Consider the following 56,636-nt stretch of genomic DNA (forward strand, 5'->3'; position numbering starts at 1 on the left):
GCGGAGCGGGGTCTCTTCTCCCTTCCCCCCGCGGACGGGTTTCGCTTCGCTGCTGCCTGCAGCGATCAAGGGTAGTCTTCATTGCGTCTAAATCACTGCACCAGGCGTGCAGGAGAGGATAGCTATGGCCATGGCTGTTGCGCTCGTCTTGATGGTTGTCGCCTCGCTGCTGTTTCATTTTCTCAGCCCGTGGTGGGCAACGCCGCTGGCGTCTAACTGGCGCCAGATGGACGATACGCTCACCATCACGCTGGTCGTCACTGCCGTTTTCTTCGTTGCCATCAATCTGTTCATCGTCTACACGCTGCTGCGCTTTCGCCATCGCGAGGGACGGCGCGCTGCCTATCAGCCCGACAACAAGAAACTCGAACACTGGCTGATCGTCGCCACCAGCATCGCCATCATGGGCTTGCTGGCGCCTGGCTTGTTTGTCTACGCCGCCTATGTCACGGTGCCCGCGAATGCGGTGGATGTGGAAGTGGTCGGCCAGCAGTGGCAATGGCGCTTTCGTTATCCGGGAGCCGGCGGCAAGCTGGGGCGTTCCAGCGTCGACCTGATCAGCGCCGCCAATCCGTTCGGCATCGATCCGCGCGATCCTGCCGGCCAGGACAACATCCTGGTCAACAACAACGAGCTCCACCTGCAGATCAACCAGCCGGTCAGGATGCTGCTGCGTTCGCAGGATGTGCTGCACGATTTTTACGTGCCGCCGTTCCGCGCTCGCATGAACATGGTGCCAGGCATGGTGACCTCGTTCTGGTTCACGCCGAACAAGCTCGGCCGCTATGAGGTCTTGTGCGCGCAGCTGTGCGGCGTCGGCCATTCGGGCATGCGCGGTTATGTGGTGGTGGAGGACGCTGCCGGTTTTCAAAAATGGCTGAAGGCGCAGCCGACGTTTGCCCAGACCATGGCGCCGCCGGCGCCGGTGGCAGCCGCGGCTGCTGCGCCGGCAGCCGGAGCCGCAACTGGCGAAGCCCTGGTGGCGCAGGGCAAGGCGCTGGCGGAATCCAAGGCTTGCATCGCCTGCCATACGGTGGACGGCAGTCCGCGCGTCGGCCCGACCTGGAAAGGATTGTTCGGCAAGACCGAAACCATGGAAAACGGCTCCACCGCAACAGTGGATGAAACCTACCTCAAGGATTTCATCCGCAATCCGCAGGCGCGCGTGGTCAAGGGCTTTGCGCCGATGATGCCGAAGATAGAGATGAGCGACGCCGAACTGGCGGCGCTGGTGGCTTACATCAAGTCCTACGGCACGCCGGCGGCGACCCAGCAGGCGCAGCAGCAATCCGCACCATCCCGCTAACCGAGGAACGCCATGGCATACACCGAGCACAACGCAGAGCATGCACAGCATGATCATGGGCCCCAAGGCTTCTTCCGGAAATACGTCTGGAGCCAGGACCACAAGGTGATTGCGGTCCAGTACGCCAGCGTCGCCATCCTGGCCGGCCTGGTGGGGGTCGGGCTGTCCAACCTGATGCGCCTGCAGCTGGGTTTCCCCGGCAAGTTTGCTTTCATCGATGCGCCGCACTATTACCAGTTCATGACCATGCACGGCATGATCATGGTGATCTACCTGCTCACCGCGCTGTTCCTCGGCGGTTTCGGCAACTACCTGATTCCATTGATGGTGGGTGCGCGCGACATGGTTTTTCCTTACCTGAACATGCTCAGTTTCTGGGTTTACCTGCTCTCCGTGATCGTGCTGATGGCGAGTTTCTTCGTGCCGGGCGGGCCGACCGGCGCCGGCTGGACCCTGTACCCGCCGCAGGCGATCCTGCCGGGCACGCCGGGTTACGAGTGGGGCATCATCCTGATGCTGGTGTCGCTGCTGATTTTCATCGTCGCCGCCACCATGGGCGGCCTGAACTACGTCACTACCGTGCTGCAGGCGCGTACCCGCGGCATGACGCTGTTGCGCATGCCGCTCACGGTGTGGGGGATTTTTGTCGCCACCATCCTGGCGCTGCTGGCTTTCCCTGCGCTGTTCGTGAGCGGCATCATGATGCTGCTGGACCGCACGCTGGGCACCAGCTTCTTCATGCCGGCGCTGGTGTCGATGGGGCAGGTCAGCGGCTACAAGGGCGGCAGCCCTTTGCTGTTCCAGCACCTGTTCTGGTTTTTCGGCCATCCCGAGGTATATATCGTTGCCTTGCCGGCGTTCGGCATCGTGTCGGACCTGATCAGCGTACACGCGCGCAAAAGCATCTTCGGCTACCGCACCATGGTGTGGGCGATCCTGGCGATCGGGGTGCTGAGCGTGGTGGTGTGGGCGCACCATATGTTCGTCAGCGGCATGAATCCGTATTTCGGATTCTTCTTCGCCACCACCACGCTGATCATTGCGGTGCCTACCGCCATCAAGGTCTATAACTGGGTGCTGACCTTGTGGAACGGCGATATCCACCTGTCGGTGCCGATGCTGTTTGCGCTGGCTTTCATCAGCACTTTCCTGATCGGCGGCCTGACCGGACTGTTCCTGGGCAACGTCAGCGTCGATATTCCTTTGTCCAATACCTATTTCGTGGTGGCGCATTTCCATATGGTGATGGGCGTGGCGCCCTTGCTGGTGGTGTTTGGCGGGATATATCACTGGTACCCGAAGGTAAGCGGCCGCATGCTTAACGAAGCGCTTGGGAAAATCCATTTCTGGGCCACGTTTCTCGGCACTTACGCCATCTTTTTCCCCATGCATTACCTGGGCATCCTCGGCATGCCGCGTCGCTATTACGCCTTCGACGGCTATAAATTCATCCCCGATTCGGCCCATGCGCTCAACGCCTTCATCAGCGTGGTGGCGCTGACCGTGGCGACGGCGCAACTGGTTTTCATCTTCAACCTGGTCTGGAGCGTGTTCCGCGGCAAGCCGGCCGCCGCGAATCCGTGGCGGGCTGCATCGCTGGAGTGGCAGACGCCGGAGACGCCGCCCGCCCACGGCAACTGGGGCGAGCAGCTGCCGGTGGTGTATCGCGGCGCCTATACCTATAGCGTGCCCGGCGCCAAGGAAGATTTCATCGCGCAAAACGTGCCGCCGGTAGCCGGCGACGCCGAGTCGCTGGTGGCCAAGGAGACATACGCATGAGGACGCTCGATTCAAATTCGGCCGCCATCCTGAAACCGCCGGCTGCCGGCTACGTGCGTTATGGCTTTGGCGGCGAGGGCATGCCGCCCGACTTGCACGATGCGGCTGTCAGCGCAGCCTTGTGGGTATTCATCGGGGTCGCCACATCGCTGTTCCTGCTTTTCCTGGCGGCCTATGGCATGCGGATGGAGGCCGGCGACTGGTCGCCGCTGGCGATGCCTTGGCAGCTCTGGCTGAGCAGCGGGTTGCTGCTGCTTGCCAGCGTGCTGTTGCAGCTGGCGGCAACGGCGGCCGGCACGCTTCATCTGCGACGCGCCCGCTCCTTGCTGGCGGCTGCCGGCGTGTGCGGTTTCGCTTTCCTCGGCGTGCAGCTATGGGGATGGCAAGCGCTGCTGGCCATCCATGTGACGGCCAGCGGCAACCCGGCCGCCAGTTTCTTTTATTTGCTGACAGCCATGCATGGCTTGCACGTGGCGGGCGGGCTGGTCGGCTGGGGCATGGCCGCGCATGGCGCCTGGCGCCAGGACGCCAGCCGCCTGGCTCGGCGCATCCGCTTGTGCGCGCGTTACTGGCATTTCTTGCTGGCGCTGTGGGTGTTGCTGTTTGCTGCATTGGGCTGGCTGACGCCGGAGCTGGTGCGGATGGTCTGCGGTACGCGCTAAGGAGGATATATGAACACGACAACTGCACCATCGCCTGCAGCAGCGCCGGCCGCCGGACGCTGGCGGCAGCTGGTGGCGGACTGGTCGTCGGACCAGCAGGCGTTCCAGGTGTCGTGGGGCAAGGCCATGATGTGGATTTTCCTGCTGTCGGATACCTTCATCTTCAGCTGTTTCCTGACCGGCTACATGACGGTGCGCATGGCCAACACCGTTCCGTGGCCGAATCCGAGCCTGGTGTTCAGTCTTAATATCGGCGGCGTCGAAGTGCCTTTGCTGCTGATCGCGATCATGACTTTCGTTTTGATCAGCAGCAGCGGCACCATGGCGATGGCGGTTAACTTCGCCTACCGCCGCGAGCGTGTGCGCGCCGCCATCCTGATGTTTGTCACGGCGGGTTTCGGCGTGTGTTTCGTCAGCATGCAGGTGTTCGAATGGAGCAAGCTGATTTTGCAGGAAGGCGTGCGGCCCTGGGGCAATCCGATGGGGGCGGCGCAATTCGGTTCGACTTTTTTCATGATCACCGGTTTCCACGGCTTGCACGTTACCGCCGGCGTGATCTACCTGGTTACGGTGGCGGTGCGCCTGCTGCGCGGCCGTTATGACGCAGTTGGCAAGACCGGTGGTAATTACCAGATCGTCGAAATCGCCGGCCTCTACTGGCACTTCGTCGACCTGGTCTGGGTTTTCATTTTTGCCTTGTTCTATCTTTGGTAGGTGCGCTCATGACTTCCGCCACAGGACAACAACATCCGATCAGCCTGTACCTGAAGATATGGGGCCTGCTGTTCGTGCTCAGCACGCTTTCCTATCTGGTCGACTACTTCAATTTCCACAGCTACCTGCGCTGGACCCTGATCCTGGCCCTGATGCTGATGAAGGCGGGACTGATCGTCGCCTTCTTCATGCACATGGCCTGGGAGCGCCTGGCGCTGGTGTTCGCCATCCTGATACCGCCGCTGTGCCTGCTGGTGCTGGTCGGGCTGATGGCGACCGAAGCCGACTACACTTTCCTGACCAGGCTTTCGTTCTTTCGCTGAAGTCTGAGTCAAAGCTTGAGTCAAAGCTTGGGTCAAAGCTTTATATACCAGCGCTGCCTGTCCATCGCATGCACGGTCAGCCACCAGGCAGCGACAAACGCCGCCGCGAACGCCAGCGAGGCAACGTAAGGACCGGCCAGGGGCGTGATCCAGCCGGCGAACAAACGTTGATACAGTGCTTCCTGGCCGAGGCCGGGCAGCACGATCTGCATCAGCTCCGAACCGGCATACGCGGCCACGGCATTGAGGCCGAAACGCCGCCCCAGCGCCGGCCAGCTGCGCTGGTCCACCAGCCAGTGGAACAGCAGCAGCGCCAAGGTGGCCCAGCCGGCGCACCACAGCACAAACGATGAAGTCCACAGGTTCTTGTTGAGCGGCAGCGCCAGCGACCACAGCGCACCCAGCGCCAGCGCGGTGACGGCGCCGACCAGCAGCCGCTGCAGCCGGCCCTCGCGCAGCCAGCGGCCGGCGCACAAGCCGAGCAGGCTGGTCGCCAGCGACGGCAATGTGCCGAGCAAGCCTTCGGGATCGTGGCCGCGGCCGCTGGCGGCGTCGACCTGGTAGACGAATTGGCCGAACAGGGCGCTGTCGCTGCGGCTGGCCAGGTTGGTCCACGGCTCCAGCGAACCTCCCAGCGCCAGCAAGCCCCAGTAGCCGAGCAAGATCGCGGCGACCAGGCCCCATTGCGTGCGCGGCCTGGCGTAGATCGCGCACAGGGCGGTAGCGGCGAAGCACAGCCCGATGCGCTGCAGCACGCCCGGCAAGCGCAGGTGGGCGTCGGGCATGATGAGCCAGGCCAGCACATTGATCAGCAAGCCTAGCGCCACGATGCGCAGCGCCCGCAGCAAGGCGGCGCGCGCCAGCGCCGATGGCGCAGCGCCTTGCGCCAGGCGCGGTTCGATGCCCAGTGCGATCGATACGCCGACCACGAACAGGAAAAACGGAAACACCAGGTCGGTCGGGGTGCAGCCGTGCCAGGCCGAATGTTCCAGCGGGGCGTAGACATGGTCCCAGTCGCCGGGGTCGTTAACCAGCAGCATCGCGGCCACGGTGCAGCCGCGCAATGCGTCAACCGACGCCAGGCGGCGCGTCATGGAGCGGCAAACCGCTGTGTTGGACAAGGCATGGTGTCTCCGAGTGTTTTTGTCCGGCAAAGATAGCAGAATTCAAAGCAGCAGCCAGGCAATCAAGGCCGATATGGCAAGGAAGGGAAAGGAATACAGGTGGAAGCGCAGCCAGAGGTGGCGTTCGGGCGCCATGCGCAGCGCGATGATGTTGGCCAGCGAGCCTGTCGCCAGGCCGAAGCCGCCGGCGTTGACGCCGTATGCGATCAGCTTGTAGGCATCGGAATAATTGACCAGCAGGATAGTCGCCGGCACGTTGCTGATGGCCTGGGAGCCGAGCAGGGCTGTCATGAACAGTTCAAGCCGGGAAAACTGCGGGATTGCCGCCACCCAGTCCTGGATGAAATGCCATTGCGTCAGCAGGCGGATATCGATGAACATCAGGATGAAGACCAGGATCAGGCTCCAGTCGACTTTGGCGATGATCTCGCGGCAAAACAGCAGCGCCGCGGCCGCCACGCCAAGCAGGCCCCAGCCCGGGTGTCCCAGTTCCACCGAGGCCACGAAGGCCAGGTAGAGCAGTCCGCAAGTGCGCAGCAGCCCGACCCGGTAGGAAGCCGGATTGTCTTCCAGCTCGACATGTATGGTTTGTTTGGGAAAGCAGAACCAGGCCGCCAGCAGCAACAGCAGGACAACCGCCAGCGCCAGCGGCGCCATCTGCCAGGTGAAGCTGGCAAAGGGCAGGTGCGAACGCTGCCAGAGCAGGATGTTTTGCGGATTGCCGATCGGCGTCAGCATGGAGCCGGCGTTGACCGCCAGCGCCTCGAAGATCACCAGGCGGCCGATCGGCAAGCCGCTGATGCTGCCCAGGCCGACGGTCAGCGGGACCATGATGAACAGCGCGATATCGTTGGTCAGCACGGTGGAAAGCAGCGCGGATGCCGACACCAGGAAGATCGCCAGCACGCGTTCCTGCTGCAGCCGGTTGATGACGGTCCGTCCCAGGTGTTCCAGGTAGCCGCTGACTTCGATGCCCTTGGTCAGCAGCAGCATGCCGGCCAGCGTGGCGATGGTGTTCCAGTCGACCCAGTGGCGGTATTCCGCCGGCGGCTGCGGCGACAGGATGGAGAGGATGATCGCGATGGCCAGCAGCAGATGCATCAATCGATCGCGCAGGAACGGCAGGCAGATTTGCTGGATAAAAGTTGGCGCCGCGGTCGGCTCGGTGATTGCAAGCATGGATGTTTTCTGAAGTAGGGGCAGACCGGCTGTTTTTGTTGTGAAAATATTATGCGGGCGTGGTGTTTTACGAGGCCGGCACTCTGGCATAATTGCTTCCCGCGCCCTTGAAATTTGCAGCGGCGGCCTTATTTTAAATGCACTTCCTTCCCATTCCGGAGTTTTCTACATGAAACGTATTTTCTTGTTCCTTGCTACCAATATTGCGGTGATGGTTGTGATGAGCATCGTGCTGTCGCTGCTGGGTGTAGACCGTTTCCTCACGCGCAGCGGCTTGAACCTGCCGATGCTGATGGTGTTTTCGCTGGTGGTCGGCTTCACCGGTTCGATTTTCTCGCTGCTGATCAGCAAGCAGATGGCGAAATGGTCGACCGGCGCGCGTGTCATCGCGTCGCCTTCCAATTCGACCGAGCTGTGGCTGGTGGACACGGTCGCCAAGCTGGCGCAGCGCGCCGGCATCGGCATGCCTGAGGTGGCAGTCTACCAGGGCGATCCGAATGCGTTCGCCACTGGTGCTTTCAAGAATTCGGCGCTGGTCGCGGTGTCCACCGGCCTGCTGGAGAGCATGACCAAGGAAGAAGTGGAAGCGGTGCTGGGCCATGAAATCGCCCATATCGCCAACGGCGACATGGTGACCATGACCCTGATCCAGGGCGTGGTCAACACCTTTGTGGTGTTCCTGTCGCGCGTCATCGGTTATGCTGTCGATCGCGCTTTGTCGCGCGGCAATAACGACGGCCCTGGCATCGGCTATATGGCCACGGTGCTGGTGTCGCAGATCGTGCTGGGGATAGGCGCATCGCTGATCGTCGCCTGGTTCTCGCGCCATCGCGAATTCCGCGCCGACGCCGGCTCCGCCAAACTGCTGGGCAGCGCCTTGCCGATGCAAAGGGCGCTGGCGCGGCTGGGCGGGGTTGAACCGGCGACATTGCCGGAATCGATGGCGGCATTGGGCATCAACGACAAGCCGGGTTTCATGGCGCTGTTTTCCAGCCATCCGCCGATCGAACAACGGATAGCTGCGCTGCGCGATCCGCAAGCAACAGCCTTGTAATTTAATTTGCATGCAAGGCGGCGCTGGCCTCTGGCCAGCGCCGTTTTTCATTTTCCAGAATAGCGAGCCATGAGCCAGTTTTTCCAGATTCATCCGGATAATCCGCAGCTGCGCCTGATCAAGCAGGCGGTGCAGATCATCCAGTCCGGCGGCATCGTCGCCTTGCCGACCGACTGCTGTTATGCGCTGGTCTGCCAGCTGGACAACAAGGACGCGGTAGACCGGGTCCGGCGCATCCGCGGCGTCGACGACAAGCATCACTTGACCATGCTGTGCCGCGACCTGAGCGAAATCTCGCTGTACGCCAAGGTCGACAACCGCCAGTTCCGCCTGTTGAAAAACGCGACGCCGGGGGCCTATACCTTCATTCTCGAAGCGACCAAGGAAGTGCCGCGCAGGCTCAGCCATCCTGCGCGCAAGACCATCGGCCTGCGCGTGCCGGAGCACAGCATCGTCAACGCCGTGCTGGAAGAACTCGGGCAGCCGCTGATCGGCACCACCCTGATCCTGCCGGGCGCGGAACAGGCGCTGACCGATCCGGAGGAGGTACGCGACCAGCTGGAAAAGCAGATCGAACTGGTGATCGACGGCGGCGCCTGCAGCCTGGAGCCAACCACGGTCATCGACCTTACCGGCGATGAACCCGAGCTGATACGCCAAGGGCGCGGAGACGCCGGCCTGTTTGGTTTGTAATGCGCATGCGTGGGATGGCAGCCCCATGCATGCGCATTGCTTGTCTTTTTGTAATTTTCCGCCAGCGGTACAGTCCGATACAGTTCTTTTGTCAGATGCTGCATCGAGCTTTAACGCCCCTCTGATAGAATCCCGCCCATGAATGATCTTATCCAAACCGTCGCGGTGTATGCCTTGCCCGTGCTGTTCGCCATTACGCTGCATGAAGCCGCGCATGCCTATGCCGCCAAGTATTTCGGCGATTCGACCGCAGCCATGCTGGGCCGCATGAGCCTTAACCCGGTCAAGCACATCGATCCTTTCGGCACCATCCTGATTCCGATACTGCTGTATTTTTCCACCGGCGGCGCCTTCCTGTTCGGTTACGCCAAGCCGGTGCCGATCAATTTCGGCCAGCTGCGCAAGCCGAAGCGCGACATGGCCTGGGTGGCGCTGGCGGGGCCGGCGGCGAATTTTGTGATGGCGCTGATCTGGCTGCTGGTGCTGATCGCGCTGGCGGCGTTCCAGGTGCAGGAAGACTTCTTCGCCTTGATGGCGCGCGCCGGTATCCTGACCAATCTGGTGATGTTTGCCTTCAACCTGTTTCCGATCCCGCCGCTGGATGGCGGCCGCATCCTGACCAGTTTGCTGCCTGACAAGTACGCTTACAAATTCGCCCAGATCGAACCCTACGGTTTCTTCATCGTGATGGCCCTGGTGCTGCTGAAAGTATTATATTTCTGGATGACGCCGGTCATGGCGATTGCCCGCACCGCCTTGCAGTGGATCGTATCGCCGCTGCTATTATTGTTAAACTGACCCGTTCCCATTTTTCCTGACCGCTCACACTGACTATGTACCCTGACCGTGTTGTCTCTGGCATGCGCCCCACAGGCGCCTTGCATCTTGGCCACTACCACGGCGCCCTGAAGAACTGGGTAAGGCTGCAATCCGAACTGCCTTGCCTGTTCTTCGTCGCCGACTGGCATGCGCTGACCACGCACTACGACGATCCGAGCATGATCGAAACCAGTACCTGGGACATGCTGATCGACTGGCTGGCGGCAGGCGTCGATCCTTCGCAGGCGACCTTGTTCATCCAGTCCAAGGTGCCGGAGCATGCTGAATTGCACCTGTTGCTGTCGATGGCGACGCCGCTCGGCTGGCTGGAGCGGGTGCCGACCTACAAGGACCAGCAGGAAAAACTGACCGACCGCGACCTGGCGACCTACGGTTTCCTCGGCTACCCGCTGCTGCAGGCGGCCGATGTCCTGATTTACCGCGCCAGCCAGGTGCCGGTGGGCGACGACCAGGTGCCGCATATCGAAATGATGCGCGAAATCGCGCGCCGTTTTAACCACCTGTACGGCAAGGAAAAGGGCTTTGAAGAGAAAGCCCAGGAAGCCGTCAAGAAGCTGGGCAGCAAACGCGCCAAGCTCTACAACGAGCTGCGCACCGAATTCCAGCAGCAAGGCAGCGAAGACGCGCTGGGGCAGGCCAAGGCCATGCTGGACGACGCCCAGAACCTGTCGATGATCGACCGTGAGCGCCTGTTCGGTTTCCTGGAAGGCAGCCGCAAGCTGATCCTGTCGGAGCCGCAGGCGCTGCTGACCGAAGCGTCGCGTTTGCCGGGGCTGGATGGGCAGAAGATGTCCAAGAGTTATGGCAATGCCATCGCCCTGCGCGAAGACAAGGATGTCGTCAGCAAGAAGGTGCGCACCATGCCGACCGATCCGGCGCGCGTGCGCCGCACCGATCCCGGCGATCCCGACAAATGTCCGGTATGGCAGTTCCACCTGGTGTATTCCGACGATGCAACCCGCCAGTGGGTGGGCAAAGGCTGCCGCAGCGCGGGCATCGGCTGCCTCGAATGCAAGCAGCCGGTGATCGACGCCATCATCCGGGAGCAGGAACCGATGCACGAGCGCGCCCAGCAATACCTGGACGATCCGTCGCTGGTGCGGGCGATTGTGGCGGACGGCTGCGATCATGCGCGCAAGCTGGCGCAGGACACGATGCGCGACGTGCGCGAGGCGATGGGCCTGAGCTATAGCTGAGCTCGGATCCCTTCAGATTGAATCAATGCAACCGATAAGCGGGCAAGCGTGTCGATAAGTCCGGTATCTCCCTGGGTCAGCCGCTTCGGCGGCCTGCTGCCGGCCGGCCTGGTGCTGGACCTGGCTTGCGGCAACGGCCGCCATGCCGCGTGGCTGGCGCAGCGCGGGCTGGAGGTGCTGGCGGTCGACCGCAATCCCGAGCTGCTGGCGGAGATAACGGCACCGGGCGTACAAACCCAGCAGATCGAGCTGGAAACCGGTCCTTCGGAGCCGCTGTCGTCGCTGTTCCTGCCGCAGCGCTTCAGCGCCGTGGTGGTGACCAACTACCTGCACCGGCCCTTGTTTCCCCTGATACTGGCTAGCGTGGCACCGCAGGGCGTCTTGCTGTATGAAACGTTTGCCGCCGGCAATGAGCAATTCGGCAAGCCGTCCAACCCCGATTTCCTGCTGCAGCCCGGTGAATTGCTGGCGCTGCTGGCAGCCGATGCCGCAAGCAGCTGGCGCGTGCTGGCTTTCGAAGACGGTTACCTGGCAGGGCCGAAACCGGCCATGGTGCAGCGCATTTGCGCCGTCAAGCAAGCCGGCGCCAGCGTTTCAGCTTTGCGCATCGCATGAGGAATCCGGCGCAGCTTATGGATAAATTGCTAAATGGCAATTGTATTTGTAACCTGTTTTACAAGCGGAAATACCCACAGCCACTGTGATCCGCTACAATCAGTCTTTTATTTTTTCGCATTTACGATCATGATCAAGGGCAGCATTGTTGCAATCGTTACTCCCATGCATACCGACGGCAGCCTCGACTTGCCAGGTTTGCGCAAGCTGATCGACTGGCACATCGCGGAAGGGACCGACGCTATCGTTATCGTCGGCACTTCCGGAGAATCGCCGACAGTCACCGTTGAAGAGCACTGTGCCTTGATCAAGCTGGCGGTCGACCATGCGGCCAAACGGATTCCCATCATCGCCGGCAGCGGCGGCAATTCCACCGCGGAAGCGATCCAGCTGACCCGCTTCGCCAAGGAAGCCGGCGCCGACGCATCGCTGCAAGTGGTGCCTTACTACAACCGGCCGACGCAAGAAGGCATGTACCAGCATTTCAAGAAGATCGCCGAATCGGTCGATTTGCCGGTCATCCTGTACAACGTGCCCGGCCGCACCGTGGCCGACATGAGCAACGAGACCATCCTGCGCCTGGCGCAGGTGCCGGGAATCATCGGCGTCAAGGATGCGACCGGCAATATCGGCCGCGGTTCCGACCTGATCCGCCTGGCGCCGCCTGAATTCGCCGTCTATTCCGGCGACGATGCGACCGCCATGGCGCTGATGTTCTGCGGCGGCAAGGGCAATATTTCGGTGACGGCCAACGTCGCTCCGCGCGACATGCACCTGTTGTGCGTGGCCGCAATGGACGGCAATGTCGCCGCAGCAGTCAAACTGAACAACAAGCTTTTACCGCTGCATAATAAATTATTTGTTGAGCCGAATCCTTTGCCTGTGAAATGGGCTCTCACGGAGATGGGCATGATGTCTGACGGGATCCGTCTGCCGTTGGTGCCGCTGGCTGCCGAGTACCACGCAACGGTACGGGCCGCGCTGCGTGAATCGGGTGTATTACAATAAACTGCGCTGACAGGCGTTTCCATTTCTCTCGTTTTTTTGATCCTGTATCCACATGACTATTCGCAAGAACATTTCATCGACTCAAATCAGTCTCACACAACGTGGCGTTGTCGTCGCTTTGGCGCTCGCCGGTCTGGCAGGATGTTCGTCGATCAGTTCGGTGCTTGAGCCGGATCGCATCGATTACAAGAGCGCAGGCAAGGTAACGGCGCCGAAACTGGATATCCCGCCTGACCTGACCCAGCTGCAGCGCGAGAATCGTTATGCGATTCCTGAATCCAACGCAGGCACGGCCACCGCTTCCGGCTACAACCTGGAGCAGGGCGTGACACGCCCGGCCGAAGCCGCCGCGGCAGTCGCGCCGAATGCCGCGCCCGACATGCACATCGAACGCGACGGTTCGCAGCGCTGGCTGGTGGTCAACGCCACTCCTGACAGCCTGTGGCCTAAGGTCAAGGATTTCTGGCAGGATTCGGGTTTCCTGATCAATGTCGAAAATCCGGCGACCGGCGTGATGGAAACCGACTGGGCCGAAAACCGCGCCAAGATCCCGCAGGATTTCGTGCGCAACACGCTGGGCAAGGTATTCGATTCGCTGTATTCAACCGGCGAACGCGACAAGTTCCGCACCCGCCTGGAACGCGGGCCTAACGGCACCACCGAAATCTACATCAGCCACCGCGGCGCGGAAGAAGTGCTGTCCGGCGCGCAAAAGGAATCGAGCATCTGGACCGCGCGCGCTCCCGATCCGCAGCTGGAAGCAGAATTCCTGTCGCGCCTGATGGGCCGCCTGGGCAATGACGAAGTGAAAGCCAAGGCGGCAGTCGCCAATGCGCCGTCGCTGCAGGCACGTTCCAAGCTGGTGAAGAATGCCGCCGGCGACTACGTGCAGGTTGACGAAGGTTTCGACCGCGCATGGCGCCGTGTCGGCCTGGCGCTGGACCGCGTCGGCTTCACCGTGGAAGACCGCGACCGCACGCAAGGCTTGTACTTTGTGCGTTACGTCGATCAAGATGCGGACGCCAAGGACAAGAAATCGGACAAGGGTTTCTTCGCCAAGCTGTTCAGCAGCTCGGATAGCGACAAGGCAAAGAATGCCGCCAGCTACCGCATCCTGGTCAAAGGCTCTGACGCCGGCAGCCAGGTCGCCGTGCTGGACAAGGATGGCAAGCCTGAACTGTCGAAGACTTCCGGCAAGATCCTGGCTTTGCTCAACGAACAGCTGAAGTAAGCTGACTCGCAGTCGTAGCGCGCAATGCGGCTGTCTTCCTGTCACCAGAGCTACCCTTGAAATTCGCAAGCCTGGGTAGCGGCAGCGAAGGCAACGCATTGCTGATTTCAGCGGCGTCAGGCAGCACCGCCACCAACGTGATGCTTGACTGCGGCTTCGGCATTCGCGAAACCGAACGCCGCCTGGCCCGCCTGGGCCTGGATGGCGCCGCACTCTCCGCAATTATCGTCACCCACGAACACCAGGACCATATCGGCGGCGTTTTCAAATTCGCCCGCCGCCACCGCTTGCCTGTGTGGCTCACCTACGGCACTTACCAAGCCTTGCGCCAGGACAGCACGGACGGCGTCGCGGTCTGTTTCTGCCGTGACGGCAATCCCTTTGCCATCGGTGATCTGCAGTTGATCCCCTATACGGTTCCGCACGATGCGCGCGAGCCGGTCCAGTATGTCGCCACCGACGGCGATCGACGGCTGGGCGTGCTGACCGACGCCGGCAAGCTGACCGAGCATCTGGTGCAAGCCCTGGGCGGCAGCGATGCGCTGGTGCTGGAATGTAATCATGACAGGAAGATGCTGAGCGATTCCGCCTATCCGCCATCGCTCAAGCGCCGCATCGGCGGCGAATACGGCCATTTGTCGAACGATGCGGCGCGCGAAATCCTGGCGGCGCTGGATCAGTCGCGCTTGCGCAAGGTGGTTGGCGCGCATTTGAGTGCGCGTAACAATTTGCCTGAGCTGGCGCATGCGGCGCTGTGCGGCGCCCGCTGCAGCGAATCGGTGGAAGTGACGATAGCGTGCCAGGAAGAAGGCTTCGGCTGGATAGAGATGTAGTGCGCGGCATGGCGCGCGGGCGATGCGCCGGTTTGATATTTACCCGGGATTTTCAGCAATAAAAAAGCCGACCCATGGGTCGGCTTTTTTTAAGCAACCAATGATTACTTGGAAGCAGCAGGTGCGGCAGCAGCTTTAGCAGCGTCAGCAGCAGCGTCAACAGCTGTGTGAGCAGCATCAGCAGCAGCGGAACCGGCGGCAGCAGCAGCGGAACCAGCAGCAGTTGCAGCGTCAGCAGCAGCCGAACCAGCGGCAGTTGCAGCAGCAGCAGCGTCGGATGCAGCGGATGCAGCAGCGTCAGCAGCAGCAGGAGCAGCGACGGATGCAGCAGGAGCAGCGTCAGCAGCAGGAGCTTCGTCTTTTTTGCCGCAAGCAGCCAGAGTCAGAGCCAACAGGGATGCGATCAACAGTGTTTTTTTCATGAATGTTCCTTCAGTAGTAATCAAAAATTTTGCGATGAATAATTACCGGTAATTATCGCTCTACAGGATGTTTTCGCAGTGCTTTGCCGGGACTGCGCATCGCGATGCAACAAAAACTTTCCAGCTCAGAATTATAGCTGGAATTTGTTAAATATGACATTAACGGTTTGCTATTTGGTAAGAATTTGTATCAATGCAACAGCGCTCTCGCGTGTCCGGGTAAACGCCGTCGGCTTATCGATGACGAGTGTCTGCCGTACTTATTCAGTTTGTCGCTGAATGCACGTTTGCCGTCGCCGCATGACTAGCCGCGGCAAATGTGAATGGATATCCGCTTTTGACAGTTTATTTGTTAAATAGTGTGAATTGCAGATAATGTTTGTGGCGGCCGGATTAAATATTAACTCCGGTATTTGTTTTATTATTAATGGCATTAAAACAAAGTTATATTTATTCTATAACTAAGTTTCAGATGTGGTTTCTCGCAGTTTCTTATTCGCGGCTGCTTATTTAAAGCAGCCGCGATAACATTCCGCTGCATCGCCATGGCAGGGAAGGCATCCTGCGCGGCCGGCCTGAAGCGCGCCCCCGCAATCAGCCGAGGGTAATCCAGCCGTCTTCGTACCAGGTGTAGAGCGCCTCCAGCACATCGGTGGAAACCTTGGCGGCAGCTTCGCTGTCGAGCCGGCGCTGGTCTGCCAACAGCGTCAGCGATGCTTTGTCGGCACGGCCCGCGGCGAACGATTCGCCGTTGATGAATACGTGCTTGCCGCGATACAGCATCTGGGTCTTGCGCGACAGCGCAACGCCACGCTTGTTCAACGCAGCGGTAAAGCGCGCCAGGGTCAGCGGCCGCGCCGGCGATTCGAAAAACACATTGGCCTTGGGTTCGGACAAATATTCGCCGACGAAAATCGCAATGTCATCCTCGGTGAAGCGCACCTTGTTGAGTTCGTCCGAGATTTGCGTCAGCATGGCGGCGCCGATTTCCGCCGGATGCTTGCTAGCCTGCAGGTCCGGGTCGGCATAGCGTCCCGGCAGGTCGATCGAGTCCGCCATGAACTGCAGGAAGGCTTCGCCCAGTTCCTGGAACGGCGGGGCGCGGAAGCCGATCGAATACGTCATGCACTCGCCGATCGCGGTGCCGTCGTGGGCGTATTGCGGCGGCAGGTACAGCATGTCGCCCGGTTCCAGGATGAATTCCTGCTCGGGCGTGAAGTTCTTCAGTATCTTCAGCGCGCTGCCTTCCACCAGGGTCAGGTCCTGGGTAGCGCCGATTTTCCAGCGCCGCTGGCCATGGGCCTGCAGCAAAAACACATCGTAGGAGTCAAAGTGCGGACCGACGCCGCCATTGTCGGTCGCATAGCTGATCATCAGGTCGTCCAGCCGTGCGTCGGGGATGAAGCGGAACTGGCGCAGCAGGGCGTCGGCGCCGTCGTCGTGCAGGTTGACGCCTTGCACCAGCAGGGTCCAGTCCTTCTGCGCCGTGTCCGGCAGCTCCAGGGCCGGGCCGTTGCTGACTTGCCATTGCTGCTTGAAATGGGTCACCAGGCGCGATTCGACGTCGTCCCGCTGCGCCAGTTCAAACAAGGCGTCGGGCGTCAGCAAGGGGATGAAGCCAGGCAGGGCCTGGCGGATCAGCAGGGGTTTCTTGTGCCAGTAATCGCGTAAAAATTGCGCGGGCGACAGGCCGCCCAGGAGTGTTGAATTTTTCATGCCGTCATTATATCGGGTTGGATGCCGTAAAATCGGGCCAGGGATGTGGATTCAAGCCGTTTGGGCGGGCGCATGGTGTAATTTTTTGCTATCCCGGCGAGGCAGGGCCGTTCCGGCGGGTATAATCCGAACGCATGTTAAATGAAAGGAATGATCATGAAGATTGCCAAAAATACGGTAGTGACTGTACGCTACAAATTGTCAGATGCCCAAGGCAATCTGATCGAAGAAAGCAGCGAACCGATGGTGTATCTGCACGGCGGTTACGAAAACACGCTGCCGAAAATCGAAGAAGCACTGGATGGCAAGGAAGTCGGCTATCAAACCGAGCTGCAGGTTGAGCCGGACGACGCGTTCGGCGAATACGATTCGAACCTGGTCAAGATAGAGCCGCGCAACCGCCTGCCGACGCCGCTGGAAGTCGGGATGCAGTTCGAGGGCACGCCGGACAACGAGGATGAAGAAGAACAGGCATTGATTTTCACGGTGACCGACATTGCCGACGACAAGGTGGTGCTCGACGGTAATCATCCGCTGGCCGGGATTGCCCTGCGTTTCGACCTGAGCGTGACCGAAGTCCGCGCCGCCTCGGAAGAAGAAATCGCCCATCAGCATGTGCACGGCGCTCACGGCCATGACCATGACGATCATGACGACGATGGCGCTGACGATCATTTCCGCAGCCATCCTATCCACTAAAGCATCGGTGATTTGTGTCGTCGCAGCCGCGACGGCGCATCAGGAAAAAAGCCGCAGACATGTTCTGCGGCTTTTTTTGTTTCCAGGCGCTTGCCTGCGCTACGGTTAACGGCGCGACAGCACAGGCTGGTCTGCCGGCTTGCCGAGTTCGAACAGTTTCGGGCTGGCCGGGTCGACCATCACTTTCAGCCAGCCGGCGGGAATTTCGAGGTCGCCCAGGTTGCGTTGCCAGACGATGTTCGGCGGATTGGATAAGCTGGCCCCGTGCGGCCCGTGGATCACCAGCACCTTGCCCTCGAAATGCGCGGCGTGCGAGCTGATGCGCTGGCGGATTTCGGCAAAGCCGTCGCGCTTGACGTTGAAGTCGAACACGCGATGGCGCTGGGTGGCCAGCGGATCGCCGTCGCAAAACAGGACCACCGCATCCGATTTCTTTTGCGAGGCATTCAGGAAAATGCGCTGCAGCCACTCCCGGTTGGCGATCTGCCTGTCCTCGAATTCGCTGTTGCGGCCGCCTTCCGCCAGGTAGTGGTTGTTGGCGGCGGGCAGGTTGATGGTGGCGAACACCACGTTGCCGATTTCCCAGCGCGCGTTCTCCACATAGCTGCGAAATTTCGGCGAAGTCGATTGCCGGATCAGCGGGATCTTGCTGTCGCCAAAAGAAAATTCGTCGGAAAAGAACAGGTCGCGGATCCGGCCCAGGCGCTCTATCGCAGCCGAGCGGTCGGCCGCGGTCCTGCATGTCACCCAGTCGCTGGCGGACAGCGACACGATCAAGCCGTTTTTTGCGCTGTTCAGCAAAACCTTGCGCTGGCCGTACAGCTTGTCGGTGCACGGTTCGCTGCTGGCCTTGATGCCGTTGGCCACCACAAACGCCAGGTTGTCGGCGTCGGTTTCGCTGATGGCGCTGCGCAGCGCCGTTTCATCCGCACTGCTGCGAAACACATGCGCGATCACGCCAAAACTGAAGCTGGTGGTTTCCGCCAGCACAGCGCTGCAGCTTGCCGTCAGCGCCAGCAACAGCGCCAGCCGAAGCGGCAACCTGCGGGGGCGGCCGACGGCGCTCATCAGTTTTTCTGCCCGGCGACGAGATGTTTCAGCCGGTACAGCTGTTCCAGCGCTTCGCGCGGGGTCAGGGCATCGGGGTCGATGCTGTCCAGGGCGATCATCAGTTCGCTGTCCAGCGCTGTGTCGCCGCCGGCTTCGTCGGCGTCCATGCTGGCGGCTTGCGCAAACAGGTCGAACTGCGGCGTCGGCTGCACCGACTGCGATTCCAGCAAAGCCAGGTGCTTGCGGGCGGCGCGGATCACCGGCGCCGGCACGCCAGCCAGCTGCGCCACCTGCAGGCCGTAGCTCTGGGATGCCGGCCCGGCCTGTACCGCATGCAGGAACACGATGCTGTCCTTGTGCTCCACCGCCGACAAATGCACATTGGCCGCCGACGGATGCAGGTCCGGCAGCTGGGTCAGTTCGAAATAGTGGGTGGCGAACAACGTGAAGCTGCGGGTGGCTTCGATCAGGTGGCGCGCGATCGCCCATGCCAGCGCCAGGCCGTCGAAGGTCGAGGTGCCGCGGCCCACTTCATCCATCAGCACCAGCGAATTTTCGCTGGCGCCGTTGAGGATGGCTGCCGATTCGGTCATTTCCACCATGAAGGTGGAGCGGCCGCCGGCCAGGTCGTCGGCGGCGCCGATGCGGGTGAAGATGCGGTCGATCGGGCCCAGCACGGCGCTGTCGGCCGGCACGTAGCTGCCGACGTAAGCGAGCAGGGTGATCAGCGCCACCTGGCGCATGAAGGTCGATTTACCGCCCATGTTGGGGCCGGTGATCAGCAGCAGCTTGCGTTCGGTCGACAGCTGGCAGTCGTTGGCGATGAAGCGTTCAATCTGCTTTTCGACCACCGGATGGCGTCCTTGCACGATCTGGATCGCCGGTTCGGCCACCAGCCGCGGCACGCACCAGCCGTTGCGCGCGGCGTGGTCGGCCAGGGCCACCAGGGTATCGAGCTGGGCCAGGGCATGGGCGATGCTTTGCAAGGTGCCGATATGCGGCGCCAGGTCTTGCAGGATCTGTTCGTACAGCGCCTTCTCGCGGATCAGCGCGCGTTCCTGTGCCGACAGGGCCTTGTCTTCAAAGGCTTTCAGTTCCGGCGTGATGTAGCGCTCGGCATTCTTCAGGGTCTGGCGCCGGCGGTAATCGTCCGGCACCTTGGTGGTCTGGCCGTGGGTGACCTCGATGTAAAACCCGTGCACCTTGTTGTATTCGACGCGCAGGTTAGCGATGCCGGTGCGCGCCCGTTCGCGCGTTTCCAGGTCGACCAGGTACTGGCCAGCGTTTTCCGACAGTCCGCGCAGCTCGTCCAGTTCGGCGTCGAAGCCGGCGGCGATGACGCCGCCGTCGCGCACCATGGTCGACGGTTCGGCAGCGATCGCGGTCTGCAGCAGCTGCAGGCAGTCGACCGGGGTTTCCAGCGCGATCTGCAGCTCCTGCAGCAGCGGCACCTGATTTTCAGCCTGATTTTCGCCGCCGCACATGGCGATGTCGGCACGCAGTGAGTCGAGTTGCAGCAAGCCGTCGCGCAAGCCGGCCAGGTCGCGCGGCCGCGCCGACAGCAGGGCAATGCGGGCGGTGATGCGTTCGATGTCCGGCACCGCGCTCAGCGTGCCGGAAATGGCGCTGCCGGTATCGGCGGCGATCAGCGCGCCGATCGCCGCGTGGCGGCCGCGCGCCACGGCCTGGTCGCGCTTGGCATGGTGCAGCCAGTGGCGCAGCAGGCGCGAACCCATCGCCGTGCGGCAGTGGTCCAGCAGCGAAAACAGGGTGGGCGCGCCGGACGAGGCATCCTGGCCGCGTATGGTTTCTGTCAGTTCCAGGTTGCGCCGGGTGGCGGCGTCGAGGCCGATGAATTCGTTTTCGGTTTCAACCGTGAGCGTGCGCACATGCTGCAAGCCCTTGCCCTGGGTCGACTGTGCATAACGCAGCAGGGCGCCGGCGGCGCCGATAGCGGCGCTCAAGCCTTCGGCGCCGAAGCCGCCCAGGCTGCTGACGGCGAGCTGGTCGAGCAGGGATTTCTGGCCGTTGGCGATATCGAAATGCCATTCCGGCACGGTGGTGGCTTTGTCGACCACTGCGCTGCCCAACATGGTTTCCACCATGTCGGCGGCCAGGATCTCGGCCGGCGCGATGCGCTCCAGTTCCTGCTTCAGCAGGGTATCCAGCGTCGCCGGTTCGCACGCGAATTCCATCATCTTCAGCGCGCCGCTGGCCATCGACAGCCAGGCCAGGCCGACCTTGACCGCCTTGCGCTGCTGGGTGACATACAGCGCCAGCAAAGGCTGGTCCGATTTTTCCGGCAGCAGGTTGGAGTCGGTCAGGGTGCCGGGGGTGATCACGCGCAGCACTTTGCGGTCGACCGGGCCCTTGCTGGTGGCGGGGTCGCCGATCTGCTCGCACAGCGCCACCGATTCGCCCAGCTTGATCAGCTTGGCCAGGTACTGGTCGGCGGAATGGAACGGTACGCCGCACATCTTGATCGGCGCGTTATTGTAGGTGCCGCGGGCGGTCAGCGTGATGCCGAGCAGGCGCGCCGCTTTTTCGGCGTCGTCGAAAAACAGTTCGTAAAAATCCCCCATCCGGTAAAACACGAGCGTGTCCGGATAGTCGGCCTTGATGCCGAGGTACTGCTGCATGCCGGGTGAAACTTTTTGTGCCGCTGCCGTCATCGGGCGGCCCGTTGCTGGAAATTTGATTGCATTAAATGGGTTCTTTCTCAGGCGCTGGACCACGCCTGATTGCTAATATTCGGGAATAGGCGATATTGTAAGCCGAACAAGGCTCAGCCGCCATTTCTTTGCAGCCGGCGATGCCTGTTGCACAAGCATTGCCGGGCTTTTTTATCGCGGCGGCGCGCTGTCCTGGTAAAACATTTCGCGCATCAGGAACTGCTGCAGTTCGGCGGTATCTTTCAGCCTGGCGCTGAGCGTGATGACGCGCCCCAGCCGTTGCGAACGCCACGGAATATCGGTGCTGGTCTTCTTGCGGATCATCTCGATCATTTTATTGACGATCGCCATTTCGATGCTCTCGTCGCTGCCGCGCTCAACCGCGATATTCTGCTGCGCGCTCCGGCTGACATTCGCGTTCCAGCCGCGGAAAATCAGGCTGGCCCGGAACGGGGTCTTGTCGCGCACTTCGAAAATGCCGCCGGACTTGTCCTTGTCCATGCCCATCCAGCCGCGTTGCGCCTGGATGTTGGCGCGCGCGATATCGTTCGGCGATTGCGGCGCATCTTCCGCGGTCTCGCCGGCCTCGGCGCGTTCCTGGGCCAGGGCCGCTTCGCGCCGCTGGCGCGCGGCCTGGATGTGCGTAGAAAAATCTTCCTCCACCGATTGCTGGTACTTGGGCGCATCGGGCGGCGGCGGTATAGCCGGTTCCGGCGCTGTTGCGACAACCGGCTTGCGCACCTGTTCCTGTTTGGGCGCGCTCTTGCGCGGCTTGGGTGCGGATTTCGGCTTGGCCGGGGTGGCCTGCGTTTTCGGCGGCGGCACGCTGCTGGGCGCCGCCGCCTCGCTGATCAGCAGCAATCCCATGTTGCCGGGCGACGGCGACGCCACCGGCATCTCGACCGCCAGCTTGGTCAGCAAAAACCAGATGCCGAAAACGTGGACCAGGACCGAAACCAGCACGCCGACGATCTTGGAAATGCGCCATTGGCCGGCTCGCTGCTGGTCAGCCTGCGACAGTTCGCCTGGATTCACACTCCCTTCCTTCATCGGTTCAGCCTTGTGTCGTCAACGTGATTGCAAATTGAATGGCGGCTCCTCGGGAAGCTGCGCCATCCGCCGGCAGGAGCCAGGAGCCAAAGGTCGTCATGTTACCGCAACCAGCTTAAAACGCCATTGCCGGCAGCCCGTCCGGACGCCAGGCAGGCGCTTAGCAGGTAGCCGCCGGTGGGGGCTTCCCAGTCGAGCATTTCGCCGGCGCAGAATACGCCGGGCAGGGTCTTCAGCATGAGCTGCGGATCCATGCCTTCGAAGCTCACGCCGCCGGCGCTGCTGATGGCTTCGTCGATAGGGCGGGCGGCCAGCAAGGTCAGCGGCAACGCCTTGATCGCTTGCGCCAGCAGCAAGGGCTGGCCGAAATCGGCGGCCGGCACCAGTTCCCGCAGCAGGCTGGTCTTGACGCCTTTCAAGCCCAGGCGGCTTTGCAGGTGGCTCGACCAGGAACGCGCGCCGCGCGGCCGCGCCACTTCATCGGTCACGCGCTGCAAGGACCAGTCCGGCAACAGGTCGAGGTAGACCAGGGCGCTGCCGCTGGCGGCGATGCGGTCGCGCAGGCCGGCTGACAGCGCATAGATCAGGCTGCCTTCGACGCCGTCGGCGGTGATCACGAATTCACCTTGCTTGCGCTGCGCCGGCTGATCGCCATCGTCCACAGCGATGGCGACCGATTTCAGGTGATGGCCGGCAAAGTGGTCGCGGAAATATTCGCTCCAGCTGGCCTCGAAACCACAGTTGGCCGGCAGCAGCGGAGCCAGCGGAACGTCGCGCTGCGCCAGCAGCGGCACCCATTTGGCGTCGGAACCCAGGCGGGCCCAGCTGCCGCCGCCCAAGGCCAGCACCACGGCGTCGGCATGCGCCGCGAGCGGACCTTGCGGGGTTTCGAAAGACAGCGCGCCGGCTTCGTCCCAGCCCAGCCAGCGATGGCGCATGTGAAAGCCGACGCCGGCCTGGCGCAAGCGGTGCAGCCAGGCGCGCAGCAGCGGCGCGGCCTTCATGTCGGTCGGGAACACGCGGCCGGAGGAACCGATGAAGGTGTCTATGCCAAGCGCGTGCACCCATGCGCGCAGCGCGTCCGGGCTGAACTGCTCCAGCAGCGGTGCGATTTGCGGGCGGCGGGCGCCGTAGCGAGACAGGAAATCGTCGTAGGGCTCGGAATGGGTCAGGTTCATGCCGCCTTTGCCGGCCAGCAGGAATTTGCGGCCTACCGACGGCATGGCGTCGTACACATGGACTTGCAAGCCGCCGGCCGCCAGCACTTCGGCCGCCATCAGGCCGGCGGGGCCGCCGCCGATAACGGCGACTGTTTTTTGCAATCCGGAATTATTCAACGATGTCATCAGTCGGGAGAAGCCAATCCTGCAGTGTGATCCAAGCGAGGTTTAACAGGAAGAGTTGCAGGAACTGCCATAAAAATCTGCCAGAGGAAGCGGTCTGCAACTTTACCATATTGCAGCAACGGCCACGGGCCGCATGCGGGCTCTGCGGTACTGGTGACATGGAAACAAAAGAGGCTGGTTTGCACCAGCCTCTTTTACAGAGAGTTACATTTTTCTTGCTAGATAAACGCTAGGACACAAATGCGTATACCGCTTAACGCTTGAGCTGGCTGATGTCGCGCACCGCGCCGCGGTCGGCCGAAGTCGCCATGGCGGCGTAGGCCTGCAAGGCCTGCGATACGTAACGCTGGCGGTTGACCGGTTTCCAGGCGTCCTTGCCCTTGGCTTCCATCGCGGCGCGCCGCTGAGCCAGTTCGCTGTCGCTGATTTTCAAGTGCATGCGGCGTTCCGGGATGTCGATTTCAATGATGTCGCCTTCCTCCACCAGGCCGATGGCGCCGCCTTCCGCCGCTTCCGGCGAGGCATGGCCGATCACCAGGCCGGACGAACCGCCGGAGAAGCGGCCGTCGGTGAACAGCGCGCAGGATTTGCCCAGGCCCTTGGACTTGATATACGACGTCGGATACAGCATTTCCTGCATGCCGGGGCCGCCTTTCGGTCCTTCGTAGCGGATGATGACGACGTCGCCGGCATGCACGGTGTCGCCCAGGATCGCTTCCACGGCGTCGTCCTGGCTTTCGAAGACGCGCGCCCGGCCGCTGAACTTGAGGATGCTTTCATCGACGCCCGCGGTTTTCACGATGCAGCCGTTTTCCGCCAGGTTGCCGTACAGGACCGCCAGGCCGCCGTCCTGCGAATAGGCATGGGCCTTGTCGCGGATGCAGCCGTTGCTGCGGTCGGTGTCGAGGCTGGCGAACCGTTTTTCCTGGGAGAACGCGACCTGGGTCGGCACGCCGCCGGGAGCCGCGCTGAACAGCTTATGCACCGCGGCGTCCTGGGTCTGGGTGATGTCGTTGTTGGCGATGGCCTCGGCCAGCGTCTTGGCGTGGATGGTCGGACGGCTGGTGTCGAGCAGGCCGGCGCGCGCCAGTTCGCCCAGGATGCTGACGATGCCGCCGGCGCGGTGGACGTCTTCGATATGGTATTTGTCGGTCATCGGGGCCACCTTGCACAGGCAAGGAACGTGGCGCGAGATGCGGTCGATGTCGGCCATCTTGAAATCGACTTCGGCTTCCTGCGCCGCGGCCAGCAAGTGCAGCACGGTGTTGGTCGAGCCGCCCATGGCGACATCCAGCGTCATGGCGTTCTCGAACGAAGCCTTGCTGGCGATGGTGCGCGGCAGGACCGAATAGTCGTCTTGCTCGTAATGGCGTTTGGCCAGTTCGACTATCAGGCGGCCGGCGCGCAGGAACAGTTCCTTGCGGTCGGCATGGGTAGCGAGGATGGTGCCGTTGCCGGGCAGCGCCAGGCCCAGCGCTTCGGTCAGGCAGTTCATCGAGTTGGCGGTGAACATGCCGGAACAGGAACCGCAGGTAGGGCAGGCCGAGCGTTCGATTTCCGCGATGTCGGCATCGCTGACGGAGGCGTCGCCGGCCTTGATCATGGCGTCGACCAGGTCGATCTTGAAGATTTTCTGGTCGATGACGGCTACGCCTGGCAGTTTTTCAACCACTTTGCCCGCTTCCATCGGGCCGCCGGAAACGAACACCACAGGGATGTTCAGGCGCATCGCCGCCATCAGCATGCCGGGCGTGATCTTGTCGCAATTGGAGATGCACACCATGGCGTCGGCGCAGTGGGCGTTGACCATGTACTCCACCGAATCGGCGATCAGTTCGCGCGAAGGCAGCGAATAGAGCATACCGCCGTGGCCCATGGCGATGCCGTCGTCGACCGCGATCGTATTGAATTCCTTGGCGACGCCGCCGGCCGCTTCGATCTCGCGCGCGACCATCTGGCCCAGGTCCTTGAGGTGGACGTGGCCAGGCACGAACTGGGTAAACGAGTTGACCACGGCAATGATCGGCTTGTCGAAATCGCCGTCTTTCATGCCTGTGGCGCGCCACAGGGCGCGGGCGCCGGCCATGTTGCGGCCGTGGGTAGTGGTGCGGGAACGGTATTGCGGCATGATCTGCATCTCCAGGATTGATGGCTTAAGGCTGACGTTAGATTGCCTTGCCCATAACGCCATGTCAAATATATGATTTGTGGCTTATTAATATCTATTGCATATATATTGGATTTTGCGCCTTTGAGAATGCCTGGCTGCGTATTTTCTTGCTGATTTGTATTTAATTTCTTTAAATAATTAAAATATTAGTAAATTATTCTAATAAATCGTGATTCCATGTCGTTTGTTGCAATAATTTTCCATGCGGACGACCCTACAATGGCTACAGGTAATCTCGCCGTACAGTCCAGCATGGAGCGTTTCTTATGTCTTCCGATCATTCTTCAGCTTCCCCGGCAACCCATGTCGATACGCAGCTGGTGCACTGCGGCCGCGAACCGGCGCGTTTTGCCGGCATGGTGAATACGCCGGTGTTCCGCGGTTCGACCATCATCGCCAACAACCTGGAAGACTGGGAAGCCGCGCGCCAGATCGACAATCCGATGTCCAATTACGGCCGCTTCGGCACGCCGACCACGCGCTCCTTCGAGCAGGCGATCGTGACGCTGGAAGGCGGCCACAACTGCCTGGTGTTTCCGTCCGGCCTGTCGGCCTGCACCCACAGCATCATGGCTTTCGTCAAAAGCGGCGACCACGTCCTGATGACCGACAGCGTGTATGGCCCGACCCGCACCTTCGCTGACCGCGTCTTGCGCCGCATGGGCGTGGAAGTTGAGTATTTCGATCCGCTGATCGGCGGCGAAATCCGCACTTTGCTGCGGCCGAACACCAGCGTGGTGTTTGTCGAGTCGCCCGGATCGTGGACCTTCGAGGTGCAGGACATCCCGGCCATCGCCGAAGAGGCGCATAAGGTCGGCGCTTACGTCTTGCTCGACAATACCTGGGCCACGCCGCTGTTTTTCAAGCCGTTCGAACATGGCGTCGACGTCTCGATCCACGCCGCCACCAAATATATCGTCGGCCACTCCGACGCCTTGCTGGGCGTCGCCAGCGCCAATGAACGGGCCTGGTGCATCCTCAAGCACGGCGCCCACGACTTCGGCCAGACCGCCGGCCCGGACGATATCTACCTGGCTTTGCGCGGCATGCGCAGCATGTCGGTGCGCCTGCGCCAGCATTCGGAGAGCGGCATCCAGTTGGCGGAATACCTGCAGACCCAGCCGTTGGTGGAGCGCGTATTGCATCCGGCGCTGCCGTCGGATCCCGGCCACAAGCTGTGGCAGCGCGATTTCCTCGGCGCCAGCGGCCTGTTCACGATTGCCTTGAAAGAAGTCGGCCGGCCTGCGCTGTCGAAATTCTTCGATGGCTTGCAATTGTTCGGGATCGGCTTGTCGTGGGGCGGTTTTGAAAGCCTGGCTTTGCCGCTGGACAAACCGCCGACCCGCGTGGCGTCGGCAACCACCTACCCGAATCCGCTGGTGCGGATCCACGTCGGCCTGGAAAACATCGACGACCTGATCGCCGACATGGGCCAGGCGTTCAAGCGCATGGAGCAGGCGCTGTAGGCAGCCGGCCGGATCAGTCTAGCCCGGCATAGTCAAGCGGCAGCGCGGTAGTGTGCTTGATCTGTTCCATGGCGAAGCTGGCGTTGACGTCGAACAGCGCGTTCGACTGCGTCAGCTTCTGGTACACCGCGTCGTAGGCGGCGATATTCGGCACCACCACCCGCAGCAGGTAATCGATGTTGCCGCTCATGCGGTAGAACTCGACCACTTCGGGAATCAGTTTTACGGTATTGCTGAATTGCGCATACCAGCCGGCGTTATGCTGGTTGGTCTTGATCGATACGAATACCGTCACGCCGACATTGAGCTTGTTGGCGTCCAGCAGCGCCACCCGGCGCAACACCACGCCATCCTCTTCCAGTTTCTGTATGCGGCGCCAGCAAGGCGTCGACGACAGGTTGACCTTCTCGGCGATTTCCGCCACCGGCGTGCTGGCGTCTTCTTGCAGGATGGCCAGAATCTGTTTATCTATTTTATCCATGGTCGGTATGGTTCACGATGAGTGCTTGCGCAGTTGGCAGAAGCAGTTTAGCGCCACTTGTGCGGACGCAGTGGATTTCGAGTGTTTTGCCTATGTCCTCGATTGACTTTGCAGCCCGGGAAGCAGATATTAATGGCGCAACATCTATAAATACAAGAGGGAGACACAATTGCGCATTTCATTAGCAAAACCATTCCGCCTGCGCCCCATGGCCCGTGCACTGACATTGGCGACCCGTACCGCTGCCGTACTGGGCGCCGGGTTCGTCATCTGCGCGCCGGCCGGCGCTGCGAATTTTTCGCAGATGGTGTTTTTCGGCGACTCGCTGACCGATACCGGCTATTTCACCGGAGTGGGCAAGCAGCCGTCGTTCACCACCAACCCGGATCCCGTCTGGGCGCAGCTCCTGGCGCATAAATACGGCACCACCGCCAATCCGGCCGCGGTGCTGACGCCGAGCGGCGTGCAGGCGGCCGGCGGCACCGACTACGCAGTCGGCGGCGCGCGCGTGACCAGCCAGAACGGCTGGCCCGACGCCGCCACGGCGCCTTTGGTGCCGACCGTCGCCAGCCAGGTCCAGGCTTACCTGGCGGCCAATCCGCACCTCGACAGCAAGGGCCTGTATGCAGTCTGGGCCGGCGCCAACGATGTGTTCGGCTACACCCAGACCAATATCGCCGGCCTGCTCAATCCGGCGACGCAGACCGCCACCGCGGTGCAAACCATCCAGCAAGTCACCGGCGAAGCCGGCAACGTGGTCAGCCTGGTCAGGCAATTGCAGCAGGCCGGCGCCGGCACCGTGATCGTCATCAACCTGCCGGATATCGGCCGCACTCCGCAGGGCTCGTCGATCCCGGCGCTGGCCACCTTGTGGACGGCGGCTTCGACCAGCTTCAACGCCAGCCTGAACAACGGCTTGGGCGGCCTGGGCGGCAACATCGTCGCGCTCAACGCCTTCGGCCTGTTGCGGGAAGCGATCGCTAATCCTGGCCTGTACGGCTTCACCAATGTCACCGCACCGGCCTGCACCACCAGTTCTTCGTCGACCTGCACCACTTCGACCCTGGTTGCGCCGAACGCCGACAAGGCCTACCTGTTCGCCGACGGCGTCCATCCGACCGGCGCCGGCCATGCGATCCTGGCGCAGTATGTCGAATCGGTGCTGCAGGCTCCCGGCCAGATCGGCATGCTGGCAGAAGCGCCGCTGGCCGGCACCCAGGCTTTCACCCGCGTGATCGATGAGCGCCAGCGCCTGACGCCGCGCGCGGGGCAGGTCGAAGCCTATGCCGCGTATGACAATACCCACCAAAGCCTGGACCACAACGGCAACAATCCTGGCCTGGACGGCTCCTCCAACAGCGTGTCGGTCGGCGTCGACTACGCCGTCAACCAGAACGTTACGGTCGGCGGCGCTTTCGGTTTCGCCCATAACCGGGCGAATTTCGGCAACGATACCGGCGGCTTCAAGCTGGACCAGGCCATGCTTTCGGCCTACGCCCAATACCGCGACGGCGCCTGGGCTGTCAACGCGCTGGGCATGGCCGGCTCGCTGCAGTACAAGGATGTGACCCGCAATATCGCCCTGGGTGCGGCCACCCGCAGCGAGAGCGGCAGCAGCAACGGCCACCAGTTCCTGCTGCGCATCGGCGGCCAGTACGATTTCGATCTTGGCGCGCTGGTCCTGAGCCCGGTCGGCAACCTGACCTGGCAGCAGGTCAATGTCGGCGGCTACACCGAAAGCGGCAACGACAGCACGGCCATGAATTTCCAGTCGCAGCGGCGCAATTCGCTGGTGTCCAGCCTCGGCGCGCAGGTCAGCAGCAAGCTGACGCTGGGTCAATATGCGGTGCAGCCGTTCGCCAAGCTGGCATGGGAAAAAGAGTTTAAAGACAGCGAGCGCGATGTGCGCGCCAATGTGGTCGGCATGGCCGGCAGCTTCGGTTTGCCGGCATACCAGGGACCAGCCAACAGCGCGCGGCTTGATCTCGGCGCCAGCATTGCGCTGGCTGCGGATTTCAGCGCGTTTGCCAGCTACAGCGGCCAGTTCGCCGGCGGCAACAAGACCAATTCGTTCCAGGTCGGCTTGAAGAAAGCGTTTTGACCAGCTGTTGACATCCCGGGCAGAACCTGAGGGCCGCCAGCGTGTGAAAACACCGGCGGCCTTTTTCTTGGGCAGCGTTATTCCGGCGCTTTCGGCGCAGGCTTGACCGGCAGCGCCGGCTTGTCGCCCAGGTCCACCGCGGGCAAGCCGGTGTCGAGGCCCAGGTAATGTTCGATCAGGCCGAAGAAACGATCGTAGAACTGTCCGGCCGGAATCGTTTCGCTGGCGACCTTGACCAGCGAATCGGAAGTGCTGCCGATCGGCATCGATACCGAACCCAGCACGCTCAAGCCGACGCTGGCCGAGTTGTTGGTTTTCTTGAGCGCATAGCGGTCCTGGGTGGCGCTGACAAACAGCGTGCTGCTTTTGCCTTGCTTGTCGTTGGCGGCGCACACCACATGGAATTCGATTTCGACGTGGACGTCGCTCTCCGGCTGGAAGTGCTTGTGGCCGTCGACCAGGTCATCCTTGGCCTGCTTGATGATGTAGCCCTGGCTCAGCAAGGTGCGGCGCGCCGCTTCGCAGGTATCCGCGCTGGACTTGGCGAAGTCGTGGGAAAAAGTGCTGGTTTCGCTGAATTCCTCGCCTTGGTAAACCTTGGGCTTGGCGGTGGAGCAGGCGGCGAGGGCGCCGGCCAGCGAGACCAGCAGCGCGGCGCGCGAAAAACTGTACATCCTGGACATGAACGAAAACTCCTTGAGTCGGCTGATTTATAGCGGCGATGGCATTTTAGTCTATCGCGCGCTCGATTTTCAGCCGATTCGACAGAAGTCGAGGCGTTTCGTTGCAATCCTTGGAATTGTGCGTACTCACAAATCAAGCGGGAACAAGCTCTAGCTCAGGCCATCCTTGACCCGCGGACCACGGTGTATTGCTCGGAGTTGCCGGCAAGCCATTGTGCCGCCAGCTCGCGGTTGTCATGCTGCCATGGGTGGAAATCGCGGCGCAGGTAGGCTAGCAGCGGGCCGGTGCTGAGCCACACCAGGCCATGGCGGCCAAAGAAGAAACGGGCGGCGTCCAGCCAGGTGCCGGGCTTGAACAGCACGCGGTCGTGCCAGAGGTTGTTGATCGTTTGCCCGGCCGCCATCAAGGTGAAGTGCAGCATGGCAAAAGCATAACCGCGCATCCGCATCCGGTAGTCGCCGCCCAGCGTGTGGAGCAGGTCGAAAGCGACCGCCTTGTGCTCGGTTTCTTCTGCCGCATGCCAGCGCCACAGGGTCTGCAAGGACGGTTCCGCGCCTTCCAGCAGCGGCGGGTGGCGCAGCGTCAGGTCGGCCATCACCGCAGTGTAATGTTCCAGGGCCGCGGTAATCGCCAGCCTGCGCATGGCAGGAACCTTATGCTGGCGCCCCAGTGCGATCAGGTCGCCGGCCCAATGCTGCCAATGGTTATGCAATCCTTGCTTTTCCAGCTCGGCGTTGTACAAATCGTGCACGCGGCGGTGGGTGGCTTCCTGCCCGACAAAATCCTGGATCGTGGCGCGCAACGCGCTGTTCTCTGGGGAATCAGGCAGCGCTTGCGCGGCCTCGCGCACGGAATCGATGAATTCCTGCTCGCCGACCGGAAAGCTCATCGACAAGGCGTTGAAGTATTGGGTACGGAACGGTTTGCCTGCCAGCCAGTGGCGCGGGAAGCCTTGCGACAGGTCGACCAGCAGTTTTCTTACCATCAGTGATGTGGAGGTGTTCACGGGCCTGCCTTTGTCGATTTGCGATAGAACCACTATACTGAGCTTTATTCAGTTTTTAAACTCGCAACTTGCTCAGTTTTCGACAGGCACGGACATGGCCAAGCGTAATCCAGAATCCCACTCTGAAATCATGCGGAAATTGCCCACCCAGGAGCGGGCGCAGCGCACCATCGAGACCATTTTTGAAACCACTGCTCAGATTCTGGAAAGCGAGGGCCCGGCCGGCCTGACCACCAACAAGGTGGCGGAAAAGGCCGGTTTTTCGATCGGCACCCTGTACCAGTATTTCCCCAGCAAGGAAGCGATACTGACAGCCTTGATCGCGCGCGAGCGGCGGCGCGTGATGGACGAACTGGACGCACTGATGGAAAGCGCCGAGAACCAGGTCGGCCAGCTCGATCCGAAGACTTTCCTGCGCCAGTTCATCCGTATCAATATCGAGGGCCTGGGCAGCGGCCGCACTGCCAAGCGCGCCATGGTCCGTTTCGCCTGGCAGCACGATCACCACGAAGACATCACCCAAGCCCTGCGCGAGACGGCGGAACGGATCGCCATCAGCATGCAGCGGATCCACCATCCCAAGCTGCGGCCGCCGACGCCGGCCATGATGTTCGTGGTGACCCGCGCCGTCATCGGCGCCATCCGCAGCGCTTCGCTGGAAAAGTCGCCGCTGCTGGGCAGCGTCGAATTCGAAGACGAGCTGGTGCGGCTGGCCTGGGGCATGCTGTCGGAGCAGGACGATGCCTGACAATTTGCCAGATTCGGGAAGGGCGGCGCAAATGCTTATAATGCGTGAGTGCTGTCGTTCCGCCAGCCAAAAACCGATTTAGAAAAACGCGCATGAAATACCCGGCATTGCTGTCCTTTCAAGAAGTCCTTCCCCGGCTCAAGCAGTTCGACGCGGTCATCGATGCCCGCAGCCCATCGGAATTTGCCGAAGACCATATTCCCGGCGCCATCAATTGCCCGGTGCTGGACGATGCACAGCGGGTGCAGGTCGGCACCATGTACAAGCAGGTCAGCAGCTTCGAGGCGAAAAAGCTCGGCGCGGTGCTGGTCGCGCGCAATATCGCCCGCCATATCGAGACGCTGTTCCTGGACAAGCCGCGTGAATGGATGCCCTTGGTCTACTGCTGGCGCGGCGGCAACCGCAGCGGCGCCATGGCGCACATCATGGCGAAAATCGGCTGGCCGGTGGCGCAGCTGGACGGCGGCTACCAGTCGTACCGCAGGCATGTCAACGCCAGCCTGGCCGAACTGCCGCTGGGCTTGCGCTTCAGGGTAATCTGCGGCCCTACCGGCAGCGGCAAGAGCCGCCTGCTGCAAGTGCTGGCGCAACAGGGTGCGCAAGTGCTGGACCTGGAACAGATGGCGGCGCATCGCGGCTCGGTGCTGGGTAACTTGCCGAGCGAACTGCAGCCGTCGCAAAAAAAGTTCGAAAGCCGGCTTTGGGAGATGCTGCAAGGTTTCGATCCGCAGCGTCCGGTATTCGTCGAATCCGAGAGCAAGAAAGTCGGCAACCTGCGGGTGCCGGAGGTGCTGATGGCGTCCATGCGCAACTCGCCATGTTATGCGGTCGCGCTGTCGCGTCCGGACCGGGTGCGGCTGCTGCTGGAAGACTACGTGCATTTCATCGCCGACCCCGCCTTGCTGAATACCCAGCTGGCTTGCCTGGCTTATGTCCATGGCCGCGAGAAGGTAGCTTACTGGCAGCAGCTGAGCTTGTCGGGGCGCATCGAGGAGCTGGTCGACGAGTTGCTGCTGAAGCACTACGATCCGGCATACGCGCAGTCGATCAGGAGGAATTTCGACCAGTTTTCCGAGGCGCAGGTGATCGACCTGCCGGATATTTCGGACGCTGCCTTTGTGCGCGTGGCGCAACAGCTGCACCAAGAGAAATAAGCGCCGATGGCGCGTATACTGCATTCCTATCTTTGACTGACTTCATTTCAGGACTCGTATGCCCGATCCCGCTCAATCCAATATCCGACTGACTTCGTTTTCACATGGCGGCGGCTGCGGCTGCAAGATCGCGCCGGGCGTGCTGGCGGAAATCCTCAAAGGCTCGAGCGGATTTCCGGTGCCGAAAGAATTGATGGTAGGGATTGAAACCGCCGACGACGCCGCTGTCTACAAGCTCAACGACGAGCAGGCGCTGATCGCGACCACCGACTTTTTCATGCCGATCGTCGACGATCCTTACGACTTCGGCCGCATCGCCGCCACCAATGCGATTTCGGACGTGTACGCCATGGGCGGCACGCCGATCATGGCGCTGGCCCTGGTCGGCATGCCTATCGACAAGCTGCCGCTGGAGGTCATTGCCCGCATCCTGAAAGGCGGCGAGTCGATTTGCGCCGAAGCCGGCATCCCGATCGCCGGCGGCCACACCATCGATTCGGTCGAGCCGATCTACGGCCTGGTGGTGCTGGGCCTGGTCCATCCATCCAAGGTCAAGCGCAACGCCGGCGCCAAGGCGGGAGACAAGCTGATCCTGGGCAAGCCGATCGGCGTCGGCATCTTGTCGGCAGCGCTGAAAAAGGGCGCGCTGGACGCTGCCGGTTATGCCGCGCTGATCAGCAATACCACCAAGCTGAACAAGCCTGGCCGGCTGCTGTCGGAACTGGCCGGAGTTAACGCCCTGACCGACGTCACAGGCTTCGGCTTGCTGGGTCACATGCTGGAACTGGCGCGCGGCGCCAAGCTGTCCGCACGGCTGGAAATGGGATTGATTCCTTTGCTGCCGCAGGTGCAGCAGCTGGCCGAGCAGGGATATGTCACCGGCGCTTCCGGCCGCAACTGGAACGGCTACGCCAAGGACGTGACGCTGGCCGGCGGCATCACGCCGGTGCAGCGCAGCCTGCTGACCGACCCGCAAACCTCGGGCGGCTTGCTGGTTTCCTGCGATCCCGCGGCGGTGGAGCAAGTGCTGGAACTGTTCCGGCGCGAAGGGTTTGCCGAGGCTGCGGTCATCGGTGAAATGACCGCGGGCGGCGGCGTCGAAGTCGTATCCTGACTAGGCCCTGTTCTTGAAGAACAGCGTATCTCCCAGCCAGACGGCAATCATCGTCGCCCCCATCAACGGGAAGATGATGCCGAGCAGCGCCATATAGCCTTTCCAGCGCCTGATCGACGGCGGCGGCTGCAGCACGCGCTTCGGCGCGCCGATCGAATTTTGCGGACGGCGCTTCCACCACATGATGAATCCGGTCGCCGCCATTCCCAGCAGCGCCATTGAAATGGCGGCGCAGATCAGCTGGTTGGCCAGGCCGAAATACTCTCCCATATGCAAGGCAACGCCGAGCGAGACCAGCTTGGAGACCGGGTTGTACTCGGAAAAACGCATGTCCTTCATGATCTTGCCGCTGTACTGGTCGATATGCAGGGTGCGCTGCTGGTCAAGGTCGGAGCGGACGAATTCGCCGGCGCCCGGCGCATACGATGCGGTGAATACGCCGGAGCTCTTGCTTGGCAAGGCCAGCTGGTAGGTCTGCATGCCGTTGCGTGCGGCGATCGCCACCACCTGGTCGATCGCCAGGCGCTGCCGCGGCATCTCCTGCGACGTCGGCACAGTGGTGGCGCCGACCGCCCACGGGACGCTGGCCAGAGGCAGGTCCTGCATTTTCATGCCGGGCATGTCCGGCATCGAAGCATGCGCGTCTGCCGGCATGTCCGCATGATGGACTTGGGTTTGTTTTGCTGCTGCCTTTGGCGCCGTCTTTACCGGCGTAGAATCCGCCCAGGTAACCATTGCCTGGAAATTCTTGCCCCAGAAACCGGACCACGGCAAGCCGCTCATGATGAAGAACAGCGCGCCTATCGACACCCAGATGCCGGCTACCAGGTGCAGTTCGCGCCAGGCCGCACGGCCGCGCAGGCCAAGGCGCGGCAGCAGGGTGCCCCATGCCGAAAACTGCTTGCGCGGCCACCAGAGGGCGATGCCGGTGCCGACCATGACCAGGGTCCAGCAGGCCGCCAGCTCCATCAGCCAGCCGCCCCACTTGCCGAGCAGCAGGTCGCGATGGATTTGCCGCACCTGTTTCATCAGCCGGTGTTCGACGCTGAGCGTGCCCAGCACGTGGCCCGTATACGGATTGACGTAGACGCTGCTGCTGTCGCCGTCAGCCAGGCGGAATACCGCTTCGGTGCTGCGCCCCGGATCCTGGCTGACGGTGATCGAACTCGCCTTGGCGTCGGGCGGCAGCGCGTCGGCGGCGATGCCGAGCAGCTTGTCGTAGCCCAGCCGAGCCTGGCTGCCGACGGGCACGAACAGCTTGTCGCCGTAGAGGGCGCTTTCGATCTGCGGTTTGAAGACATAGATGGCGCCGGTGATGGCCAGCACGATCAGGAAGGGCATCACGAACAGGCCGGCATAAAAATGCCAACGCCACAGGATGCGGTAATTGCGCGACGAGACCGAACTGGTTTCGTCCGGCGCTTGTTGCTGATTTTTCTGCTGGAAAACTGTCTGCATGATTGTTCCTTGCTAAAAAGCGTGGGCCGGGTTGCGCCTGGTCAAAGGCTGACCTTGGCTTCCAGGTAGAAAGTCCGGCCTGGATAGGGGTAGTAGACGTAGTAGCGCTTGTCGGTCAGGTTGTCGATGCCGATTCCCAGTTCTGTGTTCCTGGTCGGCTTGAAGGTCAGCTTGGTGTCTAACACCAGGAAAGAACTGGTGCCGCCGAAGGTGCCGGGGTTGGTGTCGGTATTGGTCAGCGTGTTGTACTGCCGGCCCGAATAACGTCCCGCCAGCATCACGGTGGCCTGGTCGTTGACGCGGTAACTGCCGACCAGGTTGCTGCGCCACAGCGGGATACGGTAGAAATTCTTGCCGACGGTAGCCGGGTTCTTGCTGTTTTCCAGGATGATCGACCTGGTGTAGCCGACGCTGGCGCTCAGGTCCAGTCCGCGCAGGAACACGTCTTCGCCCGAATAGCTGAGTTCGATCCCGCGCGAACGCACGCGGTCGATGTTCTGGATGTTGGCGATGTTGGGGAATACCGTGGTGTTGGTCTGGCTGAACAGGGTGTTTTTCACATCGTCTTCAAACAGGGACATCCGCACCATGCCGTTGAAATGCGACCACTCGGCGCTCAGTTCTTTCGCCAGGTCGTTTTCAGGTTTCAGGTTCGGATCGTTGTTGACCAGCGTCGAGCCGGTCAGGCTGCCCTGGAACAGCTCGCTGACGGTTGGGAAACGGTAGGCGCGGCCGGTGGAAAAGCGCAAGGTCAGGTCGGATGTGGCCTGGTAAGACAGCGCCGCCTTCGGTGACCAGTAAGACAGGCTGCGACTGTCGTAACGCTTGCTGTAGCGCTGGGCGGCGGCGCTGGCGGCGCGTGCGCCGTCATAGGCGCGCCAGTCCTCATAACGCAGGCCGTAGGTCAGTTTCCACAGCTGGCTTAGTTGCCAGGCGTCCTGCGCAAACAGGGCCTGGGTTGCGGTCTTGCCGGCGAAGGCGTTGTTGAAGCTGCCGCCGTTGTTGCCGCGCCAGTTGTCCAGGTTGTATGTCGTGTTTTCCAGGAAATAATTATCGTAGTGATAGCCGAAAGTCGGCCAATGGCTGCCGGCGGCGACGCTTGCCGGCTTGTAGTCGGCCGCCAGGTCCAGGGTTTTCCAGCCTGAACCGTCGCCGTAGGTGGCGACGCCGCCCAGGTTGCCGGCGAGGCCGCTGCCGGCGGAGCGCGAGATGCTCTTCGAGACGTCGAAATACGAAGCGATCGCCGAATAGTTCCAGCCGCTGGCGTGGCGGGTTTTCAGCGTCAGGCCGTACAGTTGGTTTTCGCTTTCGCTGGCTGCCGGCGCAAAGAACGAGGCCGGCAGGTTGTACTGGTAGCCGCCGATATTGACCAGGCCTGAATACACCGGTTTGCCGTTAGCGTCGCGCAGGAAGGTCTGGGTGCTGTTGCTCACCTGCTGGCGCCAGTAGCCGAAGGTGAAGCCGGCTTGCAGGGTCGGCGTGATGTCGTAGGCAGCCTTGAACTTGAACTGGTCCTGCACCGCGCGTTCGGCGCCTTCGGCATTGACGCCGAAGATGGCGGCGGGGGCGCCGTTCGGATCGGTATATTGGTAAGCGCCCGTGACCGGCACCGCGGCTGCGGTCGCCGGCTGGCTGGAGCGCGGCTGGCTGGCGTACACGAAGGGCTGGCCGGCATTGCTGAGATGGTCTATGCCGAGCAGGAAGGACAGGTCGCCGACCTTGTTGCCGATCGCGGCGGTGCTCTTGTTGCCGTCGAAACGGCCGTCGACGCCGAACAGGCTGAACTGCTGGCTGAATACCTGGGCCTTGAACATTGCTTCCAGCCTGGTAGGCATCTTGGTCGTGATGGCGACCGTCGCACCCATCGAATTGCCGGGATACAGCGCTGAAAAGGGACCGTAGACCACATCCACCTGGGCGATGTCTTCTGGAAAAACCATCGACCAGCGCGGCGGAAAGCTATGGGTATTGCCGAGGAAATTGCTGAGCAGCAGGCCGTCGGCGTACACCAGGCCGCGCGCGGTTTGCGAAGTGCCGTTGCCGCGCACCGAAATAGTGGCGTTCTCGTCGCCGATAAAACGCTTGCGTATCGCCATGTTCGGCATGTACTTCAAGGCGTCTTCGGTATTGACGACGTTCAGGTTCTGCAATTGCGCGGCGGTGATCCGTTCGCTGCTGGCGGGCAGGTTGGGATCGAGCACCCGCTTTTCCCTGGCGCCGGTGACGAATACCTCCGGCACGGCGTGGCTATCTTCTTCTGCCGCCCAGGCGCATGGCGACAGCATGGGCAGGGCAAGCATGAGGGCGAACGATTGCGGCAGCCATGCTGCCGACAAGGTGGATAACTGGGTGGACGAGTGAGCGGACGGCTGGCGTGGCAAGCGCGGCCGCGAACAGTCGCGGCGCGATGAAGCACTCTTGGTTTGCGTGAGCAAAGCGAGCATAAATTCCCCTGGGCGTGAAACAAGATTCGTCCCCGGATTGCGCAGGCAAGCGGGGATAGGCGGTACTGCCGGTGAAAATCAGGAAAGGAGCAGGGGCGGGTCGAGCGGGTGAGTCTGGCCGCGGAATGGGCGTGGCGGGATGTAGTCGTAGGGCAGGAAGCTGGCGTGCGCGAAGGGCGCGACAGTCGCTTGCAGCAAATCGAAAGACGCCGGCGGCGGCGGGCTGTCGGCCAGCAGGGTGCAATAACCGCAGGCAGTCCAGTGGCCGGCGCCGGGCGCAGACGGCTTGCCATCGTCAGCCGGTGGTGGAGCGCTGACCAGTCCGGCCGCGGTGCAGATCCGGTTGTCTATCTGTATCGTCCCGGCCGCCTTGAGAGACTGGGAAACCGTCGGCATGAGGATGCCCAGCCAGATGGCAAACAGGCAGGCCCAGACCACAAGTTTTTGACGGCGGATACGTAACATGGATGACTTACGAGGACGCAAGCATTGCGCAGACAGGATGAAACGGGCCAATTATATATGATGACCGCGGCGCAAACCTGTCACGCCGGACGGCATTTTTTTATCGATTCCTCATGCGGCCGCTTTGTCTTTGCCGGCTGCCAGCTGCGCCTGCTTCATCTCGCTCAGCAGGCAATGCAGCATCTCGCTCGACAGCCCATGCAGCACCAGGCGGTAGCCGGCACCGAGGGTGGACATCGGCACCAGCGGATGCTTATTGTTCAACAGCAGCAGGTGCTGGGGTGTGTTGAGTATGGTGGCCGCGTACACCGCCATGGTTTCATCCAGCTGCAGCGAATTGGCGGCGCGCCAGAAATCGTTATCGGTCAGGAACAGCTGGTAGACCGGCGTAAAAATCTCGATGGCGGTCTGCAGGTCGATGAAGTTGAGAGCGCGCTGCGGCATGGCTGCCAGCGCCAGCGGCGGCTCGCTGATCATGCTGAAGTCGACCTCTTGCGCCGCCGCCAGGGTCTTGCCTTCGGTGCGCAGCTGCTGGTTGAGCCGGATCACGAAATTGAACAGGTTCAGGTCATGTTTCAAGAACAGCTCGTCGCCCAGGTCGTCGATCGTCAACGGCGTCAGCGGCGACAAGGCGACGCTGACCGGCGCGTTGCGCTCGATGAATTCGATGATCTGCGCGCCAAGGTGGAAGTGGCGCAGTATCAGCCAGTTGGCCTCGGGCGAAACGAATCCTTTCAAACCCCACACCAGCAGCCGGTGCAGCGTTTTCGAAGCCGACCAGCGCTTCGGCAGGATCGTCTTCAGGACCTGGATCAGGATGATCATCAGCCGCGCCAGCGGCCGTACGAACGGCAGCAGGTACTGGCGCGACGGCGACGCCAGGTCATGCAGCCAGGCGCTCTTGACCGGATCCGGCAGCGGCGTGCTGCCATCCAGGTAGAGCGCCAGCCAGGGATTGGGATCGCGCGGATCGTGCGCGCGCTGCAGGAAATCGTCGCTTTGCATGGTTTGGGCCCGGTAATTAATCTTGTATGTGTTCCAGCTGCATCAGGTACAGCTGCGCGGTGCGCCTGGCGGTGGCGTAGATAGCCTCGGCCGCCTGGGGATCCAGGGCCAGGGTGATCTCCACCGCGGTCAGCCAGCGCGCCAGATGGTGTTCGTCGTTGGCGCCATGGTATTCCAGGAAACGGAATGCCTGCGGCGGCAACGCGACCTGCTGGCGCAGCAAGGGCAGCAGCGCCGGCACGATCCGTTGTCCGGTGCCTTCGATAATGTAGATGGCGCCCAGCAGCCCGACCGGGTTGGAGGTGGAGGCCAACGCGTGCAGGTAGCTGTTGAGCGCTTCGCCGCCGGGATTGCGCTTGAGCGCTGCCAGAGGCAGTTCGCCGCCGGCGGCCTGGTAGTCCTGGTACAGGATCTGGAAATCGTTCTGCTCTTCGCCGGCATGGGTGGTGATCAACTGGCCGAGCGCGGCAAACTCGCCGTTGAGCGAGGCCACGGCTTCGCGCATCCACAAACTGCCTTCCTTCACTTGCGGGGTCCACTGCGCGGTCCAGTTACGGTAGGCGGCGACGTCGAAACGGCCGCTGACCAGGCGATGGATCACGGGGGTGCGCCAGGCTTGCGAACGGTAGTCTTGCCACAGGCTGGCCAGGCGCGTCAGCAGAGGCTGCAGCGGCAGCGGCGCGGCCTCGGGCTGATGCGGGGCGGAGATTGCCGGCATAGCGACGCTGGCGCCGGTATTGTCGCCCGCCGCCGCGGCAGGCTGCACCGATTCAGGCGCGTTCGCATCTTCCACCTCAAACAGCATGTAGGCGGCAGTGATGCGGCCCGACTCCGGTATGAAGCAGAAAATCTTTTCGCCGGCGCGCAGCGTCTTTTCCTGCAGGAATTCCGCCAGCATGATGAAAATCGACGCCGCGCCGGTATTGCCGCGGGTAGCCAGGTTGCTGTACCAGCGTTCAGGCGGGATGGTGAGTCCTGCTTTGGCCAGCAGCTCTTCAACCACCGGCATGAATTTGGCGGAAGAGTAGTGGCACAGGAAATGGTCGACCTCTTCAGACTTGATCCATCCGGCTTCCACCAGCTTGACGTACTCATGGATGCAGACATCGAACAGGTGCGGCAGCAGGCGGATGTCCTGGCGCAGCGACAATGCGCCGGCGGCTTCGGCTTCGCCGGAAGAGGCAAAGTCCAGGAACGATTTGCTGCGGTCTTCCGTCAGGCCGAGCTGCATGCAGACCGGATAATCGCCGGAAAAACTTTTCTGGTGCACCCATTTGAGCTTGATGCGCAGGCCGTTGCGCGATTGCGGCTGGCGGCTCAACAGCATCGCTCCGGCGCCGTCGGACAGCATCCAGCGCAAGAAATGGGCGTCGAAATCGCTCTGGTAGCCGCGCGGCGCAAAGCGGCTGCGCTTGAACATGCGCGACGGCATTTCGGCGGCGACCGCCAGCGCCCGCTGGTGCGTGCCGAGTTCTATCGCCTGCGCGGCAAATTCTATGGCGCTGACGCCGGCCGCGCATACGCCCTGGCTGGACAGGGTTTGCATGGGTGCTGCGCCCAGCTCGCCCTGGATCATGTTGGCAAAGCCTGGCATCAGGGCGTCGCCGCCGGATGATCCTACGCTCAGCAAGGAAACCTGGTCCAGCGTGGTGTCGGTCTGCCGCAGGCAGGCGCGGATGGCGCCGGCCGCCAGCTGGGCGTGGCTTTGCTCGGTATTGCCATCGGCGTCGATGGCGTAGTGCCGCGTCCGTATGCCGTTTTCGGCCAGGATGCGCTGCTTGATGCGGCCCGAGATGCGGTTGATCGGAGCGATATAGCGATCCATGTCGTCGTTGCCGACGGGCGCGCCCGGCAGGTGGAATCCTGCGGCGGCGAGATACACGCGATTGAACTCAGTTGGCATTCTTCTTCCCTGGCTGCATAAGGCTGCGGCTGGCACGGTGCGGCCGCAGCAGACTCAAAATGAAAGTACGGAACATGTAAGGCAGTAACGGCCCTGCATTCAGCCGCGGATGCACCAGGTGGCGGTAGCGCTGGTGCAGGGCGGGCAATTGCGTCCAGTGCGCGCGCGGATGGCGATGATGCGCCGTATGCAGGCCGATATTGAACAGCAGCGGATTGACCGGGCCCTCGAAATTGCGGGCGAAGTCGGTCGGCGAATGGCTGTCCGTATGGGCATGCTGCAGGTAATTGGTGGCCAGCAGCCAGTGCAAGCCGTGCAGCTGCGGCAGCAGCACCAGCAGCAGGAATTTGTGCCAGTCGAGCCAGGCCAGCAGCGTCCACAGCAAGGCCACCGCGAGGTATTGGCGCAGGAAATAGCGGAATACGCCGGCATGGCGCCGGCGCATGCGCAGCAGCCAGCGCCATATCAGCGGATACAGGACAAGCGCCGCCTGCGCCGGGTGCAGCAGGTAACCGAGCAGATGGTTGGTGTCGCCGCCGAAACGATAGGTGCGCGCTACATCCAGCGGGCCGTGGCGGTAGCGGTGATGGTTGCCGTTGTGCGCCGGATAGAATACGAAAGTGGGATGCCCTTGCAGCAGCGTGATCCAGAAATCGGTGAGGCGATTGAGTCGGCGCCCGTTCCAGATGCGCAAATGTGCATGGTTGTGATGGACGACGCCTGTGCCCAGGGTCAGGAACAGCAGCAAGCCGTATAGCAGCCCGTTCGGCAGCGACAGTTGCGGATGGCGCCAAAGATAGGCCGCCAGCAGCGGCAGGGCAATCAGATACGCCAGGCTTTGCCAGTCGCGGCGGTTACGCAGCATTCTGCTTCTCGTCCGGTTTCGCGCCGCGGGCAATCCTGGCTTCCGCCGCATCGGGCGCCAGTTCGGTGGCAAACAGCCGGTCCATGAACGGGAACATGAAGCCGTAATTGCCGCGGTAGCAGGCGTGGTGCAAATGATGGCGGCGGGCGCCGTTGAGCCACCAGCGGTCGCGGTCGGCGTCAGGCAGGTAATCGTAGTTGGAATGGCCGATGTTGTTGAACACGATGCTGAACACCGGCACGAAGGCCAGCGAATAGATGCTGAAGTCGTGCAGCAGCATGGGCAGCAGCAGTACATTGCCCAGCATCATGGCTTCCAGCGGCGTGAAGCTGTAGCAAGTCCATGGGGTGGTGACGACGGAACGGTGATGCGGCAGGTGGAAACGCTTCAGCCACGAAACATGCAGCAGCCTGTGGCTGAGGTAAAAATGCACTTCATTCCACACCACCATGAACAGGATTTCCAGCGCGATCTGCCAGCCCGGCGCTTGCACGGCCAGCCGGGCCCAGCCGAGCTGCAGCAAGCCCCAGGGGAACACCATGCCGGTGCCGAACAGGAATATGGTGACGGCGGATTCGCCCAGTTCGCGCCGCAGCTGCTGCGGCGCCAGCGGCCGCGGATCGAGCACCCGGCCATAACCGAAGGCGGGCAGGATGCGGCGGCTGAGCAGCCAGTTGAGGCCGCCGAAAACAAAATACAGGCAGGCAAAAAAAACGATGCCGACGCCCATGATGGTGTACCACTGACAGGTCAGGATGAAGTCGCGCATGAGATTGGATAGCTGGCTTTAGGAGCCGGTTCTTTTGATGATTGTCGCGAACGCATGTTGTCGTGACGCAACCCTAAATTTTGCGATGATAGCATGTTGCCAACGGTGTGCAGAGGGGGCGGGAACAATAAATATCACGGTCGGCCCGCTACCCCGGCAGGGCCGGAATCAGTCCAAAAGCGGCGCAACCGGCCTGGTCTTACATGTCGACCGGCTCGGGCCTGGCTTCCAGTTGCTGCAGCGATGCGATCAGGTCGACAAAGCGCTGGCCCTGGACCGTGACGTGCTGGCGCAGCAGGTCGGCCGCCAGCTCGCTGTCGCCGGCGATGATGGCTTGCACCACGCCGTCGTGCTCCTGGTAGGACACTTTCAGGCGGTCGCGCACCCGCAGCTGCAGCCGCCGGTAAGGCCGCAGCCGGCGCTGCAGCGATTGCGCCTGGGCTGCCAGGAAGGCGTTGTGGCTGCCTTCGTAGATGGCGCCGTGGAACGCTTCGTTCATGTAGAAATAGGTGTCGGGATCCTGGGCGTCGCGCGCTTCCATGCATGCCTGGTGCGCCGCCAGCAGGCTGGCCTGTTCGTCGCCGGACATGCGGCGCGCCGCCAGCCGTCCGCACATCGCCTCCAGTTCCGCCATCACTTCAAACATCTCCACCAGCTGGCGCGGGCCGATTTCGGCGACCACCGTGCCGCGCCGCGGCCGCGTCACCACGATGCCCATCGAGGCCAGCTGGATCAATGCCTCTCGCACCGGCGTGCGGGACACGCCGAACTTGATTGCCAGGTCGGTTTCATCAAGGTGCTGGCCTGGACGAAACTCGCCAACCGCGATCATCTCTTCGATGGTTTCGCGCAGCGATTCCGAGCGATTTTTTGTCGTGAGCATAATTGGGCCGTTTCTGGGATAAAGGCTCTGTTAGGGAGTAAATTGAACATTTGTGCTGGCCGTAGCTGGCGCGCTGCTGCGTTGCCCGCCGCTTGCAGTGCTAGCACTGCGGCGCGTCGGGCGCCTTGCTTCGCATCCAGCTACGGCCGCCCAAATGCCCAATTTACTCCCTAACGGAGCCGTGTATTCGAGATTTGATTGTAAGGCGTATTTATTCGTTGACATAAAAATGTTTTATGGAATATTGTGTATACAAGGAAACGAAAAAAGAATACATAGCATCTATCTTCAGCAATAACCGCATGAAAAGTAGCTAAAACTGTATCGATGGTTTTTCCAACAGAGGAGAGGGGATATGTCTTTAATCAGCAGGAGGACGGTGCTGGGCGCGCTCGCGAGCACACCGTTCTGGTCAATGTCGTCAGTCTGGGCGCAATCAGGCGCCTTGAAAATTTCCCACCAGTTCCCCGGCGGCACCATCAGCGAAGGCGACTTCCGCGACCGCCTGACCCGCATGTTCGCAGCTGAAGTCGGCAAGCGCACCAACGGCAGCCTGAAGTTCGAAATCTATCCCGGTTCGTCGCTGATGAAGACCAATTCCCAGTTCTCCGCATTGCGCAAAGGCGCCCTGGATTTTTCCCTGGTGCCGCTCAACTATGCCGGCGGCGAAGTGCCGGAAGTGAATATCGGCCTGATGCCTGGCCTGGTGACTTCGTATGAACAAGGCGCGGCCTGGAAGAATTCGGAAGTCGGCAAGGAACTGTCGCGCATCCTGCTGGAAAAGGGCGTCATCATCGTCAGCTGGATCTGGCAAGCCGGCGGCGTCGCGTCGCGCGGCAAGCCGATCGTCGATCCTGCCGACGCCAAGGGACTGAAGGTGCGTGGCGGTTCGCGCGAGATGGACCTGATCCTGAAAGAAGCCGGTGCCGCCGTGGTGACCCTGCCTTCCAATGAAATTTATGCGGCAATGCAGACCGGCGCCATGGATGCTGCGATGACGTCGTCGACCTCGCTGATTTCCTTCCGCCTGGAAGAAGTCTCCAAGAGCCTGACCAGCGGCCGCGACAAGGCCTATTGGTACATGCTGGAGCCGTTGATGATTTCCAAGGCGACCTTCGACCGCCTGACCAAGGAACAGCAGGCAGCGGTGATGGCGGTCGGCGCCGAGATGGAAAAGTTCGCCACCAGCGCGGCGCGGCTCGACGATTCAGGCGTCGCCGCGGTATACCAGCGGGCTGGCGCCAAGGTGGTCGACTTGAATGCGGCCACGGTCAAGAAGTGGCAGGACATTGCGCGCAACACGGCGTGGAAGGACTACGCCGCCAGGAACGACAATTGCGCCAAGCTGCTGAAACTGGCTGAGAAACTCCTATGAGCCACGGCTTCGATACGAAGCCGAATGCCGGACCCGCCTTGCCTGCCGCGCCGGACAACCCGGTAGTGGCGGCCTTGTCCGGCATCCTGGAACGCTTCAATAAACTCGCCCTGTATCTTTCCATGGCAGCGCTGATGCTGACCTCGCTGATCATGACGTATTCGGTGGTGGCGCGCTATTTCTTCCATGTCCCCACCGACTGGCAGGACGACGCCACGGTGTTCATGCTGGTCGGCGTGATCTTCCTGTGCGCGGGTTATGCCCAGTCGTACCGCGGCCATATCGGCATCGAAGCCTTGTCCTCGATATTGCCGGCCGGCGTGAATGCGGTGCGCCTGCTGCTGGTCGACCTGGTCTCTTTCCTGTTCTGCGCTTTCTTCTCCTGGAAATCGTGGGCGCTGTTCCATGAAGCCTGGTCGGAAGGCCAGACCACCTCATCCACTTTTGCGCCGCCATTGTGGATTCCCTATTCGCTGATGGCGCTTGGCATGACGGCGCTCACCTTGCAGCTGCTGGTGCAAGTGCTGGCGCGCCTGACCGACCGTCCCACATCCGTTAACCCTGTCCCGGGAGAGCAATGAGCCCGCTTGCCTTAGGTGCCTTGTATGGCTTCGTCACGATTGTCGTGATGTGTTCCGGCATGCCGATAGCGTTTGCGCTCGGCGTGGTCGCGACCAGTTTCATGTATTTCTTCATGCCCGCGTCGTCGCTCGATACGGTCACGCAAAACGTCTACGAGGAAATCGCCTCGGTCACCTTGCTGTCGATCCCGCTGTTCATCCTGAAAGGGGCGGCGATCGGGAAATCGCCCGCCGGGCGCGACCTGTATTCGGCGATCCATGCCTGGCTGAGCAAGGTGCCGGGCGGCCTCGGCATCGCCAACGTGTTTGCCTGCGCCTTGTTCGCGGCGATGGCCGGTTCTTCGCCTGCGACCTGCTCGGCGATCGGTTCCGCCGGCATCCCGGAAATGCGCCGCCGTGGGTATTCGCCCGGCTTCGCGGCCGGCATCATCGCCGCCGGCGGCACGCTCGGCATCCTGCTGCCGCCTTCGATCACCATGATCCTGTACGCAGTGGCGTCGGAACAATCGCTGGGCCGGCTGTTCCTGGCCGGCGTCGGTCCCGGCGTATTGCTGGTGATCCTGTTTGCCGGTTATGCCGTGTACCGGGCGCGCAAGGAGTATCGCCTTGCGCACCAGGTCTATAGCGAAGGCGGCGCCAAGTCGGCCTACCTGGACGACGAGCATTTCACTTTCGCCCAGAAAGTCGAGATGCTGCCGCGCGTGCTGCCGTTCCTGATCTTGCTGATCGGCGTCATGATTGCCTTGTACGGCGGGTTCGCCACGCCGTCCGAAACCGCCGGCCTGGGCGCCTTGCTGGCGATCGTGCTGATCGCGGTGGTGTACCGCATGTGGCGCCCGCGCGACCTGATGCCGTTCCTGAATTCGACCATCAAGGAATCTTGCATGCTGCTGCTGATCATCGGCATGTCCTTGCTGTATTCATACGTCATGAGCTACCTCCACATCAGCCAGTCGGCGGCGCAATGGGTAGTCGCGCTGCACCTGTCGAAATGGCTGCTGCTGGCGGTGATCCTGCTGATGGTGATCGTGCTTGGCTTCTTCCTGCCGCCGGTATCCATCATCCTGATGACCGCGCCCATCATCCTGCCGCCGCTGCGCGAAGCGGGCTTCGACCTGATCTGGTTCGGCGTGGTGATGACGGTAGTGATGGAAATGGGGCTGATCCATCCGCCGGTGGGCTTGAACCTGTTTGTCATCAAGAATATCGCGCCCGACATTCCCTTGTCGGATGTGATCAAGGGCACGCTGCCGTTCCTGCTGCTGATGTTCCTGGCGATCATCCTGCTGTGCCTGTTTCCAGGCATCGTCACCGGCTTGCCTGATTTGCTGATGGGAGCCCGATGATGGAAAACCGGCGCTGGGATCTGCGCAACAGCAACCGCGAACAGCGCCTGCAGCGCGCCGCCAATCTCCTTGGCGGCGCCTGCAAAGGCAAGGTGGTGGACGCGGGGCGGATTGCCGACCTGCTGTACAGCGTGCTGGAGTCCGGCGACCGCGTTTGCCTGGAAGGCAACAACCAGAAGCAGGCCGATTTCCTGGCCAAGGCGCTGGCCCGGCTCGATCCTGCCCGTGTCAGCGGCTTGCACATGCTGCTGTCGGTGCTGGCCTTGCCCGAGCACCTGGACGTATTTGAAAGCGGCGTCGCCGAGCGCCTGGATTTTTCGTTTTCCGGGCCGCAGTCGGTGCGCCTGGCGCGGCTGGTGGCGGCCGGCAAGCTGAATATCGGCGCTATCCATACTTACCTGGAATTGTTCGGCCGCTACTTCGTCGACCTCACGCCGCGGGTGGCGCTGGTGGCGGCGCAGGCGGCGGACCGCCACGGCAACCTCTACACCGGGCCGAATACCGAAGACACGCCGGCGATTGTCGAAGCCACCGCTTTCAGCGGCGGCATCGTGATCGCCCAGGTCAACGAGATAGTGGATACGCTGCCGCGCGTCGACATCCCGGCCGACTGGGTAGGTTTTGTGGTGCAGGCGCCGACGCCGCACTATATCGAACCGCTGTTTACCCGCGACCCGGCGCAGATTTCCGAAATCCAGGTCTTGATGGCGATGATGGCGGTCAAGGGCATCTACGCAGAATATGAAGTGCAGCGCCTGAACCACGGCATCGGTTTCGACACCGCGGCCATCGAACTGATCCTGCCGACCTATGCCGCTTCGCTGGGCCTGAAAGGCAAGATCTGCCAGCACTGGGCGCTCAATCCGCATCCGGCGCTGATCCCGGCGATTGAAGCAGGTTTTGTCGAATCGATCCATTCCTTCGGTTCCGAACTCGGCATGGAGGACTACATCCGGGCGCGCCCGGATGTGTTTTTCGTCGGCGGCGACGGCTCCATGCGCAGCAACCGCGCCTTCAGCCAGGTGGCCGGCCACTATGCCTGCGACATGTTCATCGGCTCCACCCTGCAGATCGATTTGCAGGGCAACTCATCGACCGCGACTGCCGGCCGCATCGCCGGTTTCGGCGGCGCGCCCAACATGGGCGCCGATGCGCGCGGACGGCGCCACGCCAGCCCGGCCTGGCTGAAAGCCGGGCGCCAGGCGCGCGACGGCAAGAACCTGATCCCGCGCGGACAAAAGCTGGTAGTGCAGATCGTCGAAACTTTCCGCGAGCACATGCAGCCGGCCTTCGTCGAACGGCTGGACGCCTGGGAACTGGCGGAACAGGCCGACATGGCGATTCCGCCGGTGATGATCTACGGCGAAGACGTCAGCCATATCCTGACTGAAGAAGGGCTGGCCAACCTGCTGCTGTGCCGTACCGACGAGGAACGAGAGCAGGCGGTGCGCGGCGTCGCCGGCTACACGCCGGTCGGACTGGGGCGCGACAAGCGCATGGTGGAGAACCTGCGCGACCGCGGCATCATCCAGCGGCCCGAGGATCTCGGCATCGACAAGCGGCTGGCTACGCGCGACCTGCTGGCGGCGAAAAGCATGAAAGACCTGGTGCGGGCCTCGGGCGGTTTGTACGATCCGCCGAAACGCTTCAGAAACTGGTAGCAGCGAGCAGAAGGGCAAGGAGCGGTTGATGGAAACCTTGAATTTTCGTTTTGAACATGGCCAGCGCCGTTTGCCGCCGCTGGCCCAGCTGTCCGGCGTGGTCAGTTCGGGCAACCTGGAAGTGCTGGTCGAACCGGCGGCGCTGAACGGCGCCTGCACGATTGAAATCAAGACTGCCGCGCGCGGTTTCGGCGCCATCTGGGAAGCGGTGCTGGGCGATTTCCAGCAGCGCTGGCAGCTGGCCGACGCCCATATCGCCATCAACGACATGGGCGCCACGCCGGCGGTAGTCAGCCTGCGCCTGGACCAGGCGTTGCAAGCCATGACCGGGAGCGCGCCATGAACAGCTACCTGGAGGCGAACGCCCGCGAACGCCTGGCCGCGGTGCTGGATGCCGGCAGTTTTTACGAATTCCTGCCGCCGGCGCTGAAGATCGTCAGCCCGCACCTGGCGCAGCTGGATGCGCCGGTATCGTTTGACGACGGCGTGGCGATCGGCCAGGGACGGCTGTTCGGCGAATCCGTATTCGTGGCGGCGCAAGAGGGCGGTTTCATGGGCGGCGCGGTGGGTGAGGTGCATGGCGCCAAGCTCACCGGCCTGCTGCTGCGCGCGGTGCGCGAGCGGCCGTTTGCAGTGGTGCTGCTGCTGGAAAGCGGCGGCGTACGTCTGCATGAAGCCAATGCCGGCCTGATTGCGGTATCGGAAGTGATGCGCGCCTTGCTTGAGGTGCGCGCCGCCGGCATTCCCGTGATCGTGCTGGTCGGCGGTTCCAACGGCTGTTTCGGCGGCATGGGCATCGTCGCCCGCTGCGCCAATGCGATCGTGATGTCGGAAGAAGGGCGGCTGGCGATGTCGGGGCCGGAAGTGATTGAAACCGCCAACGGCGTCGAAGAATTCGATTCGCGCGACCGGGCGCTGGTATGGCGCACCACCGGCGGCAAGCATCGCTACCTGCTGGGCGATTGCCAGGTGCTGGTGGCCGACGACGGCGCCGCGTTCCGCCAGGCTGCCTTCGGCCTGGCGCAGGAATGCCATGCCGACGCCGCCGGCATCGGCTTGACGCTGGCGGCGCTGGAGGCAGAGCAGCGGCTGCTGCAAGACCGTATCGGCAGTTTCGGCCAGGCGCTCGACCCGCTCGATATCTGGACCCGGATCGGCGTCGCCGACGCTGCCGGGCTGCCGGTGCTGGAAGCCGAGGCATTTGTCGCCGCCACCGCCAAGCTGCGGCTGGGAGCCTAAGGATGGGCATGGACTGGAAAACCCTGGCAGCGACCTTGTTCCCGGACGGCCATACGGTGGTCGAACAAGATGATTTCCTGACTGGCACGGCGCAGCTTGACGGCGGCACCGTGACGGTGATCGGCACCACCGGCCACGCGGCGATCGGCGTCGAAATCGCGCTGCTGCAGGCGCAGGCGATCCTGGCCACGGTGCGCCAGCATCCGCAGCGTTCCATCGTCATCCTGATCGATACCCAAGGCCAGCGCCTGCGGCATCGCGATGAAATGCTCGGCATCAACAGCTACATGGCGCACCTGGCCAAGTGCATCGACCTGGCGCGGCGCCGGCAGCACAAGATAGTCGGCCTGGTATATGACCAGGCCTTGTCCGGCGGCTTCATCACCAGCGGCCTGATGGCTGACGGCTGCTATGCCTTGCCGGAAGCAACCATCCGCGTCATGGGGCTGGCGGCGATGGCGCGCATTACCAAGGTGCCGGAGGCGAGGCTGACGGAGCTGGCCAAGAGCAATCCGGTATTTGCGCCAGGGGCCGTCAATTACCTGCAGATGGGCGGCGTCGAAGCCATCTGGCAGGCCGACCTGGCGCAGCAGCTGGTGCAAGCGTTGCGCCAGGCCAGCCCGCAAGACCGGCGCAGCGCAGCCGGCCTGCAGCGCGGCGGCCGCAGCCTGGCCTGGACCGTAGCGCAGGCAGTGATCGATCATGCCGGCCCGCCATAGCCTGGTCTGGCTGAGCGCCGACGGCTGGCAGCGCGCTGCGCAGGCGGCGCCGGCGGATTATCGGGCCGTGCTGGCGCGCTGGCAGTCGCGCGACTGGCCGGCCGTCCTGTGCCGCCGCCAGCCGGATACCCCGGAAGATCAATTGTGCCTGGGCCTGGCGCTGCCTCCCGACGCCAATGGCGACAAGGGCAGGGTCCCGTTCCAGGCGCAGTTTGGCGATGTCGGGCGGATCACCGATCCGCTGGCATTGCGGGCCGCCTTGCCGCATGCGCCGCCAGCCTGGAGCCGGGCGCTGCATGCTTTTGCCGGCGATTGCCTGCACAGCGGCATCGCGCTGCGCATCTATGGTTCGTGGGCCTGGCAGATACTGACCCAGCAGAGTTACCTGACCCGGACTTCCGATATCGACTTGCTGTTTACGCCGGGCAGCAGGCAAGAATTCAGGCGCGGCATCGCCTTGCTGGCGCAGTACGCGGCGCGCTTGCCGCTGGACGGCGAAGTGGTCTTTGCGGACAGCCAGGCGGTGGCCTGGAAGGAATGCTGGCAGGCGCTGCAGGCCGGCAACGGGCAGCAGGTGCTGGTCAAGACGCGCAGCGCGGTCAGGCTGGCGCCGATGGCTGACCTGGTATCGACGCTGGAAAATGCATGATGCTGAGCGGCCGCACCGCCGAGCCGCGCCTGCCGGCATCGCCCCAGCTGCGCCGCCAGGGTAGCGCGCACGAGCAGGGCCCACGCCAGCAACGGATGTTTTGCCTGGCGGCCGGGCGGCTGGCCTTGCGCAGCCTGTACCGCGAATTGCAGCTGTATCCCAAGCCGGGCCTGGTGTCGCTGCTGGACAGCGGCAGCCACGACGACATGGATGCGTCTACCTTCATGCGCAGCCTGTTCGCGCTGCGCCATTATTTCATCCGCATCACCCAAGCCGGCATGGCGGGCAAGGAGTTCGCGGTGCTCAAGCAATTGGGCCTGGAGGCCGAACAAGCCATGTTGCGCGCCACCGGCGGCGTCAATACCCACCGCGGCGCGATCTTTTGCCTCGGCCTGCTGTGCGCCGCCGCCGGCTATTGCCATGGCCGCCGCATGCCGTTGTCGGCGGCTGCGGTCCGCGCCACGCTGCTGATACAGTGGGGCGACGCCTTGGGCCGCCACATGCACGAGCGGGCCGGCGTTTCGCACGGCCGCCAGGTGGCCCAGCAATACGCGGTAAGCGGCGCCAGCGAAGAAGCTGCGCTGGGATTCCCGTCGCTGTTCGAGATCGCCTTGCCGCGCTTCCTGCAAACGCTGGGCGCCGCACGCGGCTACGACGCCGCTGCCGTTGACACCTTGTTCACGCTGATGGCGGGCATCAGCGACACCAACCTCTACCACCGGGGCGGGCTGGACGGCGCCGCCAAGGTCAAAAGCAGCGCCCGCCAGTTCCTGGATGCAGGCGGCTGTGCAACTGATGACTGGCGCGAACGCGCAATTAGTTGCCATAAGGTATTTATTCAGGATAAGCTGTCGCCCGGTGGCGCAGCCGATTTATTGGCCGCGACTTATTTTCTGCATGGACTAAGCTACTTGCGGTGATTGCAAGATAGCCGATCGGCCCTGCTGCCATTGCCTTTATACGCACATCAATTAATCCGTCATTATTTCTGGAGTACAAATGAAGAAGTTGTCTTTGGCTGTCAGCATCGGCCTGTTTGGCTTGTTTGGTATTGGTAGCGCTAACGCTAACGCAGAACCGGGCATCACCTCGAATACCATCGTCATCGGCCAGTCGGCCGGCTTTACCGGCACCGCCGCCGAAGAAGTCAAGCAGGCGACCGCGGGCGCGCAGCTGTATTTCGATATCGTCAACAAGCAGGGCGGCGTGTTCGGCCGCAAGATCGTGCTGGAATCGCTGGACGATGGTTTCGAGCCGAAGCGCACGGTTGAAAACACCCGCAAGCTGCTCAATGAAAAGAATGCCTTTGCCCTGTTCCTGTATCGCGGCACGCCCACTACCGAATCGATCCTGGGCGCCATCAACGACGCCAAGGTGCCCTTGATCGCGCCGGTCAGCGGCGCTACCTCCTTGCATGAGCCTATGCAGCGCTACCTGTTCAATGTACGTTCTAAATATCGCGATGAAGTAGGGACGGCCATCGAACAATTGTCGGGCATGGGCTTGCAGCGTTACGCGGTGCTGGTGTCCAACGATTCGTTCGGCAACGACGTCTTGGAAGGCTTGAAGCAGGCGATCAAGAAATACAAGCTGCCGGAACCGGTGGTCGCCAATTACGAACGCAATACGGTCGAGGTGCAAGGCGCGGTGAAAAAGATTTTCGACGCCAAGCCGCAAGCCGTGCTGCTGATTTGCACCGCCAAGCCATGCGCCGCTTTCATCAAGGAATATCGCCAGGCCGGCGGCCAGCAGCAGTTGATTGCGTTGTCGAATGTCAGTTCGCAAGTGTTCCTGCAAGGTTTGGGCAAGGATGCGCGCGGCCTCGGCATGACCCAGGTGTTCCCGAATCCGAGAAGTTCAAGCACGCAGATTTCCAAGGAATTCATGACCGCGCTCAAGACCCGCAGCGAATTGTCCGATTCCTATCCGACGCTGGAAGGATTCATTTCCGCCAAGGTATTGGTGGAAGGACTGCGCCGCGCCGGCAACAAGCCGACCCGCGAAAGCCTGGTGAGCAGCCTGGAAAGCATGGGCGGTTACGACCTCGGCGGCATGTCGCTTAAATACGGCCCGGGCAGCCGCGACGGCCTCAGCTTCATTGAACTGACGGTGATCGGCAAGGATGGCTACGTACTGCGCTAGGCAAGTTCGGCAAGTCAAGCCGGGTGCGGGCCGGACATGAGCCTGCGCCTGGCGATCCTGTGTCCCGGCCAAGGCGGGCAGCATGCCGGCATGTTCGACTTGCCGTGCACCGATCCGGCCACTGCGGCGGCGCTGCAGCAGTGGCTGCCGGAAGCCGCGCCGGGATTGCCGCTGGAGCAGGTGCTGGCTGACGATGCGCTGTTGTTTTCAAACCGGCTGGCGCAGCCCCTGATCGTGGCGGCGACGGCCGCGGCCTGGTCGGCGTTGCAACCCTCGTTGCCGGCGCCGGCGCTGGTGGCCGGATACAGCATAGGCGAACTCACGGCCTACCACGTGGCCGGCGCCATTTCGGCGCCGCAGGCGATCCGGCTGGCGGCATCGCGGGCGCAGCTGATGGATGCATGCCTGCAGGCAGCGGCGCCGCAAGTCTTGTGCGCGGTGAGCGGGATGGCTGTGCGCACGCTGAACGCCATGCTGGCGCCAAGGAATTTATATCTCGCGATTGAAACCGATGCTGACAGCTGCATCGTCGGCGGCCTGGCCCGGGACATGGCTCTTGCGGCAAGCGAGATCGAACGCCTGGGCGGGAAAATCCGCCAGCTGCCGGTGACGGTGGCTTCCCATACCCCCTTGATGGACGGCGCGGTCGAGCCGTTTTTGCAGCTGCTGCGCCCGCAGTTTTCCGCAGATCCGCAGGCGCCGGTGCTGTCGGGTTTAAGCGGGCAGGCGGTGTCAAAAAAAGAACAGGCGATGACTGTGCTGTCGCGGCAGCTGGCGCAGACCATACGCTGGAGCGATTGCATGGATGCCTGCGCCGAGCAGGGCATCACGGCGGCGCTGGAGCTGGGGCCGGGGGCCGCGCTATCGCGCATGCTGCAGGCCAGGCATCCGCAGATTGCCTGCCGCTCGATAAGCGAGTTCCGCTCGCTGCGCGGCGTAGCCGGCTGGCTGCAGCGGTTGTGACGCGGGTTGCCGTCAGATTTTCTCGGCTTCCGGCATCAGCCGCAAGATGCTTCTCTCGTAAGCCAGTTAGTCGGCCTGGGCCAGTTCGACCAGGGGCGCGGCGGCGATAGCCGATGAACCGGTTGCTCATGCTAAATTAGCGCACCGCTACCACATCAACCCGAAGGATTTTAATGCGCCGACTGCTGATCGTCCTGTTCTACCTGCCGCTCCTGGCGCATGCAGCTGCGGCCCCTGCGCTTGCCGGCGTGTGGCGCGGCAAGCTGGGCAATGCAGAGATTGCCGCCTGCTTCAACAAGGCTGACGGCGGCGAAGCGAACGGCAGCTATTATTATGTGCGCTACAAGAAACCGATCCAGCTGAAAATGGAAGCAGGGCAGGCGGGCTGGAAAGAAGGCGACGGCACCGGCGCATGGACGCTGGAACCACCCGCAGGCGACAAATTGCTGGGCAGCTGGCGCAATCCGAAAGGCGGCAAGCCGCAAGCGCTGGCGCTGGCCCGGGTCAGTTGGGACGGTGAAGGAAATGCTTGCGGCAGCGACGCCTATAACCTGGAGCTGGAAGTTTTACCGGCGCTGCAGGTTGGCAAGGTGCAGGAATTCGAGGGCAAGAAATACCGCACCCTGCGGATTGCCGATGTCGTCACGCTTGAATTGCTGGAGCCAGGCGACCGGCTGGCCGGCCTCAACCGGACGCTGCGCGCCGACCTGCCCGGCAAGCCCAAAGACATCGCCGACTATTTTGCCACGCGCCGCCGGTTTCTCGGCGACATGGGCCTGGCGGCAGAAGATGAAACGCATACTGAACCGGTGTTCTGGTCAGCACGCTGGATCACCATCAATTTTTACCGCTGGGCCGCGGGATACGGCCGCAACGGCATCACGCTCGACTACCGTACCTGGGACCTGCAGAGCGGCGAGGAGATCAACCTGTGGCAGTGGTTCATCGCCAAACCGCCCGACGACAACGCCAATCCGTTGCCGGACAAGCTGAAAAAATTCCTGTTCAAGAACCTGAAACTGGATAAGGAATGCCAGGGCGGCTACAAGGGTGAAGGCGATTATCGCGTATCGCTCAAGAACGACGGCATGCAGTTCTGGGAAGAGGCATACGGCACCGGCTGCGAGCAAGATTTCCTGGTCCCTTATGCAAAACTCGGCCCGTACCTGACGCCTCAAGGAAAGGCAGCCTTGCGCGACAAGCTGGACCGCTGATCACGCATGTCCCGCCTGGGGTGTTGTGTCTGCTCCAGGCAGTGAGCGCATCAGGATCTCCACCGCATGTTCGCGCTGGTCATCTATCAAAGCAATCGCGCTATCTTCCTGCGCCGCGCCATCTACCTTGAAATGGGCGATGGCGTCCTCGGCAGCGGTCTGCGTTACCACTATCTTGTACATGGTGTCTCGGTATCGATAATCCATGCTATAGGTATCCCAGTCGTGCGGCAGGCACGGGGCGACGTGCAGCTTGTTGCCTTCCAGCCTCAGGCCCAGCAGCGATTCCACGATCAGGCGGTACATCCACCCGGCCGACCCGGTGTACCAGGTCCAGCCGCCGCGGCCGACGTGCGGTGCTCCGGCGTAGACGTCGGCCGCCACCACATAGGGCTCGACCTTGTAGATGGCGATTTTTTCGGCAGTCTTGCCGTGGTTGAGCGGATTGATCAAACGCATCAGTTCCCACGCGCGCTGGCGGTCGCCCAGCTTGGCGAACGCCATCACGGTCCAGATGGC

General features: G+C 62.2%; 52 protein-coding genes (1 of these 52 running past the window's edge). 31 read left to right on the top strand and 21 right to left on the bottom strand.

From position 1 onward, the window contains the following. Nucleotides 1-124 precede the first annotated feature (124 nt). From AC07RZ_RS01570 to AC07RZ_RS01590, 5 genes are read left to right on the top strand one after another with little or no spacing between them, the layout of a single operon-like run. Nucleotides 125-1,306: a c-type cytochrome gene (locus AC07RZ_RS01570; RefSeq protein ID WP_494666638.1), complete on the top strand. Its 1,182-nt coding sequence runs from the start codon at nt 125-127 to the stop codon at nt 1,304-1,306. Between the two features lie 12 nt (nt 1,307-1,318). Then, on the top strand, nt 1,319-3,085 hold the full coding sequence (locus AC07RZ_RS01575) for a cytochrome c oxidase subunit I (protein ID WP_494666639.1): 1,767 nt from the start codon (nt 1,319-1,321) through the stop codon (nt 3,083-3,085). After that, nucleotides 3,082-3,747 (top strand): cytochrome c oxidase subunit 3 family protein, encoded by a 666-nt coding sequence (locus AC07RZ_RS01580; RefSeq protein ID WP_494666640.1) that lies wholly within the window; start codon nt 3,082-3,084, stop codon nt 3,745-3,747. The genes AC07RZ_RS01575 and AC07RZ_RS01580 overlap by 4 nt, the downstream gene beginning before the upstream one ends. 9 nt (nt 3,748-3,756) lie before the next feature. Continuing rightward, nucleotides 3,757-4,461 (top strand): heme-copper oxidase subunit III family protein, encoded by a 705-nt coding sequence (locus AC07RZ_RS01585; RefSeq protein WP_144736086.1) that lies wholly within the window; start codon nt 3,757-3,759, stop codon nt 4,459-4,461. Nucleotides 4,462-4,469: 8 nt separating this feature from the next. Beyond that, nucleotides 4,470-4,784 carry a cytochrome C oxidase subunit IV family protein gene (locus AC07RZ_RS01590; protein WP_092391990.1) on the top strand — a complete coding sequence of 105 codons (315 nt, stop codon included), beginning with the start codon at nt 4,470-4,472 and terminating at the stop codon, nt 4,782-4,784. 32 nt (nt 4,785-4,816) lie between these two features. Here the strand turns inward: AC07RZ_RS01590 and AC07RZ_RS01595 are convergent, their stop codons facing one another. Further along, nucleotides 4,817-5,905 (bottom strand): acyltransferase family protein, encoded by a 1,089-nt coding sequence (locus AC07RZ_RS01595; protein ID WP_494666641.1) that lies wholly within the window; start codon nt 5,903-5,905, stop codon nt 4,817-4,819. A gap of 45 nt (nt 5,906-5,950) precedes the next feature. After that, complete coding sequence (locus AC07RZ_RS01600; RefSeq protein WP_494666642.1) at nt 5,951-7,087, bottom strand: SLC13 family permease; 1,137 nt, start codon at nt 7,085-7,087, stop codon at nt 5,951-5,953. Nucleotides 7,088-7,256: 169 nt separating this feature from the next. Between AC07RZ_RS01600 and htpX the strand changes: the two genes are divergently transcribed. From htpX to AC07RZ_RS01640, 8 genes are all read left to right on the top strand, one after another. Beyond that, nucleotides 7,257-8,141, top strand: a complete 885-nt coding sequence (htpX, locus tag AC07RZ_RS01605; protein ID WP_144736088.1) for a protease HtpX — start codon at nt 7,257-7,259, stop codon at nt 8,139-8,141. Between the two features lie 69 nt (nt 8,142-8,210). Then, entirely contained in the window at nt 8,211-8,834 is a 624-nt protein-coding gene (locus tag AC07RZ_RS01610; RefSeq protein ID WP_494666643.1) for an L-threonylcarbamoyladenylate synthase, read from the top strand. A 138-nt stretch (nt 8,835-8,972) separates the two neighbouring features. After that, complete coding sequence (locus AC07RZ_RS01615) at nt 8,973-9,632, top strand: site-2 protease family protein (RefSeq protein ID WP_494666644.1); 660 nt, start codon at nt 8,973-8,975, stop codon at nt 9,630-9,632. Between the two features lie 35 nt (nt 9,633-9,667). Further along, the gene (locus AC07RZ_RS01620) at nt 9,668-10,870 is read left to right on the top strand and encodes a tryptophan--tRNA ligase (protein WP_494666645.1); all 1,203 of its coding nucleotides are present in this window, start codon (nt 9,668-9,670) and stop codon (nt 10,868-10,870) included. Nucleotides 10,871-10,918: 48 nt separating this feature from the next. Beyond that, nucleotides 10,919-11,485, top strand: a complete 567-nt coding sequence (locus AC07RZ_RS01625; protein ID WP_494666646.1) for a class I SAM-dependent methyltransferase — start codon at nt 10,919-10,921, stop codon at nt 11,483-11,485. A 129-nt stretch (nt 11,486-11,614) separates the two neighbouring features. Then, on the top strand, nt 11,615-12,493 hold the full coding sequence (dapA, locus tag AC07RZ_RS01630) for a 4-hydroxy-tetrahydrodipicolinate synthase (protein ID WP_494666647.1): 879 nt from the start codon (nt 11,615-11,617) through the stop codon (nt 12,491-12,493). Nucleotides 12,494-12,545: 52 nt separating this feature from the next. Continuing rightward, a complete protein-coding gene (bamC, locus tag AC07RZ_RS01635) occupies nt 12,546-13,724 on the top strand; it encodes an NlpB/DapX family lipoprotein (RefSeq protein ID WP_494666648.1) in 1,179 nt (392 codons plus the stop codon). Nucleotides 13,725-13,780: 56 nt separating this feature from the next. Beyond that, nucleotides 13,781-14,557, top strand: a complete 777-nt coding sequence (locus AC07RZ_RS01640; protein ID WP_494666649.1) for an MBL fold metallo-hydrolase — start codon at nt 13,781-13,783, stop codon at nt 14,555-14,557. A 104-nt stretch (nt 14,558-14,661) separates the two neighbouring features. Here the strand turns inward: AC07RZ_RS01640 and AC07RZ_RS01645 are convergent, their stop codons facing one another. Next, nucleotides 14,662-14,979 (bottom strand): hypothetical protein, encoded by a 318-nt coding sequence (locus AC07RZ_RS01645; protein WP_092414370.1) that lies wholly within the window; start codon nt 14,977-14,979, stop codon nt 14,662-14,664. Nucleotides 14,980-15,573: 594 nt separating this feature from the next. Further along, on the bottom strand, nt 15,574-16,695 hold the full coding sequence (locus AC07RZ_RS01650) for a JmjC domain-containing protein (RefSeq protein ID WP_494666650.1): 1,122 nt from the start codon (nt 16,693-16,695) through the stop codon (nt 15,574-15,576). 156 nt (nt 16,696-16,851) lie between these two features. On the opposite strand from AC07RZ_RS01650, the gene AC07RZ_RS01655 reads away from it, so the two are divergent. Next, complete coding sequence (locus AC07RZ_RS01655) at nt 16,852-17,394, top strand: FKBP-type peptidyl-prolyl cis-trans isomerase (RefSeq protein ID WP_061542287.1); 543 nt, start codon at nt 16,852-16,854, stop codon at nt 17,392-17,394. Nucleotides 17,395-17,499: 105 nt separating this feature from the next. Here AC07RZ_RS01655 and AC07RZ_RS01660 read toward each other — a convergent pair whose 3' ends face one another. The 5 genes from AC07RZ_RS01660 to ilvD all read right to left on the bottom strand — a co-directional run bounded on the left by AC07RZ_RS01660 (nt 17,500) and on the right by ilvD (nt 25,640). Then, nucleotides 17,500-18,462, bottom strand: a complete 963-nt coding sequence (locus AC07RZ_RS01660; protein WP_494666651.1) for a hypothetical protein — start codon at nt 18,460-18,462, stop codon at nt 17,500-17,502. Further along, complete coding sequence (mutS, locus tag AC07RZ_RS01665; protein ID WP_494666652.1) at nt 18,462-21,116, bottom strand: DNA mismatch repair protein MutS; 2,655 nt, start codon at nt 21,114-21,116, stop codon at nt 18,462-18,464. Before mutS ends, AC07RZ_RS01660 begins: the two co-directional genes overlap by 1 nt. A gap of 171 nt (nt 21,117-21,287) precedes the next feature. Continuing rightward, a complete protein-coding gene (locus AC07RZ_RS01670) occupies nt 21,288-22,151 on the bottom strand; it encodes a cell envelope integrity TolA family protein (RefSeq protein ID WP_494666653.1) in 864 nt (287 codons plus the stop codon). A 116-nt stretch (nt 22,152-22,267) separates the two neighbouring features. Then, on the bottom strand, nt 22,268-23,512 hold the full coding sequence (locus tag AC07RZ_RS01675) for a TIGR03862 family flavoprotein (protein WP_494666654.1): 1,245 nt from the start codon (nt 23,510-23,512) through the stop codon (nt 22,268-22,270). A 253-nt stretch (nt 23,513-23,765) separates the two neighbouring features. Further along, nucleotides 23,766-25,640, bottom strand: coding sequence for a dihydroxy-acid dehydratase (ilvD, locus tag AC07RZ_RS01680; RefSeq protein ID WP_494666655.1), 1,875 nt, complete (start codon nt 25,638-25,640; stop codon nt 23,766-23,768). Nucleotides 25,641-25,948: 308 nt separating this feature from the next. Here ilvD and metC point away from each other — a divergent pair, with 308 nt between their 5' ends. Continuing rightward, on the top strand, nt 25,949-27,148 hold the full coding sequence (gene metC, locus AC07RZ_RS01685) for a cystathionine beta-lyase (protein ID WP_092392019.1): 1,200 nt from the start codon (nt 25,949-25,951) through the stop codon (nt 27,146-27,148). A gap of 13 nt (nt 27,149-27,161) precedes the next feature. Here metC and AC07RZ_RS01690 read toward each other — a convergent pair whose 3' ends face one another. After that, nucleotides 27,162-27,629, bottom strand: coding sequence for an Lrp/AsnC family transcriptional regulator (locus tag AC07RZ_RS01690; protein ID WP_092392021.1), 468 nt, complete (start codon nt 27,627-27,629; stop codon nt 27,162-27,164). Between the two features lie 208 nt (nt 27,630-27,837). Between AC07RZ_RS01690 and AC07RZ_RS01695 the strand changes: the two genes are divergently transcribed. Then, nucleotides 27,838-29,730 (top strand): autotransporter outer membrane beta-barrel domain-containing protein, encoded by a 1,893-nt coding sequence (locus AC07RZ_RS01695; protein ID WP_494666656.1) that lies wholly within the window; start codon nt 27,838-27,840, stop codon nt 29,728-29,730. A 77-nt stretch (nt 29,731-29,807) separates the two neighbouring features. Here the strand turns inward: AC07RZ_RS01695 and AC07RZ_RS01700 are convergent, their stop codons facing one another. Further along, a complete protein-coding gene (locus AC07RZ_RS01700) occupies nt 29,808-30,413 on the bottom strand; it encodes a DUF2242 domain-containing protein (RefSeq protein ID WP_144736105.1) in 606 nt (201 codons plus the stop codon). A 155-nt stretch (nt 30,414-30,568) separates the two neighbouring features. After that, the gene (locus AC07RZ_RS01705; RefSeq protein ID WP_494666657.1) at nt 30,569-31,420 is read right to left on the bottom strand and encodes a metal-dependent hydrolase; all 852 of its coding nucleotides are present in this window, start codon (nt 31,418-31,420) and stop codon (nt 30,569-30,571) included. Between the two features lie 130 nt (nt 31,421-31,550). Between AC07RZ_RS01705 and AC07RZ_RS01710 the strand changes: the two genes are divergently transcribed. The 3 genes from AC07RZ_RS01710 (at nt 31,551) to selD (ending at nt 34,436) form a co-directional block, all read left to right on the top strand. After that, nucleotides 31,551-32,168 (top strand): TetR/AcrR family transcriptional regulator, encoded by a 618-nt coding sequence (locus AC07RZ_RS01710; protein WP_494666658.1) that lies wholly within the window; start codon nt 31,551-31,553, stop codon nt 32,166-32,168. Between the two features lie 92 nt (nt 32,169-32,260). Next, on the top strand, nt 32,261-33,322 hold the full coding sequence (mnmH, locus tag AC07RZ_RS01715; RefSeq protein ID WP_494666659.1) for a tRNA 2-selenouridine(34) synthase MnmH: 1,062 nt from the start codon (nt 32,261-32,263) through the stop codon (nt 33,320-33,322). Nucleotides 33,323-33,380: 58 nt separating this feature from the next. Then, entirely contained in the window at nt 33,381-34,436 is a 1,056-nt protein-coding gene (gene selD / locus AC07RZ_RS01720; protein ID WP_494666660.1) for a selenide, water dikinase SelD, read from the top strand. On the opposite strand, the gene AC07RZ_RS01725 is transcribed toward selD, so the two are convergent. From AC07RZ_RS01725 to AC07RZ_RS01760, 8 genes are all read right to left on the bottom strand, one after another. Next, nucleotides 34,437-35,894 (bottom strand): PepSY-associated TM helix domain-containing protein, encoded by a 1,458-nt coding sequence (locus AC07RZ_RS01725; protein WP_494666661.1) that lies wholly within the window; start codon nt 35,892-35,894, stop codon nt 34,437-34,439. A 41-nt stretch (nt 35,895-35,935) separates the two neighbouring features. Continuing rightward, nucleotides 35,936-38,338, bottom strand: coding sequence for a TonB-dependent receptor (locus AC07RZ_RS01730; protein ID WP_494666662.1), 2,403 nt, complete (start codon nt 38,336-38,338; stop codon nt 35,936-35,938). Between the two features lie 78 nt (nt 38,339-38,416). Next, nucleotides 38,417-38,803, bottom strand: a complete 387-nt coding sequence (locus AC07RZ_RS01735; RefSeq protein ID WP_494666663.1) for a DUF2946 domain-containing protein — start codon at nt 38,801-38,803, stop codon at nt 38,417-38,419. A 111-nt stretch (nt 38,804-38,914) separates the two neighbouring features. After that, entirely contained in the window at nt 38,915-39,808 is an 894-nt protein-coding gene (locus AC07RZ_RS01740) for a DUF6999 family protein (protein ID WP_144736112.1), read from the bottom strand. A 16-nt stretch (nt 39,809-39,824) separates the two neighbouring features. Then, a complete protein-coding gene (locus AC07RZ_RS01745; RefSeq protein WP_494666664.1) occupies nt 39,825-41,711 on the bottom strand; it encodes an iron-containing redox enzyme family protein in 1,887 nt (628 codons plus the stop codon). Then, entirely contained in the window at nt 41,701-42,576 is an 876-nt protein-coding gene (locus tag AC07RZ_RS01750) for a fatty acid desaturase (RefSeq protein ID WP_494666665.1), read from the bottom strand. Before AC07RZ_RS01750 ends, AC07RZ_RS01745 begins: the two co-directional genes overlap by 11 nt. Then, the gene (locus tag AC07RZ_RS01755) at nt 42,566-43,345 is read right to left on the bottom strand and encodes a sterol desaturase family protein (protein WP_494666666.1); all 780 of its coding nucleotides are present in this window, start codon (nt 43,343-43,345) and stop codon (nt 42,566-42,568) included. Before AC07RZ_RS01755 ends, AC07RZ_RS01750 begins: the two co-directional genes overlap by 11 nt. Nucleotides 43,346-43,544: 199 nt before the next feature. Then, on the bottom strand, nt 43,545-44,228 hold the full coding sequence (locus tag AC07RZ_RS01760; RefSeq protein WP_092392046.1) for a GntR family transcriptional regulator: 684 nt from the start codon (nt 44,226-44,228) through the stop codon (nt 43,545-43,547). 355 nt (nt 44,229-44,583) lie between these two features. On the opposite strand from AC07RZ_RS01760, the gene dctP reads away from it, so the two are divergent. From dctP to AC07RZ_RS01820, 12 genes are all read left to right on the top strand, one after another. Continuing rightward, nucleotides 44,584-45,603 carry a TRAP transporter substrate-binding protein DctP gene (gene dctP / locus AC07RZ_RS01765; protein WP_144736116.1) on the top strand — a complete coding sequence of 340 codons (1,020 nt, stop codon included), beginning with the start codon at nt 44,584-44,586 and terminating at the stop codon, nt 45,601-45,603. Continuing rightward, nucleotides 45,600-46,184 (top strand): TRAP transporter small permease, encoded by a 585-nt coding sequence (locus AC07RZ_RS01770; protein ID WP_494666667.1) that lies wholly within the window; start codon nt 45,600-45,602, stop codon nt 46,182-46,184. The genes dctP and AC07RZ_RS01770 overlap by 4 nt, the downstream gene beginning before the upstream one ends. Next, nucleotides 46,181-47,530 carry a TRAP transporter large permease gene (locus AC07RZ_RS01775; RefSeq protein ID WP_494666668.1) on the top strand — a complete coding sequence of 450 codons (1,350 nt, stop codon included), beginning with the start codon at nt 46,181-46,183 and terminating at the stop codon, nt 47,528-47,530. Before AC07RZ_RS01770 ends, AC07RZ_RS01775 begins: the two co-directional genes overlap by 4 nt. Beyond that, nucleotides 47,527-49,191, top strand: a complete 1,665-nt coding sequence (mdcA, locus tag AC07RZ_RS01780; protein WP_144736119.1) for a malonate decarboxylase subunit alpha — start codon at nt 47,527-47,529, stop codon at nt 49,189-49,191. The genes AC07RZ_RS01775 and mdcA overlap by 4 nt, the downstream gene beginning before the upstream one ends. Before the next feature lie 28 nt (nt 49,192-49,219). After that, nucleotides 49,220-49,534 carry a malonate decarboxylase acyl carrier protein gene (gene mdcC / locus AC07RZ_RS01785; protein ID WP_144736120.1) on the top strand — a complete coding sequence of 105 codons (315 nt, stop codon included), beginning with the start codon at nt 49,220-49,222 and terminating at the stop codon, nt 49,532-49,534. After that, complete coding sequence (locus tag AC07RZ_RS01790; RefSeq protein WP_494666669.1) at nt 49,531-50,430, top strand: biotin-independent malonate decarboxylase subunit beta; 900 nt, start codon at nt 49,531-49,533, stop codon at nt 50,428-50,430. Before mdcC ends, AC07RZ_RS01790 begins: the two co-directional genes overlap by 4 nt. Before the next feature lie 8 nt (nt 50,431-50,438). Next, nucleotides 50,439-51,149, top strand: coding sequence for a biotin-independent malonate decarboxylase subunit gamma (gene mdcE, locus AC07RZ_RS01795; RefSeq protein WP_144736122.1), 711 nt, complete (start codon nt 50,439-50,441; stop codon nt 51,147-51,149). Beyond that, nucleotides 51,133-51,798: a malonate decarboxylase holo-[acyl-carrier-protein] synthase gene (gene mdcG, locus AC07RZ_RS01800; protein WP_494666670.1), complete on the top strand. Its 666-nt coding sequence runs from the start codon at nt 51,133-51,135 to the stop codon at nt 51,796-51,798. The genes mdcE and mdcG overlap by 17 nt, the downstream gene beginning before the upstream one ends. Then, on the top strand, nt 51,795-52,718 hold the full coding sequence (gene mdcB, locus AC07RZ_RS01805) for a triphosphoribosyl-dephospho-CoA synthase MdcB (RefSeq protein ID WP_494666671.1): 924 nt from the start codon (nt 51,795-51,797) through the stop codon (nt 52,716-52,718). The genes mdcG and mdcB overlap by 4 nt, the downstream gene beginning before the upstream one ends. 79 nt (nt 52,719-52,797) lie before the next feature. Next, nucleotides 52,798-53,940 (top strand): ABC transporter substrate-binding protein, encoded by a 1,143-nt coding sequence (locus AC07RZ_RS01810; protein WP_494666672.1) that lies wholly within the window; start codon nt 52,798-52,800, stop codon nt 53,938-53,940. A gap of 36 nt (nt 53,941-53,976) precedes the next feature. Then, a complete protein-coding gene (locus AC07RZ_RS01815; RefSeq protein ID WP_494666673.1) occupies nt 53,977-54,903 on the top strand; it encodes an ACP S-malonyltransferase in 927 nt (308 codons plus the stop codon). A gap of 173 nt (nt 54,904-55,076) precedes the next feature. Beyond that, the gene (locus AC07RZ_RS01820; protein WP_494666674.1) at nt 55,077-56,117 is read left to right on the top strand and encodes a hypothetical protein; all 1,041 of its coding nucleotides are present in this window, start codon (nt 55,077-55,079) and stop codon (nt 56,115-56,117) included. Here the strand turns inward: AC07RZ_RS01820 and AC07RZ_RS01825 are convergent, their stop codons facing one another. Continuing rightward, a protein-coding gene (locus tag AC07RZ_RS01825) for a GH36-type glycosyl hydrolase domain-containing protein (protein ID WP_494666675.1) crosses the window boundary here: on the bottom strand, nt 56,118-56,636 show its final stretch. 8,283 nt of this gene lie beyond the right edge of the window; the window shows 519 of its 8,802 coding nt (coding positions 8,284-8,802); its start codon lies beyond the right edge, outside the window — the gene reads right to left on this strand; it ends in the stop codon at nt 56,118-56,120.

This window comes from Collimonas sp. GW821-FHT07E08 (genome assembly GCF_059418905.1).

Bases quoted from the DNA above. Each gene is read 5' to 3' on its own strand.
- AC07RZ_RS01600 (WP_494666642.1), bottom strand. From the start codon at position 7,087: ATGCTTGCAATCACCGAGCCGACCGCGGCGCCAACTTTTATCCAGCAA.
- dapA (WP_494666647.1), top strand. From the start codon at position 11,615: ATGATCAAGGGCAGCATTGTTGCAATCGTTACTCCCATGCATACCGAC.
- AC07RZ_RS01725 (WP_494666661.1), bottom strand. From the start codon at position 35,894: ATGCAGACAGTTTTCCAGCAGAAAAATCAGCAACAAGCGCCGGACGAA.
- AC07RZ_RS01760 (WP_092392046.1), bottom strand. From the start codon at position 44,228: ATGCTCACGACAAAAAATCGCTCGGAATCGCTGCGCGAAACCATCGAA.
- htpX (WP_144736088.1), top strand. From the start codon at position 7,257: ATGAAACGTATTTTCTTGTTCCTTGCTACCAATATTGCGGTGATGGTT.
- AC07RZ_RS01710 (WP_494666658.1), top strand. From the start codon at position 31,551: ATGCGGAAATTGCCCACCCAGGAGCGGGCGCAGCGCACCATCGAGACC.
- AC07RZ_RS01810 (WP_494666672.1), top strand. From the start codon at position 52,798: ATGAAGAAGTTGTCTTTGGCTGTCAGCATCGGCCTGTTTGGCTTGTTT.
- bamC (WP_494666648.1), top strand. From the start codon at position 12,546: ATGACTATTCGCAAGAACATTTCATCGACTCAAATCAGTCTCACACAA.
- AC07RZ_RS01610 (WP_494666643.1), top strand. From the start codon at position 8,211: ATGAGCCAGTTTTTCCAGATTCATCCGGATAATCCGCAGCTGCGCCTG.
- AC07RZ_RS01775 (WP_494666668.1), top strand. From the start codon at position 46,181: ATGAGCCCGCTTGCCTTAGGTGCCTTGTATGGCTTCGTCACGATTGTC.
- AC07RZ_RS01580 (WP_494666640.1), top strand. From the start codon at position 3,082: ATGAGGACGCTCGATTCAAATTCGGCCGCCATCCTGAAACCGCCGGCT.
- AC07RZ_RS01615 (WP_494666644.1), top strand. From the start codon at position 8,973: ATGAATGATCTTATCCAAACCGTCGCGGTGTATGCCTTGCCCGTGCTG.
- AC07RZ_RS01655 (WP_061542287.1), top strand. From the start codon at position 16,852: ATGAAGATTGCCAAAAATACGGTAGTGACTGTACGCTACAAATTGTCA.
- mdcE (WP_144736122.1), top strand. From the start codon at position 50,439: ATGGACTGGAAAACCCTGGCAGCGACCTTGTTCCCGGACGGCCATACG.
- dctP (WP_144736116.1), top strand. From the start codon at position 44,584: ATGTCTTTAATCAGCAGGAGGACGGTGCTGGGCGCGCTCGCGAGCACA.
- AC07RZ_RS01770 (WP_494666667.1), top strand. From the start codon at position 45,600: ATGAGCCACGGCTTCGATACGAAGCCGAATGCCGGACCCGCCTTGCCT.
- AC07RZ_RS01700 (WP_144736105.1), bottom strand. From the start codon at position 30,413: ATGTCCAGGATGTACAGTTTTTCGCGCGCCGCGCTGCTGGTCTCGCTG.
- AC07RZ_RS01750 (WP_494666665.1), bottom strand. From the start codon at position 42,576: ATGCTGCGTAACCGCCGCGACTGGCAAAGCCTGGCGTATCTGATTGCC.
- AC07RZ_RS01820 (WP_494666674.1), top strand. From the start codon at position 55,077: ATGCGCCGACTGCTGATCGTCCTGTTCTACCTGCCGCTCCTGGCGCAT.
- mutS (WP_494666652.1), bottom strand. From the start codon at position 21,116: ATGACGGCAGCGGCACAAAAAGTTTCACCCGGCATGCAGCAGTACCTC.
- AC07RZ_RS01585 (WP_144736086.1), top strand. From the start codon at position 3,757: ATGAACACGACAACTGCACCATCGCCTGCAGCAGCGCCGGCCGCCGGA.
- mdcA (WP_144736119.1), top strand. From the start codon at position 47,527: ATGATGGAAAACCGGCGCTGGGATCTGCGCAACAGCAACCGCGAACAG.
- AC07RZ_RS01645 (WP_092414370.1), bottom strand. From the start codon at position 14,979: ATGAAAAAAACACTGTTGATCGCATCCCTGTTGGCTCTGACTCTGGCT.
- AC07RZ_RS01620 (WP_494666645.1), top strand. From the start codon at position 9,668: ATGTACCCTGACCGTGTTGTCTCTGGCATGCGCCCCACAGGCGCCTTG.
- AC07RZ_RS01730 (WP_494666662.1), bottom strand. From the start codon at position 38,338: ATGCTCGCTTTGCTCACGCAAACCAAGAGTGCTTCATCGCGCCGCGAC.
- mdcC (WP_144736120.1), top strand. From the start codon at position 49,220: ATGGAAACCTTGAATTTTCGTTTTGAACATGGCCAGCGCCGTTTGCCG.
- metC (WP_092392019.1), top strand. From the start codon at position 25,949: ATGTCTTCCGATCATTCTTCAGCTTCCCCGGCAACCCATGTCGATACG.
- AC07RZ_RS01695 (WP_494666656.1), top strand. From the start codon at position 27,838: ATGGCCCGTGCACTGACATTGGCGACCCGTACCGCTGCCGTACTGGGC.
- AC07RZ_RS01570 (WP_494666638.1), top strand. From the start codon at position 125: ATGGCCATGGCTGTTGCGCTCGTCTTGATGGTTGTCGCCTCGCTGCTG.
- AC07RZ_RS01755 (WP_494666666.1), bottom strand. From the start codon at position 43,345: ATGCGCGACTTCATCCTGACCTGTCAGTGGTACACCATCATGGGCGTC.
- AC07RZ_RS01815 (WP_494666673.1), top strand. From the start codon at position 53,977: ATGAGCCTGCGCCTGGCGATCCTGTGTCCCGGCCAAGGCGGGCAGCAT.
- mnmH (WP_494666659.1), top strand. From the start codon at position 32,261: ATGAAATACCCGGCATTGCTGTCCTTTCAAGAAGTCCTTCCCCGGCTC.
- mdcG (WP_494666670.1), top strand. From the start codon at position 51,133: ATGCCGGCCCGCCATAGCCTGGTCTGGCTGAGCGCCGACGGCTGGCAG.
- ilvD (WP_494666655.1), bottom strand. From the start codon at position 25,640: ATGCCGCAATACCGTTCCCGCACCACTACCCACGGCCGCAACATGGCC.
- AC07RZ_RS01735 (WP_494666663.1), bottom strand. From the start codon at position 38,803: ATGTTACGTATCCGCCGTCAAAAACTTGTGGTCTGGGCCTGCCTGTTT.
- AC07RZ_RS01790 (WP_494666669.1), top strand. From the start codon at position 49,531: ATGAACAGCTACCTGGAGGCGAACGCCCGCGAACGCCTGGCCGCGGTG.
- AC07RZ_RS01740 (WP_144736112.1), bottom strand. From the start codon at position 39,808: ATGCAAAGCGACGATTTCCTGCAGCGCGCGCACGATCCGCGCGATCCC.
- AC07RZ_RS01660 (WP_494666651.1), bottom strand. From the start codon at position 18,462: ATGAGCGCCGTCGGCCGCCCCCGCAGGTTGCCGCTTCGGCTGGCGCTG.
- mdcB (WP_494666671.1), top strand. From the start codon at position 51,795: ATGATGCTGAGCGGCCGCACCGCCGAGCCGCGCCTGCCGGCATCGCCC.
- AC07RZ_RS01575 (WP_494666639.1), top strand. From the start codon at position 1,319: ATGGCATACACCGAGCACAACGCAGAGCATGCACAGCATGATCATGGG.
- AC07RZ_RS01675 (WP_494666654.1), bottom strand. From the start codon at position 23,512: ATGACATCGTTGAATAATTCCGGATTGCAAAAAACAGTCGCCGTTATC.
- AC07RZ_RS01690 (WP_092392021.1), bottom strand. From the start codon at position 27,629: ATGGATAAAATAGATAAACAGATTCTGGCCATCCTGCAAGAAGACGCC.
- AC07RZ_RS01650 (WP_494666650.1), bottom strand. From the start codon at position 16,695: ATGAAAAATTCAACACTCCTGGGCGGCCTGTCGCCCGCGCAATTTTTA.
- AC07RZ_RS01745 (WP_494666664.1), bottom strand. From the start codon at position 41,711: ATGCCAACTGAGTTCAATCGCGTGTATCTCGCCGCCGCAGGATTCCAC.
- AC07RZ_RS01590 (WP_092391990.1), top strand. From the start codon at position 4,470: ATGACTTCCGCCACAGGACAACAACATCCGATCAGCCTGTACCTGAAG.
- selD (WP_494666660.1), top strand. From the start codon at position 33,381: ATGCCCGATCCCGCTCAATCCAATATCCGACTGACTTCGTTTTCACAT.